Source organism: Spiroplasma floricola 23-6, from assembly GCF_002813555.1.
Classification (GTDB): Bacteria; Bacillota_I; Bacilli_A; order Mycoplasmatales; family Mycoplasmataceae; genus Spiroplasma_A; species Spiroplasma_A floricola.
In genome coordinates, this window is sequence record NZ_CP025057.1 from 115,344 (window position 1) to 173,014 (window position 57,671).

General features: G+C 25.1%; 33 protein-coding genes and 17 tRNA genes (2 of these 50 cut by a window edge). 48 read left to right on the forward strand and 2 right to left on the reverse strand.

Annotated elements, in window-relative coordinates; translation table 4 throughout:
* The 6 genes in view from SFLOR_RS00550 to gatB are tightly spaced (at most 54 nt apart) and all read left to right on the forward strand, a layout consistent with a single transcriptional unit that may run on beyond the window.
* Positions 1 to 881, forward strand: the 3' end of a protein-coding gene (locus tag SFLOR_RS00550) for a hypothetical protein (RefSeq protein ID WP_100916163.1). 1,024 nt of this gene lie to the left of the window's left edge; 881 of the gene's 1,905 nt are visible here — the last part of the coding sequence; its start codon lies beyond the left edge, outside the window; its stop codon occupies positions 879 to 881.
* Between the two features lie 54 nt (positions 882 to 935).
* Complete coding sequence (locus tag SFLOR_RS00555; protein ID WP_157806908.1) at positions 936 to 2,585, forward strand: hypothetical protein; 1,650 nt, start codon at positions 936 to 938, stop codon at positions 2,583 to 2,585.
* A 10-nt stretch (positions 2,586 to 2,595) separates the two neighbouring features.
* Positions 2,596 to 4,590 (forward strand): NAD-dependent DNA ligase LigA, encoded by a 1,995-nt coding sequence (gene ligA, locus SFLOR_RS00560; RefSeq protein ID WP_100916165.1) that lies wholly within the window; start codon positions 2,596 to 2,598, stop codon positions 4,588 to 4,590.
* Between the two features lie 3 nt (positions 4,591 to 4,593).
* Complete coding sequence (locus SFLOR_RS00565) at positions 4,594 to 4,884, forward strand: Asp-tRNA(Asn)/Glu-tRNA(Gln) amidotransferase subunit GatC (protein WP_100916166.1); 291 nt, start codon at positions 4,594 to 4,596, stop codon at positions 4,882 to 4,884.
* 1 nt (position 4,885) lies between these two features.
* The gene (locus tag SFLOR_RS00570; protein WP_100916167.1) at positions 4,886 to 6,355 is read left to right on the forward strand and encodes an amidase family protein; all 1,470 of its coding nucleotides are present in this window, start codon (positions 4,886 to 4,888) and stop codon (positions 6,353 to 6,355) included.
* Entirely contained in the window at positions 6,348 to 7,796 is a 1,449-nt protein-coding gene (gene gatB, locus SFLOR_RS00575) for an Asp-tRNA(Asn)/Glu-tRNA(Gln) amidotransferase subunit GatB (RefSeq protein ID WP_100916168.1), read from the forward strand. The genes SFLOR_RS00570 and gatB overlap by 8 nt, the downstream gene beginning before the upstream one ends.
* Before the next feature lie 16 nt (positions 7,797 to 7,812).
* Here the strand turns inward: gatB and SFLOR_RS00580 are convergent, their stop codons facing one another.
* On the reverse strand, positions 7,813 to 8,508 hold the full coding sequence (locus tag SFLOR_RS00580) for a potassium channel family protein (RefSeq protein WP_100916169.1): 696 nt from the start codon (positions 8,506 to 8,508) through the stop codon (positions 7,813 to 7,815).
* A 90-nt stretch (positions 8,509 to 8,598) separates the two neighbouring features.
* On the opposite strand from SFLOR_RS00580, the gene SFLOR_RS00585 reads away from it, so the two are divergent.
* The 42 genes from SFLOR_RS00585 (at position 8,599) to SFLOR_RS00795 (ending at position 56,988) form a co-directional block, all read left to right on the forward strand.
* Positions 8,599 to 10,245 (forward strand): TrkH family potassium uptake protein, encoded by a 1,647-nt coding sequence (locus tag SFLOR_RS00585; protein ID WP_100916170.1) that lies wholly within the window; start codon positions 8,599 to 8,601, stop codon positions 10,243 to 10,245.
* A gap of 134 nt (positions 10,246 to 10,379) precedes the next feature.
* Positions 10,380 to 13,139, forward strand: a complete 2,760-nt coding sequence (locus SFLOR_RS00590; protein WP_100916171.1) for a cation-translocating P-type ATPase — start codon at positions 10,380 to 10,382, stop codon at positions 13,137 to 13,139.
* 83 nt (positions 13,140 to 13,222) lie between these two features.
* Positions 13,223 to 15,046 (forward strand): ABC transporter ATP-binding protein, encoded by a 1,824-nt coding sequence (locus tag SFLOR_RS00595; protein WP_100916172.1) that lies wholly within the window; start codon positions 13,223 to 13,225, stop codon positions 15,044 to 15,046.
* A gap of 968 nt (positions 15,047 to 16,014) precedes the next feature.
* Positions 16,015 to 18,285: a hypothetical protein gene (locus SFLOR_RS00605; RefSeq protein ID WP_100916174.1), complete on the forward strand. Its 2,271-nt coding sequence runs from the start codon at positions 16,015 to 16,017 to the stop codon at positions 18,283 to 18,285.
* 69 nt (positions 18,286 to 18,354) lie between these two features.
* Positions 18,355 to 22,590, forward strand: a complete 4,236-nt coding sequence (locus SFLOR_RS00610; protein ID WP_157806909.1) for an ABC transporter permease — start codon at positions 18,355 to 18,357, stop codon at positions 22,588 to 22,590.
* Positions 22,591 to 22,722: 132 nt separating this feature from the next.
* Positions 22,723 to 22,798, forward strand: a tRNA-Asn gene (locus SFLOR_RS00615).
* A 7-nt stretch (positions 22,799 to 22,805) separates the two neighbouring features.
* Positions 22,806 to 22,881 (forward strand) — tRNA-Glu (locus tag SFLOR_RS00620).
* Between the two features lie 22 nt (positions 22,882 to 22,903).
* Positions 22,904 to 22,979, forward strand: a tRNA-Val gene (locus tag SFLOR_RS00625).
* An 8-nt stretch (positions 22,980 to 22,987) separates the two neighbouring features.
* Positions 22,988 to 23,063 (forward strand) — tRNA-Thr (locus SFLOR_RS00630).
* A 187-nt stretch (positions 23,064 to 23,250) separates the two neighbouring features.
* Positions 23,251 to 23,326 (forward strand) — tRNA-Lys (locus SFLOR_RS00635).
* A gap of 5 nt (positions 23,327 to 23,331) precedes the next feature.
* Positions 23,332 to 23,416: transfer RNA gene (locus SFLOR_RS00640), tRNA-Leu, on the forward strand.
* A gap of 148 nt (positions 23,417 to 23,564) precedes the next feature.
* Positions 23,565 to 24,593: an alpha/beta hydrolase gene (locus tag SFLOR_RS00645; protein WP_169919175.1), complete on the forward strand. Its 1,029-nt coding sequence runs from the start codon at positions 23,565 to 23,567 to the stop codon at positions 24,591 to 24,593.
* Entirely contained in the window at positions 24,580 to 25,980 is a 1,401-nt protein-coding gene (locus SFLOR_RS00650) for an amino acid permease (RefSeq protein WP_157806910.1), read from the forward strand. The genes SFLOR_RS00645 and SFLOR_RS00650 overlap by 14 nt, the downstream gene beginning before the upstream one ends.
* A 233-nt stretch (positions 25,981 to 26,213) precedes the next feature.
* Entirely contained in the window at positions 26,214 to 27,635 is a 1,422-nt protein-coding gene (locus SFLOR_RS00655; RefSeq protein ID WP_100916178.1) for a uracil-xanthine permease family protein, read from the forward strand.
* A 148-nt stretch (positions 27,636 to 27,783) separates the two neighbouring features.
* A complete protein-coding gene (locus tag SFLOR_RS00660) occupies positions 27,784 to 28,617 on the forward strand; it encodes an HAD-IIB family hydrolase (protein ID WP_100916179.1) in 834 nt (277 codons plus the stop codon).
* A gap of 12 nt (positions 28,618 to 28,629) precedes the next feature.
* Positions 28,630 to 28,935 carry a thioredoxin gene (trxA, locus tag SFLOR_RS00665; protein ID WP_100916180.1) on the forward strand — a complete coding sequence of 102 codons (306 nt, stop codon included), beginning with the start codon at positions 28,630 to 28,632 and terminating at the stop codon, positions 28,933 to 28,935.
* Positions 28,936 to 28,957: 22 nt separating this feature from the next.
* Positions 28,958 to 29,773 (forward strand): Cof-type HAD-IIB family hydrolase, encoded by an 816-nt coding sequence (locus tag SFLOR_RS00670; protein WP_100916181.1) that lies wholly within the window; start codon positions 28,958 to 28,960, stop codon positions 29,771 to 29,773.
* Positions 29,774 to 30,059: 286 nt separating this feature from the next.
* Positions 30,060 to 31,118: a spermidine/putrescine ABC transporter ATP-binding protein gene (potA, locus tag SFLOR_RS00675; protein WP_100916182.1), complete on the forward strand. Its 1,059-nt coding sequence runs from the start codon at positions 30,060 to 30,062 to the stop codon at positions 31,116 to 31,118.
* Complete coding sequence (gene potB, locus SFLOR_RS00680) at positions 31,111 to 32,121, forward strand: spermidine/putrescine ABC transporter permease (protein ID WP_100916183.1); 1,011 nt, start codon at positions 31,111 to 31,113, stop codon at positions 32,119 to 32,121. Before potA ends, potB begins: the two co-directional genes overlap by 8 nt.
* Entirely contained in the window at positions 32,088 to 35,216 is a 3,129-nt protein-coding gene (gene potCD / locus SFLOR_RS00685) for a spermidine/putrescine ABC transporter permease/substrate-binding protein (protein ID WP_100916184.1), read from the forward strand. Before potB ends, potCD begins: the two co-directional genes overlap by 34 nt.
* 171 nt (positions 35,217 to 35,387) lie before the next feature.
* Positions 35,388 to 35,462 (forward strand) — tRNA-Cys (locus SFLOR_RS00690).
* A 165-nt stretch (positions 35,463 to 35,627) separates the two neighbouring features.
* A tRNA-Arg gene (locus SFLOR_RS00695) sits at positions 35,628 to 35,704 on the forward strand.
* A 43-nt stretch (positions 35,705 to 35,747) separates the two neighbouring features.
* Positions 35,748 to 35,824, forward strand: a tRNA-Pro gene (locus SFLOR_RS00700).
* Positions 35,825 to 35,849: 25 nt separating this feature from the next.
* A tRNA-Ala gene (locus SFLOR_RS00705) sits at positions 35,850 to 35,925 on the forward strand.
* 5 nt (positions 35,926 to 35,930) lie between these two features.
* Positions 35,931 to 36,007: transfer RNA gene (locus SFLOR_RS00710), tRNA-Met, on the forward strand.
* A 25-nt stretch (positions 36,008 to 36,032) separates the two neighbouring features.
* Positions 36,033 to 36,109, forward strand: a tRNA-Ile gene (locus SFLOR_RS00715).
* Between the two features lie 44 nt (positions 36,110 to 36,153).
* A tRNA-Ser gene (locus tag SFLOR_RS00720) sits at positions 36,154 to 36,246 on the forward strand.
* A 7-nt stretch (positions 36,247 to 36,253) separates the two neighbouring features.
* A tRNA-Met gene (locus tag SFLOR_RS00725) sits at positions 36,254 to 36,329 on the forward strand.
* Between the two features lie 3 nt (positions 36,330 to 36,332).
* Positions 36,333 to 36,409, forward strand: a tRNA-Asp gene (locus SFLOR_RS00730).
* 5 nt (positions 36,410 to 36,414) lie between these two features.
* Positions 36,415 to 36,490, forward strand: a tRNA-Phe gene (locus tag SFLOR_RS00735).
* A 114-nt stretch (positions 36,491 to 36,604) separates the two neighbouring features.
* Positions 36,605 to 36,681: transfer RNA gene (locus SFLOR_RS00740), tRNA-Ile, on the forward strand.
* Between the two features lie 223 nt (positions 36,682 to 36,904).
* Positions 36,905 to 39,622, forward strand: coding sequence for a magnesium-translocating P-type ATPase (gene mgtA, locus SFLOR_RS00745; RefSeq protein ID WP_100916185.1), 2,718 nt, complete (start codon positions 36,905 to 36,907; stop codon positions 39,620 to 39,622).
* A 224-nt stretch (positions 39,623 to 39,846) separates the two neighbouring features.
* Complete coding sequence (gene leuS / locus SFLOR_RS00750) at positions 39,847 to 42,264, forward strand: leucine--tRNA ligase (RefSeq protein ID WP_100916186.1); 2,418 nt, start codon at positions 39,847 to 39,849, stop codon at positions 42,262 to 42,264.
* Between the two features lie 72 nt (positions 42,265 to 42,336).
* Positions 42,337 to 42,861 (forward strand): ferritin-like domain-containing protein, encoded by a 525-nt coding sequence (locus SFLOR_RS00755; protein ID WP_100916187.1) that lies wholly within the window; start codon positions 42,337 to 42,339, stop codon positions 42,859 to 42,861.
* A 15-nt stretch (positions 42,862 to 42,876) separates the two neighbouring features.
* Positions 42,877 to 43,992, forward strand: a complete 1,116-nt coding sequence (locus tag SFLOR_RS00760) for a TDT family transporter (RefSeq protein ID WP_100916188.1) — start codon at positions 42,877 to 42,879, stop codon at positions 43,990 to 43,992.
* 379 nt (positions 43,993 to 44,371) lie between these two features.
* On the forward strand, positions 44,372 to 45,271 hold the full coding sequence (locus tag SFLOR_RS00765) for a hypothetical protein (RefSeq protein WP_100916189.1): 900 nt from the start codon (positions 44,372 to 44,374) through the stop codon (positions 45,269 to 45,271).
* A 160-nt stretch (positions 45,272 to 45,431) separates the two neighbouring features.
* Positions 45,432 to 49,292: an AAA domain-containing protein gene (locus SFLOR_RS00770; protein WP_100916190.1), complete on the forward strand. Its 3,861-nt coding sequence runs from the start codon at positions 45,432 to 45,434 to the stop codon at positions 49,290 to 49,292.
* Between the two features lie 3 nt (positions 49,293 to 49,295).
* Positions 49,296 to 51,563, forward strand: a complete 2,268-nt coding sequence (locus tag SFLOR_RS00775) for a hypothetical protein (RefSeq protein ID WP_100916191.1) — start codon at positions 49,296 to 49,298, stop codon at positions 51,561 to 51,563.
* Positions 51,564 to 51,568: 5 nt separating this feature from the next.
* Entirely contained in the window at positions 51,569 to 52,663 is a 1,095-nt protein-coding gene (locus tag SFLOR_RS00780; RefSeq protein ID WP_100916192.1) for a hypothetical protein, read from the forward strand.
* A gap of 8 nt (positions 52,664 to 52,671) precedes the next feature.
* Positions 52,672 to 54,477 (forward strand): AAA family ATPase, encoded by a 1,806-nt coding sequence (locus SFLOR_RS00785; RefSeq protein ID WP_100916193.1) that lies wholly within the window; start codon positions 52,672 to 52,674, stop codon positions 54,475 to 54,477.
* Positions 54,478 to 54,499: 22 nt separating this feature from the next.
* Positions 54,500 to 55,066 carry a 4Fe-4S single cluster domain-containing protein gene (locus SFLOR_RS00790; RefSeq protein ID WP_245858724.1) on the forward strand — a complete coding sequence of 189 codons (567 nt, stop codon included), beginning with the start codon at positions 54,500 to 54,502 and terminating at the stop codon, positions 55,064 to 55,066.
* 86 nt (positions 55,067 to 55,152) lie between these two features.
* On the forward strand, positions 55,153 to 56,988 hold the full coding sequence (locus SFLOR_RS00795) for a hypothetical protein (protein ID WP_100916195.1): 1,836 nt from the start codon (positions 55,153 to 55,155) through the stop codon (positions 56,986 to 56,988).
* A gap of 316 nt (positions 56,989 to 57,304) precedes the next feature.
* Here the strand turns inward: SFLOR_RS00795 and SFLOR_RS00800 are convergent, their stop codons facing one another.
* Positions 57,305 to 57,671: the end of a bifunctional 5,10-methylenetetrahydrofolate dehydrogenase/5,10-methenyltetrahydrofolate cyclohydrolase gene (locus SFLOR_RS00800; protein WP_100916196.1), read on the reverse strand. Its footprint extends 482 nt past the window's final position; the window shows 367 of its 849 coding nt (coding positions 483-849); the start codon falls outside the window, past its right edge — the gene reads right to left on this strand; the stop codon is at positions 57,305 to 57,307.

Below are 57,671 nucleotides of genomic sequence, written 5' to 3' on the forward strand. Positions count from 1 at the left end.
CATTTATAAACATGTCAATTTTATCACCATATTTCGTTAGTGCTTTATATGGAGAAAACATTAATATTAAAAATGATATAGCAAGTCAAAAAGCATTTGAATATATGTTCTATACTCCTAAATTTTCAATATTATATGCTGCTGTAACTGCATTTACTATTTTGTGTGATGGACAAATGACTTTAATACAAGCAAAAGGAAGATATGGAGAAGTATCTAAATTTCAAAATATTGTTGGTATTGTTTATATAATTTCAGCTCCCTTGATTACCTTTATTTTAGTTACTAGTGGTGTAGGGGGAATAAATAAATTAATTGTGGGAATAGTTATAATGTATTCAATAAAATTATTATGCTTAATTGTTAGATACTCCTATTTATGAATTTATGTTTGAAAATATGTGACATATAATTCAAATAAAAAATATGTTATAAATAACTTCTTAATTTTGATAGTTCCTACATCTATAGCAATTCTACTAAATCTTTTATATATTAGTAAAAAATTGAATATTGAAACTGCAACATCATCAGAGGGACATATCGCTCCTTTAATTGGAATGTTTTTTGGATTAATTTTTACATCTATTTTTGTACTAATTTTATTTTCTTATATTTTAAATGCAAAAGCATTTAATGGAATTATAAAGAATTTACCAGTAGTTCAAAGAATTTTATTAAAAAAATCAACTGAAGCAAGAAAAAAACGTTTTGAAGAGTATGGTATAGATATTGATGAAATAGTTGATAACAGTGATAAAATATCTCAAGCTATGTATGGAATTGAAGATTCTACAATTACTACTGAGATTATAGATGATCTTGCAGAAATAAAAATAAATCCTAAAAATGATAATATTTATATATTAAAAGGTAAATAGAAAATCAATCGATTAAAATCGATTTTTTTTATTTACTTTTTAAGAATCTTTAACTTGCTTTGAGATGCTATAATTTATAAAGGTGATAATATGTTGACAGGCTCATTGTTTATTGCTATTGGTATCTCTATTTTGTATTTATTTATGTTTTATACATCAGGGTTAATTGCAATAGAACTTTTTAAATTTAAAATAAAAAATTACTTTGTAGCTATTGCTACAGGTTTTTTCAGTTATTTTACATTTCTTTCTGTATTTACATTTCCATTGCAACTTATTTCAGTTTTACCTTATGTATTCTTTATTTACTATATTTTTGCAATATCTATAATATATTTACTATTTTGTTTTGTTTTTATGAGATTTTGATTGAATACTAATTTTTTAAAATTAGACTCTTTATTTTTTATACTTGTGGTTTGTCTCTTTATAACTTTAAATTATTTTTCTATGACATATATTTCAAAAGAAAATTTTAGTAGACATAAAAATACATTAGCTATTTTATACTGATTGAAAGGAAACTCAGTTTCTTTTTTCAATGATTCTACACTATATAACTTTTTAGGATTTAAACCATTTCAAGGATGATATAGTTTTCAATTATCAACTATCATGATTGCAAATGTTCAACCTTATCAATATAAAGATTTATTAATTCCTTTATCAATAATTTTAGATGCATTTTTATTATCTTCAATTTTCTTTACCTTTTATGAATCATTTTCATTGAAAACTAGAAATAAAAATAAAATTATTCTATTTTTATCAAGTTTGATATTGTTTATGATAACAAGATTGGTATTTTGAAAATTAGAATACTCAATATTTAGTGGAGATATGATTTTACTCTACTTGATCTTTTATGCTGTAATTATGCTACTTAGATATACAACGTTTAATACTAGAGAAAGATATAATCCTGTCTTGATTGGTTTAGTGCTTGGAGGTTATATTTCATTTTCATGAGAAAGTTCATATCAAATACTTTTCTTGTTATATGCTTTTATTTTTATAATTCAGCGAAAATTCAGTCAAAACTTTACCAAAGATATTTTAAAGATTGTATTATTTCCAATGGTTTGTTTTATCTTCTATAATATTATTTTAAATCTTTATATACAAGTAATTGTATTTGGAGCAATTCTCTTTCTTATGATTATTACTTCTATATTAATGAATAGAAAATATAGTTTTGTTATTAAGTTTGAGAATTTTTTAGAAAATAGAAGTATATTTACAGTTTTGTTTGTACCAATATTTTTTATGACCCTATCAACAGCTTTTATTTTAGCTTTTAATGAAAATATAATTTCAGATAAATTTAACTCTCTAAATATTTTATATATTTGGCTTTCTGTAATCAAAAATAACATTGCAAAGCAAACCTTAACGTTTATAATTTCAATGTCTTTATTAGCAATATCTTTCGTGTGAGTATTCTTTAGAAAAAGAGTAAAATGTGATTTATTAACAAATATAGTAGACTTATTTTTAATAAGTTATTTAACATTTTATAATCCAATATCAGTAAGATTTATAAATGTGTTTTATCCAAACATGTTTGAAACAAATGGAATAGTTTTACTTGTTCTAATATTTTCACTTCTGAACTCTATTCCATATTCAATTAAACAAAAAAAAGCAAAACAGGAAAATACTGAAGTTGTTGTGATAAAAAAATATTCAAGATTAAGTTTTTAAAGGAGCATATATGAAAGATATTAAAAATAGAATTGAAAAATTAAAAGAAGATCTAAATGAATGAAATTATGCGTATTATGTTTTGGATAACCCTATAGTTGATGATTCTGAATATGATAAGTATTTAAATGAATTAATAATGTTAGAAACAGATAATCCAGAATTTAAAACTGATGACTCACCAACACAAAAAGTAGGTGGTCAGGTAATGGATAAATTTGAAAAGTATAAACATAAATTGCCAATGTTAAGTTTATCTAATGCATTTAATAAAGATGACTTAGAAACTTTTGATGAACAAATTTTTAAAGAAATTGAAAGTAAAAAATATAACTTTTTTGTTGAACCTAAAATTGATGGATTATCAATCTCGTTAATTTATAAAAATGGTAACTTTTTTAAAGGTGTAACAAGAGGTGATGGAATTTATGGTGAAGATGTAACTTCAAATGTTAAAACAATAAAAAGTATTCCTTTATCAATTTCAGATAAAAGTGATTATGTTGAAATTAGAGGAGAAGTATTTTTATCTAAGGTTGAATTTGAAAAAATAAATAAACAAAGACAAAATAATGATGAAGAATTATTTGCCAATCCAAGAAATGCTGCTGCAGGAACTTTAAGACAATTAGATTCGTCTATTGCAGCTTCAAGAAAACTTGATGCTTTTTTATATTATTTTATGAATAGAGAAAAATTTCATACACATAGTGAGTCACTAAATTATTTAGAGAAAATGAATTTTAAAGTAAATAAATTAGGAAAAATCTGTAATGATATTGAAGAAGTTTACAATCATATTAAATTTATTGAATTGCAGAGAGAGAAATTAGAATATGAAATTGATGGAGTAGTAATCAAAATAAACGATTTTGATCTTTATGAAAAAGTGGGATATACTGCAAAATCTCCAAAATGAGCTATAGCCTTTAAATTTCCAGCTGAAGTTAAAGAAACATTATTAAAAAATATTTATGCTACTGTAGGAAGAACGGGAAGAATAACTTATAACGCTACTTTAGAGCCAGTTCAAATTTCAGGAACTATTGTCCAAGCTGCAACTTTACATAATGCAGATTTTATTATTCAAAGAGATATAAGAATTGGGGGAAAAGTTAAAATAAAAAAAGCAGGAGATATAATTCCTGAAGTAATTGAACCTATCCAGGATAATAAGTATAAAAGTTTAACCAAATGAGTTGAAGAAATAAAATGTCCTGTATGTAACTCAAATTTAGAAAGAGTTGAAGGAGAAGTAGATCAATATTGTATCAATTTTGAATGTCCAAGAAAAATTATTAGAGGACTTGAACATTTTGTTTCTAGAGATGCAATGAATATTGAAGGTCTAAGTATTAAAATTATTGAAAAGCTTTTTGAAAATAAGTTTATTAAGAACGTTGCAGATATTTATAAATTAAGTAAATTTAAAGATGAACTTATTCAACTAGATAAAATGGGAGAAAAATCTGTGTCTAATTTATTAGAATCAATTGAAAAATCAAAAAATAGCTCATTGGAAAAATTATTTTTTGGTTTAGGAATTAGACATGTAGGTAAAAAAACTGCAAAAACTTTAGCAATAAGTTTTAAAACAATGGAAAATATCTCAAAAATAAACTTTGAGGAATTAGAACAAATTAATGATGTAGGACCTATTGTTGCAAAATCAGTTTGTGATTGATTTGAAATAAAACAAAATTTGCAATTAATCAATAAATTGAAAGAAGAAAATATTAATATGATTTATTTAGGCAATGAAGGTTCAAAAAATAATGATAAAATAACTTTGAAAAGTTTTGTTATAACAGGTACATTAAGCAAACCTAGAAATTATTTTAAAGACTTACTTGAAGAGTATGGAGCTAAGGTAATTGATACAGTTAGCAAAAAAACAGATTTTTTATTAGCAGGTAAAGAAGCTGGTAGTAAATTAGAAAAAGCTGAAAAATTAGGAGTCAAAATTATTTCAGAAGAAAGTTTATTAGAAATGATTGGTGAATAAATAATGAAAATAAATTTAGAATTATTAGAAGAGCTTCAAGAAGATGCAATGTTAACTTTAAGTAAAAAAGAACTGGAAAGTATTCTTAAATATGAAAATGATTTATTAAAAAAATTTGAAAAGGTTTTATCAGTTGATACAAACAATGTAGAGGAATTACATTATCCATTTGATATTTTACAAACACACTTAAGAGAAGATGATAAGATTAGTGTTTTACCTCAAAGTGAAATTTTAAAGAATGCACCAACTATAGATGGTGACTTTTTAACAATTACAAAGGTGGTTAAATAGGATGAATTTTAAAAAAACTACATTAAAAGATGTTCATAATAAATTAATAAACAAAGAAATTAGTATTACTGATTTAGTAGAAGATGTTTTAAAGACATCTGAAAAAGAAATGAAAAGTAATTTTTTAATTACTTTGTGTAAAGAAGAAGCATTAAAAAAAGCAAAAGAACTTGAAAAAAATATTGATAAGGAAAATATTTTGTATGGAATACCTTTTATTCATAAAGATAATATTTCTACAAAAGGAATTCTAACAACAGCTGGTTCTAAAATTTTATCAAACTATGTTCCTTCTTTTAATGCGACTATTGCAGAAAAGTTTCTAGAATCAAACTCTATTATGATTGGAAAAGCTGCACTTGACGAGCTTTCAATGGGAGGAACAGGATTATTTTCATTTAATGGGGAAGTAAGAAATCCATATGATAGTAATAGAATAGTTGGGGGAAGTTCAAGTGGTAGTGCTTATGCTGTTGCAAAAGGTATTGTTCCCTTTGCAACTGGAGGAGACACAGGAGATTCAATTAGAAAGCCAGCAAGTTTAAATGGTATAGTTGGTTTTAAACCAACATATGGATCAATATCAAGGTATGGTGCAATTCCTTATGCTCCAAGTTTAGATCATTTAGGTTTTTTTACAAATAATGTTGAGGACTTGACTTATTTATGCGAAGCAACATATGCAAAAGATGATAAGGACTTTACATCAATTGATAATAGAGATGAGTTTGTAAAGAATATTAATAATTTAGATAAAAAAATTAAGTTTGGATATATTAAACATATTGAAAAATATTTAGATGGTCAATTAAAAAAAGATTATGAAAAACTATATGAGATTTTAAAAAAAGAAGGTCATGAAGTTCTAGAATTAGATTTTGACAAAAAATTATTACATGCTGTTCCTGCAACATATATGATGATATCTTTTGCAGAAGGAGTTTCAACACATTATAATTTAGATGGAATTAAATTTGGTCTAAGAGCTGAAGGTAAAGATTATAGAGAAATAATTAAAAATTCTAGAACTCAAGGATTTGGAGATACTGTAAAGAGAAGATTTATTATAGGAAGTTATCAGCTTAAATCAAAAAATCAAGAAATTCTTTTAGCTAAATCAAAAAAAGTTAGAAGGTTAATTGTAGAAACTTTAGATAAATTATATGAACAAGTAGATATTTTAATCATTCCCCCAACATTTAAACCAGCACCAACTGTTAATAATGTTTATGGAGTAGATGTTGAACAAAAAGATGATAATGAAGGTTCGTTTGTTGAAGATGTTTTAATTTTAGCTAACTTTAATGGTATGCCCTCAATTACAATTCCTTTTACAACTCAAGATAATATGCCAATAGGAATTAATTTAAATGCAAAACCAAAAAAGGATTTAAAAGTTTTACAAGCAGCAAAATTTTTAGAAGAAATAATTTCAAAAAATTTTAGACAAGTAGGTGATTTAATTGAATAACTTTGAAGTAATTATAGGAATTGAAAATCATGTGGAATTAAAAACTAACTCTAAAATGTTTGGATTAGGTCCAGTTACATATGGAGAAATTCCAAATTCACAAGTTTCAGAAATTGATATGGGTTATCCAGGAACAATGCCTTCTGTAAATAAAGAGGGAGTTAGATTGGCTTTACTTGCATGTAACGCATTAAATATGATAATAGATCCTGTTTTAAGATTTGATAGAAAAAATTATTTCTATCCAGATTTAGTAAAAGGTTTTCAAATTACACAACAATTTTTTCCTATTGGAAAAGAAGGTAAACTTGAAATTACTTTAGAAGATGGAAGTAAAAAAGTTATTGAAATTGAAAGATTGCATATTGAAGAAGATACTGCAAAACAAACACATAAAGGTGATTTAACTTACATAGATTTTAATAGAAGTGGTGTTGGATTAGTTGAAATTGTTTCAAAACCATTCATAAGAAGTGCAAATGAAGCAGTGGAATATGTAAATAAACTTAGAGAGATTTTATTATATCTTGGTGTAAGTGATGTCAAAATGAATGAAGGCTCATTAAGATGTGATGTTAATATTTCTTTAAGACCTTATGGATATTCAAAATTTGGTCCAAAAGTGGAAATCAAAAATTTAAACTCTTTAAATAATGTTAAAAAAGCAATTGAATTTGAAATTAATAGACAATCAAAAATTTTGCTATCAGGTTATAGTGTTCAACAAGAAACAAGAAGATTTGATGAAAGTACTCAAGAAACAGTTTTAATGAGAAAAAAAGATAATGCTATTGATTATAAATATTTTAGAGAACCAAATATATTTCCAATTCAACTAAATGAAAAATGAATTAAAGAAGTTATAAATAGTTCTCCAGAGTTAGCTTCACAAAAAAGAGAAAAATATATTAAAAAATATCAACTTTCTAGTGAAGATACTAACTATATTCTTTCAGATTTATCCTTAGTTTACTTTTTTGAAGAATGTATAGAGTTAGGATCAGATGCAAAAAAAGTTGCAAACTATTTAATAACAGATATTAAATCTTTATTAAATAAAGATGGTATAGAGTTGAGTCAATCCAAACTTAAACCCAAAGATATTAGTGAAATAATTAAAATGTTAGAAGAAAACTTAATCTCTTCAAAACATGTGAAAGTAATTTTACCAATTGCTTTTGAAACTGAAAAAACTATAAAAGAAATTGTAGAAGAAAATAATTTAAAATTAATATCTGATGTAAAAGAAATAGAAAAAATGTTGAGCAAAATTATAGAACAAAATAGTTCTTTAATAAAAGAACAATATGAACAAAGACAAGAAAGAGTTGAAAAAACTCTAATGGGTCAACTTATGAAAGAAACTGGAGGAAATGTAAATCCAACAGTAGCAACAGAAATTCTTATTAAAATGATTAAGGATTATTTAAAAAAATGCTAACGTAGTTAGCATTTTTTTATTCTTCAGCTTCTTGTTCACCTCTAATTTTTAGAACTAAATCATTTACTATATTATTTTTTGCATATACTCCAAGAATATCTCCTTCTTTTAAAATTGTATATTCATCTGGAAGTAAAGTTTTACCATTTCTTTTTATTTGAATAATATTGAAGTCTTTATTAGAGCTTAAGCCAGCATCAAAAATTGATTTATCAATAACTTCTTCTTCTTTTACTGTAATACTTGTAAATACATATTCATTATCAATTGATTGAACTTCACTTTCAATGTCAAACAATGATTTTGTAGCAACCATTTTACCTGTTATAACATCAGGAATAATAACTTTATCTTCTTCTAAACCAAGAGCAAGCAAAATTCTTTTATGTCTTTCATCTCTTGCTTTAACTATAATATTTTCAACACCTAAATCTAAAAGATTTAAAACTGTTAAAATACTTGATTCCATATTTCCACCAAAACAAACAATAACTCCATCATATTGAGCAATACCATTTTTTTCTAAGGCATTTTTATTTGTAGCATCTAACACTATACCTTCAACAGATTCAAATTCATTAATATGTAAATTTAGTTTTTCTTCATCATAGTCAAATATTTTAATTAATTGTTTTTTTTCATCAAGTGTTTGAGCAACTGATAAACCAAAGTAATTTGCACCAAATATAGCAAAACTTTTTTTTCTAGCCATACGAGCACCAACTTTCTAACTCTTTAAATTATACAACTCTTTTGAGGTTTAATGTATAATTTAATGTAGATTTGAAAGAGGTAGTTTTTTGTGAAAAATTCTTTAAGCACAGAGCAAGAAAATAGTAAAAAAAATAAAAAAGCTAAAGAACCAAAAAAACAAAATGAAAAGTTTTTTTATAAATTAAAAAACTGATGACCTTTTTCTCGTGTTAGTGGAAGGATCATTATAGCATATGCACTTGCTATTATAATTGGAGGTTTTTTACTTTCAATTCCTGGAGTTGTAAAGGATTCAAATAACTATTGAAACTTTATTACTGGAATGTTTACTGCATCAAGTGCAATATCAGATACTGGTATTACAATTGTACAAACAAATACAGGATATTCATTTATTGGGCAATTATTAATTATTATTATGTGTCAAATTGGAGGTATTGGTATACTGACAATTAAAATATCACTTTTAGTTATGATTGGGAGAAAAATATCTCTGGATGATCAAAATATAGCCTCATCAGAAAGAGGTAACAATAGTTTATCAAATACAGTGGAAATGATTAAAGATGCATTTATTTTTTTAATTGGTTTAGAAATAGTTGGGTCAATTATTCTATTTTTTGGATTTTACTTTACTCCAATTGATATTAATAATTTAGATGTATCAAAAGATTCTATTACAAATGCTTATAATGATTTTGGAAAATCTCTTTGAGCAGCTATTTTTCACTCTATAAGTGCTACAAATAATGCAGGATTTGATATTGTAAGTGGAACTTCACTTGTTCCGTACAATCAAGCAGGTTCAGCTGGATATTTAATACAAGTGACTTTTTTATTTCAATGAGTTATTGGAGGTTTGGGTTATCCAACTTATCATGATATTAAGAAAAAAATTAAAGCAAGAAAACAAGGAAAAACTGTTAAATTCTCTCTATTTACTAAATTAAATTTTATAACATATATAACACTATTTATATTAGGCCCAATATTGGTTTTTTTAACTGAATGATTAACTGTAGAAAATAGTAAAATTCTATTAGATGGTGTAGAGCAAAAGTATACTAAAATGATGGATGGGGGACAAGTTGTTGAAGTAAAAAAATGAATACCAACTGGTTGAAAACCTACAAATGTTTGAATAATGGACTTAATTTTTAATGTCTCTTCTACAAGAAATGCTGGTTTTGCAACAGTTGATGTTAATAACTTTACTGCTGGAAGTAAATTCATATTATCCATTTGAATGTTTATAGGAGCTGCTCCTTCCTCAACAGCAGGAGGAATTAGAACAACTACTTTTGCAATATGTATTTTAGCTATTTTCTCAATTATAAGAAATAAAAAGTCAGTAGAAGCTTTTAAAAGAAAAATTCCAGATGAAACTGTAAAAAGATCATTTGCTGTAGTATTTATTTCATTCTTTATTGTTATTACAAGTATTTTTGTAGTTTATTTAGATAGTAATAAAATGCTATATGGAACTGACACTACTGAACATACAGAAGCAACTATTATTAAACTGATAATGTATGTATGTAGTGCTTTTGGAACGGTTGGGTTTCAACCATTTCCAAATGAACAAATAATTCAGTTGGGTGTTTTAAGCAAAATTATGCTAGTTCTTACAATGTTTATAGGACAATTAGGTATTTCAAATACATTACTTGCTTTTGTAAAACCTAAAAATAAACAGAATTATGGATATTTGGAAGAAGAAGTTACTATAGGATAAAATTATCTCAAAAAATTGAGGAATCCATTCATTTTTAACATTTATAAATGTTATATAACCAAAAAAAGTTTGACTTTTAAATTTAAAGTTGTATGATAAGGTGGTTAAGATTTTAAATCTTTTGAGGTGTCAAAATGAATATAAATGAAAATAAAAATGAGTTATCAGATGTAAAAACTGATAACGTATCTTTAAATCAAGAATGATATAAACTTTCAAATAAAAAAATATGCAATATTTTTGAAGTTAATCCTGAAACTGGATTGAGTAATAAAGAAGCTAAAAATAGATTAGAAAAATATGGTCGAAATATTCTTCCTAAAAGTAAAAAAACTAACTGATTTAAAATTTTTCTATTGAGTTTTTTAGATCCGTTAAGTTTAATTATGATTTTATCTGGATTGGTTTCTGGATTGGTTTCTATTATTTCACAAAAAATTGAAGTAGTTGATATAACAGGTTTAGTTATTATTTTAGTTATAGTTTTAACTAACTCTATTATTGCAACTATTCAAGAAGTTAAATCATTAAATCAAGTAGCACATTTAAATGAAAATAAACAAACTGCAATTGTTTTAAGAAGTTCAAAAAAAACTGAAATAGATATTGAAGAATTAGTTCCAGGTGACATAATCTTTGTAAACTCTGGAGGTTTTGTTCCTGCAGATACAAGAATTTTAGACAATCAGTTACTAAAAATTGATGAATCTGCTTTAACTGGTGAAAATGAACCTGTTAAAAAAATCTCTGATTCTATCAAAGAAAAAAATTTGATGTTGGGAGATCAAAAAAATATTGCATTTATGTCAACATTAGTTATTGAAGGAAAAATGATGGGTGTTATTTTTGGAACAGGGCAAGAATCTGAAATTGGTAAAATTGCTACAAAAATTACAGGTCATAAACCTGAAAAAACTCCACTTGAAAGAAAAGTAACTCGTTTAACAACAATAATAGGTTTAACTTCAATAGTTCTAGGACTTATATTATTCTTAATTTCTTACTTCTTGTCAGATAGAATTCATGATGTACAACCTGGTAAAGCAGATATTAAAAATCTTCTTCTTATTGCAGTTTCTTCTGCTATTTCTTTAATTCCTGAATCATTAACAATTATTGTCAAAATTTGTTTAATGGTTGCTACAAAAAAAATGGCAAGAAAAAATGTTATTATTAAAAATCCAAAATCAATTGAAACATTAGGAAATGTTAATGTTATTTGTTCAGATAAAACAGGAACATTAACACAAAACAAAATGACAGTTGATAAAATCTTTTTAGATTTTAAAGAAGATGATTATAATAACTTTGATAAAACAAAATATAATGATCTAATTAACTGTATTACTTTATGTAGTGATGCAATTGTGGAAAAAGAAAAAATTGGTAGTGCCACTGAAATCGCAACTATTGAATTTGTTAAGAAATTTAATATTAATTATAAAAGCATTAGAAAAAATAACGAAAGATTGGATGAAATTCCATTTGATTCAAAAAGAAAATTAATGACAACAGTTAATAACGTTGATGGCAGAAAAATGGTTTATGTTAAAGGTGCTGTTGATTATCTTTTAGATATTTGTACTAATAAATTAATAGATGGAAAAGTAACTCCTTTAACACAAGAAGAAAAAACCAAAATTAATGAACAATTATATAGTTTTGCTAAAAGAGGGTTAAGAGTTTTAGGTTTTTCTCAAAAAGATATAACTGAAGAAAAACAACGTTATGAAAATAATTTAACTTTCCTAGGTTGTGTAGCTATTATTGATCCACCAAGAGAAGAAGTTAAAGCATCAATTGAAGAAGCAAAATCTGGGGGAATTCGTGTAATTATGATTACAGGAGATCACAAAATTACTGCTTTTGAAATTGCTACAAGATTAGGTATTACAGATGAAAACTTTGATGGTGTTTTAACAGGACAAGATATTAATGAATTATCTAATGAACAATTAAAAGAGAGACTTCAAAGAACAAATGTTTTTGCAAGAGTTAATCCAGAGCATAAAGCACTTATTGTTGATTTACTTCAAGAAGATAACAACATTGTTGCTATGACAGGAGATGGAGTAAATGATTCACCAAGTTTAGTAAAAGCAGATGTTGGTATTTCTATGGGAATAACAGGAACTGAAGTTGCAAAAGGTGTAAGTGATGTAATATTAGCAGATGATAATTTTAAAAGTATTATTTCTGGGGTTAATTCAGGGAGAAATGTTTATGAAAAAATTAAGTACTCAATTTCTTTTTTAATTGCAGCAAATATAAGTCAAATTTTAACTTTATTATTAATATTGGCAATTAACCAAGATATTGCTTTAAATTCAGTAAATATATTATTCCATATATTTATTATTGAAACAATTGTTGCTGTTCCAATCGGAATGCAAAAAGAAAGAAGAGGTGTTATGAAAAATCCACCTCCAACTCATAAAAAAGAAAGTTTATTAAAGGGAATAAGAAGTCAAATTATTATAACTACTTTATTTAATACTTTGTTTGCAGTATTAAATTATGAAATAGCTGTTTGATGATTCAATGATGATTTTCAAACTGCTGCAAAATTTGGTAAAACTGGAGTTTATATAGCAATTATGTTCTCTCCAATATTTTATTCAATTCTTTATAATAATTTCTTTTTACCTATTAAATCAACAAGACAAAATAAAGATGTAGATAAATATAGACCAAATAAATGATTATTAATATTAATGCTTGTAGCATTTGTTTTTACTACATTAACATTAATACCAATTGAGAAAGTCAATACGTTCTTTGACTTTACAACTGTTGGATTAAATCCTTGATTAGCATTAATATTCTTTATTAACTCATTATTACCAACTGTATGTATTTATGGAACTTATAAATTATTACTTAAATTAATTTAATAATTACAAAGGGTACCTTTTTGGGTACCTTTTTGTTTATAAAAATATATAATTTTTACTAGAATAAAAAGTAGAGGAGAAATATGGAAAATATAGAAATAGAAGTTGGTAAGGGAAAGTTTTTTAAAACTTTGGCCTACTATTTTGCAAAAGAATGAAAATTATCATTAGCTATGTTATTTTTATGCTTAATGTTTGTTGTATTGCATTTGTCATTGCCGATATTAACTTATCAAATGACTCTTGCAATAACAAGTGATAAAAGTGGTTCTAAAGAACCAGTAAAAAACATAATAACAGATCTTTGAACTGATGATTGGGGAATGTTAATTTATTTATCAATTGGTATTGTTATCTTATATTGTATACTTTCTTTTATTTATGACTATTTAGCATATATTATGGGTCGTAAAATTGAAATAAGTCTAAGAAATAGAGCTCTTGAAAACTTAGTAAGACAAGACATCTCTTATTATTCAGATAAAAAAATTGGAGAGATTTTAACTAAAATAGTTTCTGATACACAAATAGTTGGTGATCAAGCAGTTCAAGTACCTTTACAATTTGGTTTATCATTTTTTGAAATTATTGGTGCAGCTATTTTAATGTATATTTTAAGCTGACAGTTAGCATCAGTAACTGTTGTTACTTTTGCAATAATAATGTTCTTAATGATGTTTTGTTTTTATGCAACTAGAAATAAAGTTGTAAAAGTAAGAGAAAGCATTACAGAAATTAATGGAAATGTAACAGATAGAATTGCTACAGTAAGACTTATTAAATCATCAGGTACAGAAAATTATGAAACTGAAAGATTTAATGAAGTACACAAAGATTTTTACAAAAAGTCTAAAAAAGTGGGTACAAGATTAGCACTTATGTTAACAACAATGTGAGGTGGAACATTTGTTCTACAGTTTGCAACTGTAATTGCAACTATGTTAATTTATGGAAATCAAGGAGCAGGATCAGATTTCTTAAAAAATAGATTTGCAGCTTACAATTTAGCACAAGGACTTATGATAGGGCCATTATTTAATGTTATGGCTGCTCTATTTGGTTTAGCTCAGGCTTCAGTTGTAGCTCAAAGAGTTGATGATACAATTAAGGCTAAATCAATATTAAATTCTCATTATTGAGATGGAGAAATTGTAGATTCAATAAAAGGAGATATCTTATTTAAAGGTGTAGAATTTGAATATCCTGAAAAACCAGGAAAAATTATTCTTCCAAAATTTGACTTCAAATTTGAAGAGGGAAAATCTTATGCTTTTGTTGGGGAAACTGGAAGTGGTAAATCAACAATTGCAAAATTATTGTTAAGATTCTATGATCCTTCAAAAGGAGATGTAATTATTAATGGTAATACAAATTTAAAAGATGTTAAATTATCTAGTTACTTACAACATGTCGGATATGTTGAACAAGATCCTCAAATTCTTTATGGTGATGTTTTTGAAAATGTTAAATATGGTTCTTTTAATGCAACAAATGAAGAAGTTATTGAAGCATGTAAAAAAGCAGAACTGCATGAACTTGTTATGACATGACCTGGTCAATATGAAACTATTTTAGGAGAAAGAGGTTTCCTACTAAGTGGTGGACAAAAACAAAGATTAATTATTGCAAGAATGTTTCTAAAAAATCCAGAGGTTCTAATACTTGATGAAGCAACAAGTGCTTTAGATAATATTGTGGAAAAAGAAATCCAAGCTAAATTAGATTTATTGATGAAGGGTAGAACTACAGTGACTATAGCTCACAGATTAAGTACTATTAAAAATGCTGATGAAATTATAGTTTTAGGTGGAAATGGTAAAGGAATAGTTCAAAGAGGTAAATTTAATGAACTAAAATCTCAAGATGGTCATTTTAAAAGACTTTATCAAGCAGGTTTAATTGATTAACAATCATAAAATATAGAACATTTAATATATATTTTGTAAAGCAATTTACACTTAAAAAATATATTTTGAATGTTTTTTATTTTACTAAAAATTTTTTATGTGTAAATTAGTATGCTTTTTTTTTTTTTTTTAATATACAATAAAAAAAAGTGGGATAAATATGAGAAATAGTAAATTAAATATAAATTGAATAGTGATTTTTTTATTATTTTTTTTAACTTTACCTATCCAAAAAATTTTATATAATAAGAGAGCTATATTAATAACTTCACTAATAATTAATCTTTGATTAATAATATTTACTTTATATTTTGTAACAAATTTTATTATTAAAATTTTTAAATATACTGAAGAATATAAATTTGAAATATCGAGAAAAAATATATTTAATATGAGTAATTTAAATAATAATTTTAGATTTTTTATTTCTCTATTTGTTATTTTTCTTCTTTTCTTTTTATGTGCAGTTTTTACATATAATTCAATTCAAAAAACTAATGTTGCCTATGAAGAGATGTCTTGATGAAGAGCTTATAGATTTTATAAATATATTAATTTTTCTTATATAAATAAAATTTTCATAATGTTTATTGTGGCTTTAAATGCCTTTCTAGTTTTTTTAATTTGTTATGTTTTTATGTGTTTTTTAATATACACAATAATTAAAACTGCTATTATCTCAAACAAAAATTTTATAAATATAATTTATAAAAACTCAGTAAAGTTAAATTTGATTTTAAAAAGTATTTTTGAAAAAATCAAAATTAAAAAAATTAAAAAAATACTGAACATAAATTATTGAGATAAGGTTTTAGCCTCAATAATAATTTTAGAAACGGATAAATTAAGAGTTCATAAAATGGAAACTGATCCACCAGATCGATCATTATATTTTTAAAAGTAGAATAATTAAATTGACATTTTATTGTTTTTTTAGGTACTTAGCAATTAAGGAGAGAAAAAATAAAATGAAAAAGTTATTAAATGTACTTGCTGTAATGGTTTTAGTTGGTTCATCTGCTACAGTTGTTGCTTGTGGAACAAAAAAAAGTGGAAATGATAATAATGAAAAACCTAATACTAATGAATTACAAAAAGAAATGCTTCAAGGAGCAGAATTTATATCAAGATTAATTATTGGGGGAAGACATGAAAATTTAAATTATAATATTAATGAAATACTTTCAATGTTTTTAACACCTTCACCATCAGCTATGAATATGCCTATTTCATATAAAAATGGAGATAAAAACATAAATTTAGGAACAAATATAAGTAGATTTAAAAATTACTTAGCACCTTCTTTAACTAATTATAATAGTGAAAATTATGCAGGAATGTTTGCAAGCTATATTATGGGTATGTACGACAATGATTTTTATGAAAGTATGATTAATACTGGAGAAGATGGTGCATACTATTTTAATGATACATTTTCTACAACTGGTAACCAAGGTTACAATAAGAAAAATGGAAATAATGCAATGGGATATGCAGCAGGTTTAGGAAAGGACATTAATTTATCTGATAATGAAGAAAGAAGGAATTTAGCTTGAGGAATACAAGATACAGGAGCACTTTCAAACTACTTATTAAATTTAGGATTTGATGGAGCAAATCCAACAGATACAAATGGTACTTCTTCACCTAAAAGTAGTGCTACAGAAAAAGTTGGTACTAATGGTTCAGGATATGCTTGATATAATTCTATATTAATGAAAGGATCAGCAACAAGAAGTAAAGATTATAGTGGTATTAAAATAGCTCAAAGTAAATTAAAAGATCAACAATTTCAAGCAGCTAATGCTGATAAAAAATCAAAAATAAATGGTAAAGAATTTAACTCAACTGGAGGATTAATAACAAAAGTTGCTGGAGAACAAAATATTAATGGTTACATAAGTTTATTTGGGTCAATGCTAGATAATATTTCAGATACTAAAAATGGAGCATTAGTACTTTCAGAATTTATGAATACTTTATTTCCTATGATTAATACAAAAAAATCAGGATTAGGAGCAATTGGGAATTCTAATAATGTTTCACAAGCTGTTGGTTTAACAATGACAAGTGGTGTTTGAAAGGGAATAAAAAATTTGGAAGAGAATTCTTTAATAACTAGCGAAGCTTTAAAAACAAAAATAAAAAGTTTAGATAAAGCTCCTACATATTCTTTTCTTGGAATGGATATTCCAAAATTAAGTAGTTTATATAAAGATGCAAAAAGAGATAAGGATAAGAGATCTACCAATGCAAAAGATATTGTGGAAATAATAGATGAGTTAATAAAAGTTTATCAAGAAAGTTCTAATAAAAAAGAGTTTAATGAGCAGTTTTTCTGAGGAGAAAATGCACCATTTAAAGAAGCTTATTCAAAAATTATGGAGTATACTGGTCATGATAATTGAAAAGAAACAATGATAGGTCAAAATGATGATGGAGGTATTAATCTTCTTAAATTGGCTCAAAGTTTTTATAAAATGTTAACAGAAGATAAAACTATAAGTCAATTTGAATTAATTATTGAAACTTTTAAAGATTCTGAGACTTTTAGAGATCTTTCTACATCTGAAAAAAATAAATTTTTAAAATTAATAGGATGAACTGAAAAGGGATATGAAGAAGATTCATTAGCAGGTAGAATCTATAAAGGTTTTACTAATGAAGAAAATACAGGTCAAAAAGACTTTAAAAGATTTTTTGCTGGTTTTAAAGATTATGTAGCAAAAGCTATGAAAGAGGTACATGATCCTGTATTAAAATACCTAGTTGAGGATGACTATTGAAAAGTTAATGATTTCAAAATAAATACTACAAGTAATACTCAATTAGGGGGAAAAATGGAATTCACACTTGACTATAAAGGTATTGGTGATGTAACTTCAACAGCAAGTGAACAAACAGAAAAAGTTACAGTAGGAAAAAAATTTAATCCATATCAAACAATTGCTAAAAACCAAGAAGATAAATGAACAGATAATTTAAAAGAAAAATTGGATCCAGAAAAAGTCCAAAACTCAGGAAAAATTTTAGGATATGGAGAAAATGGACCTATAAAAAATGAACAAGACTTAATTAAATATGATGGACTTGGAAATTATCAAGATTACAATAATGTTCAAAACTCTTATAAAATAATTTGAGAAAATATCTCAAAAAACTCTGAATCACCTTATTGAGTAATTACATCTGTTAAATGTTTTAATAAAAACGGACAAGAATTCTATAATATTTATTAATAATTAATGCTTTTATTTAAAAACGGTTTAAGAAAATTACTAAAAGACTATGTCCAATTTGGAATTTATTTGATACTAATAACAATTTCTGTTGTTTTTACTTCAACTTTTGGTATTGTTTCTTCAAATCTTGTTAAAAAAAATAATGAAATAAATAGAAATTATGAAAAGTTTGACTATTCATTTAGATACACATCAAGTGCTTATAAATCTAATGATACTCAAACTTTTACTCCGTGATTTGCATTTAACATAGAACTAATAGAAAATCAAAAAGGTAATTATTTTCCGACCTTAACATTTGGTGAAAAGGGAGTATTGAAAAATTATATTTTCACTGAAGGTTGTGAGAAAAATGAAACTCAGTGTTATGAAAGCTCATATATAAAAGATGGTAATAAAGAATTTATAAATTTCCACTTTGGTGATGTAGAGTCAAAATTGAGCAGTGATAAAACTAAACCATATATTCCAAATTCTGAAAAAGCAGTTTTAAATTATACCACTGAACAAAAAATAGATATTGTAAGAAAAGCTGAGTTTGGAGATCTTTTTAGATTTAATTTGGATTCAGAAAATTTTAAAAACTCATTAATTGGTAAATTATATGAGAAATATAATAGTTTTAGAGACGAGAAATTATCTAAAGAGGGTGAAAAAACAGCTTTAGATATATTTAACTATATGTTTTATTTAAACAACTCTGCTATAACTGACTCAATAAAATTAGATTTATTAGATTTTATGAAAACTAATAATAATCCAGAAGATTATTTTAAAAATAAGACTTTAGGAGAGATTGATCAAAGCGGAAATTATAGATTTACGAAAAATCCAATAAAAGTTGATGGTAAGAAAGCTTGAAATAATGAAGAGGTTAATCTTTTCTCAAACAATGCAAGTTTCTATATAAATAAATTTGATAATAAAAATATTTTTTATACAAAATTAAATAACAATGGTTATATTATTTCAGATAATCATTTAATACATAGAAATTGATTTTCTACATACTTTAATTTATTAGGAGATTTAACTAATTTTAAAATTAGATCTTCAAATGAAGCAGTTAAATGAGATTCAGAGGGGAAAAAATATAGATATATATCTTCTTTTTACAATACAAGTGTGATAGGTTCTGATAAAAAAGAAACTCACTTTTATAATGAAGATATATTAAAAATTTATACAAGAACATATAATGAAAATAGTTTAACAGAAAACTCATTTTTAACATCAAGTGGATATGCAAAATATCATGATATGGAGTTAGGAAAAACTTATAATATTTTTCCTGGCTCTGATAAAAAATATGTAATGGATGGAACTGCTGTTGATTCATTAAACATATATCCTACAATTTATGAAGAAGATTTACTAACAAATCAAGAAAATGAAGCTATTTATTATATTAGTAGCACAATTTTTAGTAAACAGTTTAATCAAGAGGGAGAAGAGAAAAGCTATCAAGATGTTAGTAGAACTTATTTAACTTATAATAAAAAACCAAAAAAACATAAAAAGCATATAAATGAAATGAAAGAAGATATAAATTTATTTCAAACATATTTTGCAGATAATGTTTCTAATTTAAATAAAGTAAGAGATAGTATTACTTCAACTAACAAATCAGAAAAATTATCAAGAGCTAAATTCCAAGCTTATGCAGAAACAAAATTACTAAACATGAGAAATAGTTTATTTTTTGGAGTGGTTAGGTTTTTTCTATACTTGGCAATAATATTTTGTATTATATTTGCTCTATCTCTTTGTTTTGTAGTTTATAATATTTTTAAAAAAATTCTTATTTCACAAAGAAGTCAGATAGGAAATTTAAAATCTTTGGGTGTATCAAATTCTAAAATTATATTTAACTATATTTTATATATGACCTTTCCAATAATTTTTTTAGTACCTATTGGCTGAGCAATAAGTTTGTTTTTACAAACTTCTCTTATGAATATTTTTGAGAGATATTTTAATATTTCTTCAACTTTTTCAATTAATTGGCAGTTATTATTAATTGAATTATTAGCTTTTATAGGTATTATTTCTTTATTAGTTTTTGTTACGAGTTACTTTACTGTAAAACAAAGTCCTTTGGTACTGTTACAACCAAGTAAAAGTCATAAACCTAATTTAGTAATTTCTAAATTCTTTTCAAAAATAAAAATAAATCATTTTACTTCAAAATTAAGATTAATAATTATATCTTCTGCTGTAAAAGATTTAACAATATTCTTTTTAATACTTTTCTTTTCAAGCTCTGTAATAACAGCAGCTTCATTAGCTCCACATACATTGAAAAACATGAAAAATGAGTACTATAGAAATATTAAATATAATAATGATTTTAATTACTCTGGAATTGTTGTAAATAACCCATTAACAAGATATTCTTTTTATCAAATGGATGAAAAGAATAAAGCTAAAAGTAATTTAAACGCCTCTGTATTTAATCCCTTAATTGGAGTAGATAATAAATACAAAGATTTATATGATTACAACTATTGAAATTCAGATCAAATTAAAAAGGCCGAGTTTAGAAAGAATTTTGAAAATATAGTTTATAACAATATTTTAACTTTTAAAGGTGGAACTCTTTCAACAGGTATTATGGATCAAATGGTAGAGATATCTAATAAGATTGATAACTCATCATCGAAATTAGTTCAAACAACTTTTAATAACTTTTCTTGTACAGTAATTCCTCAATTATTTGGTCAATCACCTATAACAGAAGAGTCAAATTATAATAGTTGTATTAAAAGTACATCTAATAATATCTTGCCTTCAACTATAAAAGAGCTTTGAGATAAAGATGATAACGAGTTTAAAAACTTTACATTTAATTTCTCAAATATCTCTGTTGATAAAGATAAAGATGAAATGTATACAAGATTTAACTCTAAAGTTGATAATTTAAAAAATACTCCAGTTACTATTTATGGTTTAAATTTGGATTCAAATTTAAATAATGTAATTATTAAAAATAAAAATAAAATTAAATATGATGAGTCTTTAGAGTATATTCCAGTGTTAATTAATAAAAAAACTGTTTTAGAAGGTATAAAAATTGGAGATGAATTCAATTTAAATACACCATCTCAGTTTTTATCAACAGTGGATCAAAATAATCAACTAAATGTTTTAAATTCAGATTCATGAAAATATCAAAATGATAATTTATATTCAATGGATTTAAGTAGATTTACATATTTGAGTGATCAAAGAAATAACTTATATTTTAAAAAATCAGATAATGAATATTCAAAATATTATAATATGGCAAATATAGAACTTCATATTAGAAAAAGTTTAATGGATGATAATGCTTTATTTGAAAAAGTAAATCAAGAATACAAAGAGTATTCAAATAAACAAAATATTTTTACTGAAAGCAGTGATAAACAATCTTATGTAGTTAAACCCTTTGATATTTATACTTATGAAAAGGATGGAATAACTCAAAAAGAAATAGGTTTAGAAACATTAATGATGGGAGGAACAAATAATTGATTTAATATAGCTTTAAAAAATGGACTATTAACAAATAAACTTGTAGATTTAAAAGGCTATAAAAAAATAAAAGTCGTTGGTATTGAGCAATTATATGATGGCAATAAATTATATATGGATCAATTGTATGCAAATAAATTAATGGGTATTAATGAAAGTTTTGATATAAGAAAAAACTTTGAAAATGGTTCATCAATTAGCATATGAAGTAATGCAAAAATGAGTAATAATATTCAAAATGCAGATCAAATGCAAAGACTAATATTAAATACTTTCAATGGGAATAATGCTACATTAGGATTTGATAAGTATATGGATCAAGCGATAGGTTCTGCAGATTACATCAATATTAAAAAAATAGCAATGAATAATTTGATTACTTCTATTGTATCTCTTTCTGTTATATTTATTTCACTTTCGCTGATAACAGCTATTATAATTATTTATTTAATTACAGATATGTTTGTTGGAAGATATAAAAGATTTATGAGTTATATGAGAATTCAAGGATATTCTATGAAAGAAATTAATTCAATAATGCTATGAATCTTTTTACCTATAACTATTCTTGCAGTTGTAATAGGAATACTTACTATTTTAAGTCAAATATTCTTAATAATACCTAAAGTATTATTGTCTATAAATATAGCTGTTCCAATGATTATTGGTTGAGAAGTTATTCCAATTGTATTAGTATCAGGAGTTCTAATATTTTTATTAGGATATATTGTAGTTATGTTATCTATTAAACGTACTAAACTCTCATCTTTAATTGGAAATGAGTAGTTTTAAGAAGGCATTTTTTTCAAAAATCACACTTAATAATGTGGTTTTTTTTGTTTTTTTTCAAAAAAATAAAAAATTTCTTGCTTTTAATATTATTAATATGCTATTATGAATAGGTAGAAATCTATCTATGGCTCTTTAGCTCAGTTGGTAGAGCAACCGGCTGTTAACCGGTTTGTCGCAGGTTCGAGTCCTGCAAGAGCCGCCATTTTTATGGCCTGTTGGTGAAGCGGTCAACACACACGGTTTTCATCCGTGCACACACGGGTTCGAACCCCGTACAGGCTACCATTATTATTTTTATATTTTTTTTGGAGTGTTAGCTCAGTTGGGAGAGCTCCTGCCTTACAAGCAGGCGGTCGGCGGTTCGAGCCCGTCACACTCCACCATTTTTTTTGCTGATGTGGCTCAATTGGCAGAGCAACTGACTTGTAATCAGTAGGTTGTAGGTTCAAGTCCTATCATCAGCACCATGTAAGAAATCATCAACCATAAATGGTTGTTTTTTTATTAATAAGTTTATCTATAATTTACTTATTTATAAAATAAAAATGATTTAAGCGAATAATTTATTTAAAAAATAAAAGAATACTTATAAAATTTAAATTAAGTATTTTAATAAAATAAAAAAAATGTTATTATAAATTTGTTATTTTTAACGTCTCGTTAGCTCAGTCGGTAGAGCAACTGGCTTTTAACCAGTGGGTCATAAGTTCAAGTCTTATACGGGACACCATTCATCCGGAATTGGCGGAATTGGCAGACGCACCAGACTTAGGATCTGGCGTGGTAACACGTGGGGGTTCAAGTCCCTTATTCCGGACCATAAAGAAAGTTAATCACGAAAGTGATTTTTTTTATATTTTGGAAATATTTTTCATTTTTTAAAATTTTTATTTTTTTCCATATATATATGTGAATATTTTTATAGTGTATTATTTAATCGAAATACCAAAAGAAGGAGACAAATTGAGTTGTTTAAATATAAAAAATATAGATATAATTTTGTAAAAATTATTATAACAATATTGTTACTTCCGCTAATAATTTTCAAATCAAATAAAGTTTTTAGTAATTATAAGATGTTTTGTTATACTTATCCACGTTTTGGAAAATATGAATCAAAAAATGGAGAGTATAAAAATTTAGAAACTGAAACTAATTGCTTGGATTACTATTATTGAGATATAAAAAAAATGAATATTAAGCAAAACTCTTTTTCCAAACAAAATTTAAAAGAATTTTCAATTGATACATCTAAAGGTCCAATTAGCTGTTTGCAAGCAAAAAATAAAAATAGTAAAAAATGAGTTATTGGTTTACATGGATGAACAGAAGATAAGTATTTAGCTTTAAGACTTACAAGTCATTTTTACGATCAAGGTTATAATGTATTAACATTTGATTCATTTGCTCATGGAAAAACTTATGGTGAATATACTGATATTGGATTTTCCAGTGTGGAGATAATTAACTCAATAATTAATTTTTTAAAAGCAGAAGATGATATATCAGTTATTGGTTTAATTGGAAATAGTATGGGAGCTTCAACTTCTATTCTTTATTCACAAATTGGAAAATATAAAGTTGACTGAGTTGTAGCTGATTGTGGTTTTAGTGATATTAAAACACAATATAGATATTACGTTCAAAATAACTTTTTAAAAAAATCTTGATTATTTAATACATTTAGATTTACTTCTAAGTTTAGTAAATTGACAAAAACAAATCAAAGTAAATATAATTTACTTAAAAAAATGAGGGAAAATAAAAATATACCTATATTTTTTATTCATGCAAAAGGAGATACTTTTATTCCTTTTGAAATGAGCTTAACTATGTTTAATAAAAAAATAAAGTTTGAGAAAGATGTAATAAGTCAATTTTGAAATCCAATCGGATCAGAGCATGTATATGTTTTAAGTGATTATAATGATGAATATATTTCAAAGACTTTATTTTTTGCAAAAGAAAGTGAAAAAAATAAAAATGAAACAAAATAAAAAAATGGGTTTTTGAACGGTACTTGCTTTAACACTTACAGCAACTATTGGTTCAAGTGTAATAATATCGTTTTCAAGTGTTTTTGGCTCTGTAGGGAGTAATCCACTTCTTATGATTATTGCTTGAGTAGTAGGAGGATTAATAATTCTGCCTGAAACTTTTTTAATGGTTGAACCTGCAATTTCTTTTAAAGAGAATGGAACTAATTATAGTTGATTGAAAAGATCTAATTGAAAAATAATGGCCTTTTGATTTGGATGAGTTTTAACTCTTTTTGTATCTGCATCTGCTATAGCAACTAGTTCTTTAGCATTATCTAGTATAACAGCAGCTCTTTTAAAAATTGATAATATATATTTTATAAAGTTTTTTGCTATAGCAATATTAGCTGTGATTGGTTTAACACAAATATTTATAAGAAATAGCTCACAAGTCACACAGTTTGTCTTTTTAGTTATTAAAAGTTTGCCAATTATTTTAATTCTTATCTTAGCAGTTATATTTGGAACTAGTGATAATTTATTAAATGGAAAAAATATGACTCAAGATTTAACAAAAATTTATATGTCATCATTAATGCTAATTCCAGCTATAACTTTAACTTCATTTGCATATTCAGGAACAGAGGTTCCTACGTATGTAGCAGGAGAAATTGATAAGCCAGAAAAAACAATTCCAAAATCAATTTTAATAGGAGTAGCAGTTGTTATTGTAGTTTATCTAGTTTATATTGTTGCAATTCTTTCAATTGCAAAAAACTCTAGTGAATTAGAACAAAGTGGAATTAGTGGATTTAGTGCAATTCCAAATTGGGTTAAAATCATGTTTAATGTTCTTGCAATACTACTTTTTGCAGGATCTATAAATTCATTTTTACTATATCAATCAAGATTAGTATATAAAATGGCAGAAGAAAAGGACTTACATAATGTCTTTTTAAAAACTAATAAATTTTCTAGTCAACCTTATTTATCAATGTTATTACTTATGTTAGTTGCAGTATTTTATATTGTATTTAATCAAATAATAGAATTGCTAAATTATTTTGCTCTTACAGTTAGTTTACTAAAAGTTTTAATGATTACAAATGTGATTAACTTAAGAAAAAAAGATGAAAGCTATATAAAAATTTATAAACCATGAGTTTTTTGAACTTTTGTAGTTTTTGGTTATTTGACATGTTTTTTAACATTAGCAGGTTCTATAATTAATCTTGTATCAATTGTAAAAGTTGCAGGAATAGTTGAAATTTGAAAACCTCTTGTTATGATTTCTATAATTTTATTAATTTTTCCAGTAGGTTATTTAAAATTTTATTTACAAAATAAACTTGCAAATAAATCAAAAGAAGAATCAGAAAATAAAATTGAAGAAAAAAAATTATAAAAAAAAGCAACTTTTTGTTGCTTTTTTCTTTTTAATTATATATATTCATTTTTAAGAAAAGTTTGGAGAATTTATGAGAAGCATTATTTTATCAATACAAGTTAATAAAGTTTATGTGAAAAATTCAATAATTTCTCACTCTTTTCAATTTTCTAAAATATTTATATTTAATTAATCAACCATTTTATTGGTTGTTTTTTTGTAAATTTTTTTAGTAATAGAAGGAGAAAAATATGGTAGAAGATAAAAAAATAGATTTAGTTCTTGAACCACATCAGAGACCCAAAAACTTTGGTCAATGAGCTATTTTATCTATTCAACATGTATTTGCTATGTTTGGTGCCACTGTTTTAGTACCAATAGTTATTAGTCAAATAGCAGGTGAAGAGGTAATTAATATTTCTATGGCCTTATTTTGTTCTGGGATAGGAACATTAATTTATATAGCTTTAACAATGGCAAAAGTTCCTATTTATTTAGGAAGTAGTTTTGCTTATATGACAGTGCTTGGAGCAGGTTGAAAGCAATGACATAATTCAATTTTTATTGCTGTATTTGCAGTTGGTGTTGTTTATATAATTATGGGATTTGTAATTCATTGAACAGGAATTAAATGAATTAAAAAAGCCTTTTCACCAATTGTAGTTGGTCCTATAATAATAACTATTGGACTTAGTGCAGTTCCAAGTGCTCTTGGAAATATTGGATTTGTAGCTGGAACAGCTACAAATAATGATGGAAGTGTTGCAAATGCATGAGGTAATTATCCTCAATGATTGGCAATTATAATTGGTGTTGTAACATTTCTTGTAGCTACAATTTGTATGTTGAAAGCAAAGAGTTTCTTGAAAGTAATTCCAATTCTTATGGCTTTAGCAATTGGATATGTATTATGCATAATCTTGCACTTTAGTTTAATAAAAACTGATTATAATATTATTCAAACTGAATATATTACAAACACAAAAGAATGACAATGATATCCTAGTTTTAAAAAAGTATGAGATGTAGATCCAAAAACTATTGGTCCTGCTCTTGTAGCAATTGTTCCAATATCAATGGTTACAATGGTAGAACATTTGGGAGATCATATAAATATTGGAACTATGACAGGAAGAGATTTTATAAAAAATCCTGGAATAAGTAAAACATTAATTGCTGATGGAGTGGCAATGAGTTTTGCAGGTTTAATTGGAGGTCCAGCAAACGCAACATATGCAGAAAACACAAGTGTTGTGGGTTTAACAAAAGTTGCAAGTGTTTGAGTAACTGGTCTTGCTGCTGTGTTTGCCATAATTATGAGTTTTATAGCTCCAATCAATCAGATAATTAGAATGATTCCAGCTCCAGTAATGGGTGGAATAAGTTTAATGCTATTTGGAATGATTGCTTCTAATGGAATTAAAATAATGCTAGATGCAAAAGTAGATTTGAAAAATGCAAAGAATCTTGTTGTCTTATCAGTAATTTTAGCTATCGGTGTAGGTATGTCAATAATGCAAAAAGATATTGAATTAGGTTCATTCCACATTACAGGATTATTCTTAGCAACATTTTTAGGAGTAACTTTAAATTTATTACTTCCAAATCACGATAATGCAGGTATTTTGAGTATTTTTAAAAGAACCAAAAAGAATGATAAAAATAAAGAATAATAAATAATATATGTATAGTACTTAAAAATAATTAAGTTTTAGCAAAAATTTTAGTTAGAATCTAGAAAATAAAATAATTAAAAGTGATTCTTAATAAAATAGAATCATTTTTAATCTATAATTTATATTAGTAAATTGAGGTGAAAGAGTGAAATTAAAAGAAAATGTTCTTATTTTTTCAGACTTAGATGGAACTGCTTTGGCTAGCAATCATAAGTTTAGTGAGGAAACTAAAGAAATTGTAAGAAAAGTATATAAGAAAAATTACTATTTTATACCAGTAACAGCGAGATGCACAATGGATACATTTGAACAACAATCGATTTATTTAGAATTAGATAAATTAAAGGGTATTGCATCGGCTAATAATGGAACTCATATATATGATTTCAAAGAAAATAAGTGAATTAGACAAGAATATATCAGTCAAGAAACTTTAAAAGAAGTTTTTGATATTACTTTTGGAAAAGTAGGAAAATATAAAGCTCATTTTATTGGAGATGATACTTATTTTGTCTATGGACATGGTGAAAATTCAAGATATTGAAGTGATATCATGGGAACTGAATATAAAGTTGTTCAAAATTTTAAGGATATAGATAAAAAAATAAATCACATTACTATAATTCTTGAAAAAAATCCAAGTGATAAAAGTATTGAAGAATTTTATAAAGATTTTTCAAGTATCTTAAATGCACTTGATATAATTAAATATACAGATAGAGTTTATGAATTAGCAATTAAAGATATTCATAAAGGGTCTGTGGTTAAGGAAGTTTTAAATTATTTAGGATTAAATGAGTCAAATACAACAACAATTGGATTTGGAGATAATTTTAATGATTTTGAACTAGCTACAAAAGTCGATATTTTTGTAGCAATGGAAAATGGTTTGCAAAAACTAAAAAACATTGCAACATTTACAACTAAAACAAATGATGAAAATGGTGTTGCTAATTTTATTGAAAAAAATATATTATAAAGGAGAAAAAAGATGGCAGTAAAAGTTATTAATACAGTAGAAGAATTTGATGAAGAAATAGCAAAAGATATAACAGTTGTTGATTTTTATGCAGAATGATGTGGACCATGTAAAATGATGGCACCAATATTTGATTTAACTTCAGAAGAAGAACAATCAGTTAACTTTGTTAAAGTGGACACAGATAAATTACCAGAAATAGCACAAAGATATAACATTATGTCTATTCCAACTTTAATTTTGTTTAGAAGAGGCCAAGTTTCTAAACAAAATAGTGGATTTATGTCAAAAGAAATTTTAAAACAATTTATAAAATAAAAAAATAGGAGAGTTAAATAAGTTGATTAAGTTAATAACGCTTGATGTTGATGGAACATTAGTTAAAAGAAAGAATAAAGTCTCAAAATCAAACATAGAAGCAATTAAAGAAGCAAGAAAACAAGGGATAAAAATTTGTATTGCAACAGGTAGGAATATAACTAGAACAGAAGGAGTGGCTAAATCAATTGGTATAGATTTAGCGCAAGAATATTTGATAACTCTTAATGGCGGAGCAGTTTACAAGTATGATGGAAATTCTGTTCCTAATTTAATAGAGGAACATTTATTTACTTTAGAAGATTTTAAATTTATTTATGATAAAGCTAAAGAAAATAAATTAAGTACTTTTAGTTATGCAAAAGATCCAAAAATTTCTTATGTGGTTAAAAAAAATCTATTTACATATGTTTTAAAAAAGGTTTCACATCGAAAACTTATAAAATATGATAGAAATACAATAAAAGATACTTCATATAAAATAATAGTTTATGGAAATTCAAATGGTATTGCTAAATTAAAAGAAGAAATTAAAGATAAAGAATATGAAATGTTTTCTTGAAGTTACGTACCGCATTCTTCAAATATTGAAATAAACCCAAAAGGTGTAGATAAATTATATTCACTACAAAAAATTGCAAAAATCTATGGAATTAAACCAGAAGAAATTATGTATTTTGGAGATGGAGACAATGATAAAAGATCTTTGGATTGAGTTGGTCATAGTGTTGCAATGGGAAACTCAAAAAAGGATTTAAAAAGTATTGTCAAAAATACAACTAAATCAAATAAAAAACATGGAGTTGCTTATTGAATAAAAAAGGAAATTTTAAAATAAAAACATTACAGATAATCATTTGTAATGTTTTTATTTTTATATATTTTATAAAAAAATGAATTATATGTATAATAATGTTATGTAAAAACAAAGGAGAGTTACTATGAACTTGAGAAAAGTAATAAATATTAATCAATATTTAATTTCAGAATGATTTAACGTAGTAATTACTCGTGTTGAATGATTCGAAAAAGTTTTAGAGACTGAAATGCTCCTCCTGATTGCGTAATGAATTTTAATAAAATTACGCGTTAAAAATTTAATATTTTTTAAAGGAGAACATATTATGAACAACAATAATAATATTTTAGAGATTAGAAATCTTACTAAAAGTTATGATGGAAAAGTTGTTTTAAAAGGTGTTAGTTTTAATATTAAAGAAGGAGAATTTATAACTCTTTTAGGACCCTCAGGGTGTGGAAAAACAACTACTTTAAATATTATTGGAGGAAGAGAAAAACAAGACTCTGGTGAATTACTATTTGAAGGAAAAGATTTAACTCCTATTCCAAGTAATAAAAGACAAATTAACACAATCTTTCAAAACTATGCTCTTTTCCCTCATTATGATGTTTACGATAATATTGCTTATGGATTAAGAATTAAAAGAATGAAAGAAGATTTAATTACAAAAGAAGTAATGCAATATATTAAAAAATTTTCATTAGAAGGTATGGAAAATAAAAGAGTTCATGAATTAAGTGGTGGTCAAAAACAACGTGTGGCTATTGCAAGAGCTCTTATTTTGAAACCCAAAATTCTACTTTTAGATGAACCAATGTCAGCTCTTGATGTGCAATTAAGAAAAAGAATGCAAGATGAATTAAAAGAATTACAAGAAGAAATCGGAATTACTTTTATTTTAGTTACTCATGATCAAGAAGAGGCTTTAACACTAAGTGATAGAATTGTAGTTATGAATGATGGACAAATTCAACAAATTGGTTCACCAGAAGAAATTTATAATGAACCTGAAAACAGATGAGTTGCTAATTTTATAGGAGTTTCAAATGTAATTGATGATGGAGAATTTGTAAAAGATTTAAAAGTAAAATTTGATGGAAAAGAATTTGACTCTACTGATAAAGGTTTTGGAGAAAATGAAACCAATATTGATATAGTTTTAAGACCAGAAGATTTACAAATATTGCCACCAAATAAAGGCTATTTTAATGGTACTGTAGAAAATATAATTTTCAAAGGTGTACATTATGAAATTACTATTAAAACAGAAAATAGATTTTATACAGTGCATACAACAGAATTTCATGATTTTGATAAAAAAGTTTCTATTAAGTGAAATCCAGAAGATTTACATGTAATGTGAAAAGAAATAGATGAATAATTTAGACAACGAAAAAAACATTATTGATCAACAAAATAATGTTGAAGTTGAAAAAGAATTAGACGACATTGAAAACATTGAATCTGAAGGAACAGAAATAGAAATAGAAGTACCAAAAATTAAATTTAAAGATAAAGTAGCTGATTTTAAAATAGTAAAAGGACTTAAAGGAAAAGTTTGACCTATATTATTGCCTTTTATGGTAGTTATGGGATTTTTAGTTGTGCTTCCTTTATTAGGAATTATTATATTCTCAATTGTTGAAGCAACAGGCAATAGTATAAAATTTAAATTAGATTTTTCAAATTTTGTAAATCTTTTAACATCAGGATCTATTCTTTATGTCTTATTTTTATCTTTACTTTATGCTTTTGTTGCAAGCATAATTTGTGTAGCTTGTGCATATCCAATAGCTTTGATTATGGCACAATTGAAAAATAAAATGCTTGCAAAAAATGTATGAGTGTTAGTAACTTTGCCAATTTGAATAAGTATGATTTTAAAAATACTTGGACTTAGAAGTTTATTTCTATTAATTTCTCCAAGTGCTTTAGGAACTCCAATTGCAGTCATTATAGGTATGGTTTATATGTTTTTACCTTTTGCCATATCTCCAATTTATAATGCAATTGAAAATCAAGATAGAAATTATTACTTGGCAGCACTTGATTTAAAAGCAAGTAAGTCAAAAGCTTTTTGACATACAACTTTTAGACAATCATTACCAGGAGTTTTTGCTGGATTTACTTTAGTTTTAATACAAGCAGCAACTTCTTTATTAATTGTTAGATATATGGGTGATGGAAAAATTAAATTAATAACTTCAATTATTGAGAACTACTTCTTTAGAGGTACGGACTTTACATTTGGAGCAACTATAGCAATTGTTCTTGCATTACTTTTATTTGCAATTATGGGAATTATGAAATTAATTTCAAATAAATTCGAAGTGAAAGGAGCATCAAAAAAATGAAAAAATTCTTCAAATCAAGTTACTTCTTAATAATGATGGCATTTATTTATGTGCCAATAGCTGTTATGATTGTTTTTTCATTTAATTCTGGAAATAGTACTAGTAGCTGAAGTGGATTTAGTTTAGCTTGATATTCAAAACTAGTTTCAAATTCACCATTTATGAAATCAATAACAGTATCACTATTTGTTGCTATGGTATCAACATTAATATCACTGGTAATTGGAATGATGGCTGTTGTAGGACTTACAAAAATTAGAAAAAGATCTGCAGATAATTGAGTAAGAATTGCAAATATTCCACTAGTTAATGCTGATGTAATTACAGCTGTAGGATTAATGTTATTATTTGTTCTTGCAGGGGTAAAGTTTGGAATAATAACTTTAATTGCAGCTCACGTTTCATTTAACGTGCCTTATGTAATTATTACAGTTCTTCCTTTTATGAATAGAATTGATAAAAACATTCTTGAAGCATCAAAAGATCTTGGAGGAAATCAAAGACAAACTTTTTATAAAGTAGTTCTACCAATCTTAACTCCTTGTATAATTACTGCAGCTGCAATTTGTTTTGCAATGAGTTTTGATGATTTTATTATTTCTTATTTTACAGGTGGAGGACAAACAAACGTTTCTACTTTTATTTATACTGCAAAAAGAATGCAACCCTATATTAATGCTTTTGGAACATTATTAGTAGCTTCAATTGTAGTTATTATTTTAATTTGAAATATAATCCAATTTTCTTTACAAAAATCAAAAGATGTTAAGTTACAAATTAAAAAAGGTGAATATAAAATTAAAACAATTAGTAAAATAGAAAATGAAATTAAATATTTAGAAAAATGTCTTTTAGCAGGAACAAAAATAAAAAAATCTAGAAACTTAAAACTTTTAGCACAGTATAAATTACTAAAATTTCAATTAAAAATACTAAATAATAAAAATAATAATAAAAAAATTAGTAAATTAGAATGAAAAAAAGCAATTATCGCTGATGAAATTAGAAGTGAAAAAAGATATTTTACTGTATTTAAAAAATTGAATATTAAAAAATCTCAAATTGAATTAAAAATCTCAAAAATGACTAGTGAGAAAAAAATTAAAAAATTTAATCAGGTTTTATTAAAATTAGATCAAAAAATTAATAAATATGAAAAAGAGATAGAATGAATCAACAATAGAAATGAACACGATAAAGAAAGAGCTTTAGAAATTGGACAAGAAATTATTGATTTAAGAGAAGAGTTGGAGATATTAGATAATCCAAGCTCTAAATTAATTTCTTGATATAATAAAAAAATTAAAACTCTTTCAATTAAAAGAGATCGATTATTAGAAGGAAGAAATCAATATAAATTAAGAACTACTATTGAAAAACTTGCTTTAATGCAAAAAGAAAATACTGAAAAAAGTGATGCAAAATATGAACAATATAAAACAGTTAAAGAAAAAGTATTTAAAAAAGTTTCAATTGTGGAATTAATAGATAAACAAATAGAACTTTTAAATAAAGAAGATGTTAATTACGAAATAAAATTAAAAGAATTGCAAACTTTAAGAGAAACTAAATTAAAAGATGCAATAGAAAAACTAAACTCTAAATTAACTATAAAAGAAGAAAAACTTGAGAAAGTTAATAATTATGTAAAAGCTAAAAAAGATAAATATTTCCCAGATGTTTTGGAAGAAAATTATGTTCCAAAATCAAATAAATGAATTAAAAGAAACTGAAAACAACTTACAATGGGAACAGCTATTTTAACATCATTTTCTTTATTAACAACAGCATATATAATGAACAATATTTATGATTTGGTTATTGGAAATTGAGGAAGCTATATTGATGTTAATTTAATTACAAAATTTGAAAAAGAATATGGCTATAAAGTCAATTATCAACAATATGATTCAAATGAGTCATTATATAATAAAACTTACACATTTAATTATGACATTATGGTTCCAAGTGACTATATGGTTCAAAAATTGGCAACTGAGGGTGGTTTACAAAAAATTAATTGATGTAAAGTAGATAAAATTGTAACATCAGAATCTAAAAGATTAGGTAATTGTGATGATCCAAAAGTTCCACCAGTTGGAGAAAGATTAACTTATGATAAAACTTTAGAAGAAGCTCATCAAAATTACAAATTTAAGGATATAAATGGTGAACATGTTAATTTAATAGATTATTCAATTCCCTGATTTTGAGGAGATGTAAGAATTGTCTTTAATCTAGCAGATTATAAAAATGGAAATTTTGTATTTAACGAAAAACTACGCAATTTTCTTTTAGAAAGTAATTTAATTAAAAAAGGTGAAACTGTAAATGAACCATATGAAGTTATTGAAGAACAATTATCATGAGATATACTTTGACAAGCAGCAGCGCAAGGATTTAATTTAGCTTTAAATGAAGATCCAAAAAATGTATTTATGTATGGTTTTCAAAAATTATATGGAACAGTTGAAGCAAAAGCTGATTTAAAAGTTGGCAATAAAGTGATTAGTAAACAACAACAAATAGATCAAGTTTCAAAAGAAATTGAAAAACTTGTAGGTTATAAAAATGTGGGATTATATGGAGATGAATTAATTGATAAAGTTCATGACAAAGATTTTGATATTGCAGTTATGTATAACGGAGATTTAATTTATGCCAACCAAGATGATTATGAAAGTGAAAAGGAAAGTGAAGATGATGTACTTGCCTATAGTGATGAAAAAAAAGCAGAAGACTTTAAATTTGCAATGATCTCTGGAGTTCCTGGAAAACTACTACCTCAAAGTGAGGATAAAAAAGTAACTATAGATAATAAAGTTAAAACAAATGAATCTACAAATTTATGAAGTGATAATTTAGTTATTTCAAGTACTAATAATCATTTAAAAGCTACTTATGATTTTATTAATTTTATGTATAATGTGGAATCACAAAAAGCTTTAATAGATGAAACAGGAATGCCTACTGGTTTTGAAGAAATGATAAAATATGGTAAAGAAAAGGGCAATGAATGAGAAAAATGATTCTCACCTCAAAAAGGAGATTCATTTAATTTTGATGAAAAAATGGACAATTATTTAGTAGATAAATATAATAAAATTATTTCAACTAAACATTAATTTGAAATATTTTAGATATTACTTTTATTTAAAAATGTATTAATATAAAACCTATGAAAATAGAATTCCTATATGGATGTAATTTTCATAGGTTTTTTAATTTTTAGTTTATATTTATTTCTTATTATATTTCTAGTTTTTACTTTTTTTTAGTATAATCATTTAAGTAATGGTACCATAGCCAAGAGGCTAAGGCATGGGACTGCAACTCCCTGATCGTCGGTTCGACTCCGACTGGTACCTCCAAATAGATAATAAAGGAGTTTAAATTACTCTTTTTTTATTTATTTTGCAAAAAAGATACATATTGCTTTTTAATTTGCTATAATAAATATTGTCAATTTTGTAGAAAATTGGTAAAAAAAAGAACAAAATGTAATATAATATTTTTGGTTGTTTTCAGAAAAAAATGCGCCCTTAGATCAATTGGATAGATCGTTTGACTACGGATCAAAAGGTTAGGGGTTCGAGTCCCTTAGGGCGCGCCATTATTGAGAGCAATTATGAATATTATTAAATATTCATAAACTTCGGGAAGTGGCTCAGCTTGGTAGAGCATTCGGTTTGGGACCGAAGGGTCGCAGGTTCGAATCCTGTCTTCCCGACCATTTAATTTAATATTATTTTATATATGGGCCCGTAGCTCAGCTGGGAGAGCACCTGCCTTGCACGCAGGGGGTCGACGGTTCGATCCCGTTCGGGTCCACCATATATGGCGGGGTAGCTCAGCTGGTTAGAGCGCTCGGCTCATACCCGGGAGGTCAAGAGTTCAAGTCTCTTCCCCGCTACCATATATTTTATTGTTTTTATTATTTTGGACCTTTAGCTCAGTTGGTTAGAGCATCCGGCTCATAACCGGATGGTCATTGGTTCGAGTCCAATAAGGTCCACCATCATGATGACTCTATTATGATCATGAAGGGGCATAACAAAATACGGAAGATTACCCAAGCCTGGCTGAAGGGGTCGGTCTTGAAAACCGAGAGTCGGGGAAACCCGAGCGGGGGTTCGAATCCCTCATCTTCCGCCATTTTTATCGCGGGGTGGAGCAGTTGGTAGCTCGTCGGGCTCATAACCCGAAGGTCGTAGGTTCAAGTCCTGCCCCCGCAACCATTTGGCCCCATAGCGAAGTTGGTTATCGCGCCTCCCTGTCACGGAGGAGATCACGGGTTCGAGTCCCGTTGGGGTCGCCATTATTGGTTTTGTAGCTCAGTTGGTAGAGCAATTGATTGAAGCTCAATGTGTCGGCGGTTCAATTCCGTCCAAAACCACCATTTATGAAATTAAGAGGACGTCAATAAATGACGTTTTTTTATTGAAAAAGATTTAAAAAAATTTAATTTCTGTTGAATTTTAAATGTTAATATTCTATAATTAATATTGTTTTACGGAGTATAGCTCAGTTGGTTAGAGCGCACCCCTGATAAGGGTGAGGTCGGTGGTTCAAGTCCACTTATTCCGACCATTTAAAAAATTTATTTCACCCTGAAGGGGTGTTTTTTTCTTTATATATATGTATAATAAGATAGTTTAGAAATGAGGTGGTAAATATGAGTATTCCTTCCGTCGAACAGTTAAATATATTAATAAAAGAAAATACGGTAAGAAGTATTGCTAATTTGCCACCTATTTTTGTGTTGTCAAAATAGGTTTTAAAATTAGCTTTCATAAATAAGGAGAACGATGTTATGAAAACTAATAAAAAAAAGTTAAATAATAATTATAATAATCAAATAGCAGAGTTTGTAAATTTGGATCAAACTCAGGCATTAAAAAAATTGGAAGTTTCAAGTTTTGGACTATCAGATACAGAAGTTGAAGCTCAAAAAAATAAATTCGGAAATAATAGTTTAAAAGAAAAAAAATTTAATTACATATTATCATTTTTTAGGTCACTTTTTAGTCCTTTCAATTTAATATTGATAGTAATTGATACTTTCAACTTTTATAAATATGCAACAGCAAAAAATGATGATGGTATTCGTTCATTGGAACCATCAGATTTAGTTGCAGCATTACTTGTTTTAACTATGATTATAATTAGTACAACAATATATTTTGTTCAAGAAATTAGATCATTTCATGTTATTAGAAAAATGACATATGAAAATAAACATACATCAAAAGTAGTTAGAAATATTGATTTTAAAGTTAAAGATATTGATAATGCAAATTCAATTAAATTAATTAAAGAGCATGAACAAATTGAAAACTCAGAACTTGTTCCAGGAGATTTAATTTATGTTTCAAATGGAGATTTAATTCCTGCTGATGTAAAAGTTATTTGATCAAATAACTTATATTTGAATCAATCTTCTTTAACAGGAGAAGCATTTCCTGTTCAAAAGAAAATAACAAATGAAAAAGAAAGTTATTTAGAATATCAAAATATTTGTTATATGGGAACAGAAGTAGTTTCAGGTTCTGCATTATGTTTAGTAACTCAAACAGGAGAAAAAACTTATTTTTCTGCAATTAATGATAAAGTTACAGAGAAAAGGGGAAAAAACTCTTTTGAAAAAGGAGTTGCAAGAATTACACTATTGTTAATTTCATTTATGTTAGCAGTAACACCAATTGTTTTTTTAGTTTTTGGTCTAAGACCAGGAGAAATTGATGATAGATGATTTGCAGCTGCAATGTTTGCAGTTTCAATTGCTGTTGGATTAACTCCAGAAATGTTACCAATAATAGTTACGGCTAATCTATCTAGAGGTTATTCAAAAATTAAAAAAGAAAATGTTATTGTAAAAAATTTAAATGCTGTACAAAATATGGGAGCAATCGATATTTTATGTACAGATAAAACAGGAACAATAACAAGTGGAGAGATTAATTTAGACCATGTATTTGATATTAAAAGTCAAAAAAATGAAATGATAGAACATATTTTATATTTAAATAGTTATTTCCAATCAGGATTTCAAAATCCAATAGACCAGGCTGTATTGCTTAGTAAAAAAATAAATGCACCAAATATTGATGAATATACAAAAGAATGAGAAATTCCTTTTGACTTTAAAAGAAAGATATTATCAGTAATTTTATCTAAAAATAATGAAAAAGAAATTTTTACAAAAGGTGCAATTGAAGAAGTATTAAAAGTGTGTAACCGTATTTATATTAATGGCGATATTGTAAAAATTACTCAAGAACATATTGATAAAATAATCAAAAAAGCAGATGAGTATAATAACGATGGATTTAGAGTTATAGGAATAGCTCACAATCATTTAAAAGATGAAGATGTTGAAGAGGAATTAGTATTTTATGGATTTGGTACATTTTTTGATGAACCAAAAAAAACCTCTAAAAAAATTATTAAAGAATTAGCTCAAAAAGGAATAGCAACAAAAGTTCTTACAGGAGACAATGAAGTTATCACAAGAGCTATTTGTGGAAAAGTAGATTTTAAAATTGAAAAACTTTATACTGGAAAAGAAATTGAAGAAATGAATGAACACCAATTGCACAAAGCAGTTCTTAGAGGAAATGTATTTGTTAAATTAAGTCCGATTCATAAATCAACAATAATCAGAGCTTTAAAAGAACAAGGTCATGTTGTTGGATTTATGGGTGACGGAATTAATGATGCTCCAGTTTTAAGAGAATCTGATGTTGCAATATCTTTTGATGAAGCATCAAATATTGCAAAAGAAGCAGCAGATATTATTTTAATGGAAGAATCATTGTTGCCAATTAGCCATGCAGTTCATGAAGGAAGAGTATCGTTAGCAAACATATTAAAATATATTAAAGTTACAATTGCTTCAAACTTTGGAAATGTTTTAAGTGTTCTTGTTGCATTATTTTTAACAATGGCAGAACCAATGCAACCATTACATTTACTTACACAAAATTTATTATATGACATAGTAATGTTTGCCTTTATCTTTGATAAAGTTGATAAAAAATTTACAGATAAACCAAGACCATTAAGAACAAAAAACATTATATGATTTACAGTTATAAATGGTCCAGTTAGTTCAATATTTGATATTTCAACTTTCTTAGTATTGTTATATGGATACCATATTGTTCAACCAGGAATTGGTTCAGGAGTTGGAAAACCAGATCCTGCAGCATTAGCTGTATTTAATGGTAGCTGATTTGTTGTAGGATTGATGACTCAAACTGCAGTAATGCAAATGTATAGAACTGAAAAAATTCCATTTATTCAATCAAATGGTTCATGACAAGTTTCTGCATCAACAGTTCTTGTTTGTTCATTAGCTGTAATAGTTCCTTATGGATTTATGAGCATTCCTGCTGTTAGTGAAGGTATGGGAATGGGTGTTCCACCATTAACATTTTTACCAATTGCCTTATCATTTGTAGTAGCATATATGTTCTTAGCACAAGGAGTAAAAATGCTTTACATTAAAAAATTTAAAGAATGATTATAAAAAGTTTAAACAAAAGTTTAAACTTTTTTTAAACTCTTAAAAATATATTTAAATATAACTATTTTAGATATATTTACTAAATTAGTACTATTGATAATCTTTCTTTAAAAAAGAAGATATAGCAATTCTAAGTTGTTAGCTATATTTAATTAACTTCTTAAATAGTCTATTTGAAACAATATATATTTAATGTAAAATAATAAAGTTATAAAAGAGGTAAGAACATGGAATTTTCACATAAGGCAATTGAAAAAAAATGACAAAAATTTTGAGAAGAAAATAATACATATAAAACAACAAGCAATAAAGAAAAAAAAGCATATATTTTAGATATGTTTCCTTATCCAAGTGGAGCAGGACTTCATGTTGGTCATCCCAAGGGATATACTGCAACTGATGTTTTTGCAAGAATGAGAAGAATGCAACAATATGATGTTTTACATCCAATTGGATGAGATGCTTTTGGACTTCCAGCAGAACAATATGCTTTAAAAACAGGAAATGATCCAAGAGAATTTACAAACAAAAATATTATTACTTTTAAAAATCAGTTAAAAAAACTGGGATTAAGTTATGACTACAATAAAGAAGTAAATACAAGTAATCCGAATTATTACAAAATTACACAATGAATATTTCAACAACTTTATAAAAAAGGATTAGCAGAAATAAGAGAAGCTAATGTTAACTGATGTGAGGGATTAGGAACTGTTCTTGCAAACGAAGAAGTTAGTTTGGAAAATGGAAAAATGGTTTCGGAAGTTGGTGGTTTTGAAGTAATTAAAAAACCTATGAAACAATGAGTTTTAAAAATTACAGAATATGCAGATAGATTACTTGAAGGTTTAGATGAATTAGATTGACCAAGCTCAGTTAAGGAAATTCAAAAAAACTGAATCGGAAGATCAGAAGGAGCAATAATTAGTTTTGATGTAAAAAACAGTGATGAAAAAATTGCTGTATTTACAACAAGAGCAGATACTATTTATGGAGTATCTTATATTGTATTGGCACCAGAAAATAATTTAGTTTTAAAATTAACTACTAAAGAAAATAGAGAAAAAATAGAAGAATATATTGAAATTACTAAAACAAAAGTGGATGTTGAAAGACAAGATGATTCAAAAGAAAAAACGGGAGTTTTCACAGGAAGTTATGTAATCAATCCAATTTCAAAAGAAGAAATACCTGTTTGAGTTGCTGATTATGTATTAAACGATTATGCAACAGGAGCTGTAATGGCAGTTCCAGCTCATGATGAACGTGATTGAAAATTTGCCACAAAATACAATTTATCACTTAAATATGTTTTAGAAACACAAGATAAAACAAAAGCATTTGTTGGAGAATCTCCAATAGTGAATTCAGATTTTTTGAATGGATTAAATAGAAAACAAGCAATTAAATTAGTAATTGAAAAGCTCGAAAATGAAAATAAAGCAGAAAGAAAAGTTAATTATAAGTTAAGAGATTGATTGTTTTCAAGACAAAGATTTTATGGAGAACCTTTTCCTGTCATTTTTTTAGAAGATGGTCAAATTGCTTTAATAGATGAAAAAGATCTTCCTTTAGAGTTGCCAAAAACTGATTATATTAAACCATCAGGAACTGGTGAATCACCGTTGGCTAATCTAACTGATTGAGTTAATATTACTTATAAAAATCAAAAAGCAAAAAGAGAAACAAATACAATGCCTCAATGAGCTGGAAGTTGTTGATACTACTTAGCATATATTTTAGCAACAGGACCAAATGAATTTATGGATATTAAATCAAAAGAGGCAATGGAATTATTTAAAAAATGATTGCCTGTTGATTTATATGTTGGTGGTCAAGAACATGCTGTTCTTCATTTACTGTATGCAAGATTTTGACACCAGGTATTATTTGATTTAGGAGTTGTTCCAACAAAAGAACCATTTCAAAAATTAGTAAATCAGGGAATGATTTTAGCTGATAATGGCGAAAAAATGAGTAAATCAAAGGGCAATGTAATTAATCCTGATGATATTATAGAATCACATGGAGCAGATACTTTAAGATTATATGAAGTATTTATGGGACCTATTGAAGCATCACTTCCTTGAAGTTATAAAGGACTTGATGGAGCAAGAAAATGATTAGATAGAGTTTATAGAATGATTGATAATTTGGATCTTACAAATGAAAATAATCATAATTTAGATTATGTTTACAATGATGTTGTGAAAAAAGTTACTCAAATGATCGAAAGTTGTAAATTTAATACAGCAGTTTCTCAACTAATGGTATTTGTAAATGCAGTTTATAAAGAAAAAGCTCCTGTATATAAAGAATACATTTTGAATTTTATTAAAATGCTTTCAGCTTACGCACCTCATTTAGCAGAAGAGTTATGAGTTAAAACAGGAAACTCTGGAAGTGTTTGCTTGCAAACTTGACCAACTTATGATGAATCTAAGTTATTACTTTCAACAGTTATAATTGCAGTTCAAATTAATGGGAAATTAAGAGCTACATTTGAAATTAATAAAGGAACTGAAAAAGATGAATTAATTGCTTTGGCAAAACAATTAGATAATGTAAAGGAACAAATCAGGGGAAAAGAGATAGTAAAAGAAATAGCTGTTATAGATAAAATTGTAAATATTGTTATAAAATAACACCTTTAATAGGTGTTATTTTTTTACTTTGAGCATATAATAAAAATTATTAAAAAGAGGAGGAAGATTATAATGGATAAATTAATTTTAACTAATCTACAAGATTATATTAATGAACATATTAAAATGCAATTAAATTGTTTTAATTTAAGTAAAAAGTGTGATGAATTAGGATATCCTGGCTTTACACACTTTTTTCAAGTGCAAGCTCAGGATGAATTCTTACATCAAAGAAGAATAATCAACTATCTTTTAGACAGAGGACAAAATTATAAAATCGGCTCAGTAGAAATAACTACTCCTGATTTAAAAAATATAGAAGATATTTTAAAAGAGTATATTAAATGTAGAACTCATTTTGCAAATATTACAAATGAATTTACAAATAATGCAAAAGAGAAAATGGATTTTACAACAGTTAAATTTTATGAATGATTCTCTATTGATTTCTATGAAGAAATATCAGAAACAAATGATTTATTAGATTGAATTAAAATGTCTAATGGAAATCATTATGCAATTGATAAAAAAGTTTTAGGAAGAGAAAATCCAGATACACTAGCTGTAGTTGATCCTTTTGCTCCACATCAAGATTAATTAGCAATTATAAATATGAAAAATGACAAAAATATTTTTTCTAATTTACCAATTGCATTAACAGGTTGTGCTTTAGGGGTAATGACTTTAACTAATGCTTGAAAGTTATGAGTAAATAATCAATTTAAAGATAGTTATAATTTTTCCAATATATTTGGAATGATTATAACTAGTAGTGGTTTTTTATTACTAACTTTGTTCTTAACTTTAATAATTATTAAATATTTATCAAAACCAAAAATTTTTGTTACAGAATTTAAATCACCAATTATAGGTTCTTTAATACCAACTTTATTTATGGCAACTTTTTCTTGAACTGCTTTTTTAAATTCAATTAAAGTTCCATGATTAGGAGAAATAATTTGATTATTGGTACTTTTAATTTTTATTATTTATATAATTTGCTTTTCAATTTATTATATAAAAAACTTTTCTTGAAAATCTGTTTATCCTTCTTGATTTGTAGTTTGAGTAGGAATAATAGTATTTTGTGTCACAGGCTCAACAATGGGAAGTTCAGATACAACAATTGGTTTAACTATTGATCAACAAAAAAATTTTAAAGAGTTTTTGCAATGTTTATCTAAAGTTATTTGATATTTTGGATTTAGTGCATATCTTATATTACTGCCAATAGTTTTAATTAAAGTTTTATTTATTCAATTAAAAATTAAAAGTAATGAATTTCCTACTTATGGAATTTTTGGAGCACCTGCTAGTTTGTGTTTAGCAGGTTATCTAATTGCTTTTTTTAACACAACAAATAAATTAGGAGAACTTCAAAAACCAATAGTCCTATTTTTATTTATTTTAGGTATTATATTTATAATATTTGATTACTTAATTATAATTCCAATAATGACTAAGAAATTTATTCCACTTTTTGCTTGCTTTACATTTCCTTTAGCCATAACTTCTTTTGCTTCAGAAAAATTATCTCAATTTTTAATAAGTGATAATAATAAAACTTTTTCTAATATTGTTCACTGAATTAGTTTTGTGGAAATAATAATTGCTAGCTTGTCAATTTTATATGTTACTTTTGGTTTAATAGTTTTTTCAGTTAATAAACTAAAATATGAACCTAATAATAAAGAAGTAAATAAAAAATTTTTCAAATGATTTATTTAAAACTACTCTAAAATGTATGAAATGAATAGGTATTTATGCCTATTTTTTTTTAACTCATTCCACTTCTCTAGATAATTTTTATGATGCTAAGAATAAGTTTAAGGGATAACAAATCAATAGATTTCAATTTAGATAAATTAGAGATATTAGGGTTAAAAGATGTAAATCACAAAACACTAATGGAAAAAAATCATTAAAAATAAAAATATAAAATTTTTTTAAAATTTATTAAAAATGAAAAATAGACTTTTTATTTTCATTTTTTCTATTAATCACTTTTATAAAAGATTGCTTTTTTAATTTTATAAATTAATATTTTATTATAACAATCATGTCTTAAGGTTGGTAGGGTGGGATGCTGAAAGAAAGGTATTTGTATATGTTAAAACTTTTAAGTCTTATAGGAACATTAGGAGTTTCTACTTCTGCTGTTGCACCAGTTATTATGTTAGAACAAAATATTAATGATAATATTTCAATTCGTGTTGAGGCAGGAATAATGAGAGTTAATGTAAATAATAGTAAACATTTTGATAAAGATGGAAAAATAATTGTTGGTACATATGATTATAAAGAAGTGCTAATAAAAGCAATTGAAGAACAAAGAGCCTTCAACAAATCAAATAATGTAACTAATTTTGTCATTAAAAATAGTATTGTAAGACTTCCAGGTATATCATTTGATGGAACAATAAGAGTTGGTCGAACACTTACAGAAGTAATTAATGCAAAGAATTATGAAATATTGAATATGAATGTTACAGTAGATAAACTAGACAATTGAGGAAATTATACTTATGCTATTAGTTATGAAGCTATAGCAGATGGAAAAATGATTGGAGAAAATCTTTATGGCTATCAAAGACTTCAATCTTTAGCTGATTTCCAAATTAAACCTGGATATAATATGATATTTGAAACAGAATATAATATATCAGAATCAATTGAACATACTGATACATTATTTAACTCAAATATTTATTTACCAGATTTAGGTATAAATTTTTTATCAGAACAAATAATTGACATGTTTAATTCTGAAAAAAATACTTTAAATGATCAAGCAATTAAATATATTAATTCTACTTTAAAAGTTAAACTGAATGTTGTTGAATCTTTAAATGTTTATAAAGCAGTTTCTAATAATAATGATTCTTTTTCAATAGGAGAAGCTTATTCAAATCAAGAATATGTAAAAGATCAATATTTTTATGTCTCATTTAGTTCAAAAGATGCAATTGGAACATTTAATATGTTAGTAAGTAATAACAAAAAATAAAGCATAAAAATGATTTATATCTATAAATCATTTTTTTACTTTTAAAGTATTATTTAAATATTGTCATTATTAATGTATTAAGAATCTCTATTTGCTAGTTAATTTTTTTAGTTTTTAAAAATGTTATAATAAGAAGAGTGTAAGATAGGGGGCCAATTTTATGTCAAACATAATTGAAAATAATGGTGTTAAAGAAATAATTTTGGATTTCTCATTTTTACAAAATGTTCAATTCAAAGATAACCCAGCAACTTTAGATCAAATAATAGAAGAGTTAGGTATTAAAGGCATTTCAACATGTTTAGATTTTCAAAACTTTTTAAGAAACTCTCTTGCTAAAAAATCATTTATATGTCTTTTAGATGATAAAACTAAGCAGTTCTCTAAAAAAGATAAAAATAAAACTTCATATAATGGAATTTTAAGAATAGAGTTTGATTTTAAAAATCAATCATTGTTATCTGATGGAACTTATTTAGGATTTTATGTTAATATAGATACCAAAAATGCATCATTAACAATTAGCTCTATATTTGTAACAAGGTTAAAGCCAATTGCTCAAGAGTTTGAAACAATGATTCAAGAATCACAAATACTTATAATAAGAAATCAAGGACAAATCAAAGATGATGAGTTAATAAGACGAAATGTATTAAATTCATCAAATATTTTAGAAATTGGAAAACTATTATCAACTTTTGAAGAAGAAAGAGAAAGATGATCAAACTATTTAGACTTTTGTGAAGATTTACTTAAACTAGAAAGAAAAAAGTCGCTTCCATATTTAGGTGTTAATTATTCAAAAGCAATTAAAATTGATAAACTTCATTTTGAGAGCGACTTATTAACATATGAAAAAAAGAATTTAAAATCAAAAAGTCTTAAATATTTAGATATAAAAGCAGAGAGCTTATTAAAAAGTAAAGATATATCTTTTGATTTTACAAATATTGTAGTATTAGATTTACTTGTAGATGATATTGATAAGGTTAATAAAATAAAAAAGACAAAGGAACTCTCATTAGTTTCTATTAATAAAAATAAAAATATTAAAACTACTCATGAACTTGTTAAAAATATTCATGATATTTTTGATTTTGATTTTGAAAAAACTAAAGATATGCAAAATATTTTAAATGTTTCTACAATGTTAGGAGTTTTAGAAGACTCAATTAGTTTTGAAGAATATTGATTAAAAAATATGGAAACCATTTTTCTTGGTGAAAATAAGGAGCTAGAGTTTTTATTAAAAGAAAATCCAAGAGAAATGAAAGAATGACAAATAAAAAAAATAGTTTTTGAAATTGAACAAGAATTTAATGAAGAAATATTTGAAGTAAAAAATAATTTGGACTATTTAAGTTCAGGTTATATTGCCTATACAGGAATTGGAGATGATATATTAATTGAACGCTCTAAACAGGTTATTAAAAAAATATCTGAGGGAAATACTAAAAATCCATATCTTGTAAATTACTTATTTAATACAAAATTAGTTGAATTATCTGAATTATCAGATGATATTAAAATTAATGATGAAGAGTTTCAATTTGATTTAAACTATGAGCAAAAAGAAGCTGTTAGAAAAGCTGTAAATACAAAAGATATTTTTATTTTACAAGGTCCACCAGGAACAGGAAAAACACAGGTAATATGTGAAATAATAACTCAATTATCAAAATTAAATAGGAAAGTATTACTATCAAGTCAAAATCATGAAGCATTAAGAAATGTAGTTAATAGATTACCACTAGATCCAAACTTAAATAAAATTAGATTAACAAATCAATTAAATTTAAAAACACAAGATACTAATAATTTTTCTCCTGATAGAGTTTTATACAATTATTATAAATCAATTGGTAAAAAGGCATTTGATGACATGAGTAATGATGAAAAAACAATTGAGGAGTTTTATTCTTATAAAAGTGATTTAGAGAATTTAATTAATATAAATAAAAGTTTTAATCAAAATAATAAGCAAATAAAAACTTTACAAGAGGAAATTGATAAATTAAATAGAGAAATAATCTCTTTTAAAGAAAAAAAATTGGATACTATAAGAATTAAAAACAGCTTAAAAGAAGAGTTAATTAATATAGAAAATTTAATAGAAGTTTTAGAGACTAAAGATTTTTATTCAACAGTTAAAGTAAGTGAAAAAATTGAAGAATGTTTTAAAAATACAATACAATATGAATTAGAGAATTTCATTTATAAAAATCTAAACTTTAATCCAAAGGATTTTCAAAATATTTATTTTTTAATAAAAGAAGTTGTAAATGAGATTTATTATAAAAATGAATTATTTATTGAAATAAGAAACGCTAAAAATAATGCCAATAAATTTAGAAGAAATGCAGATTTTGATTTAGCAGAAAAAGAAGAAAGTAAAATTTTGGGTTTCCAACAAATTATAAATCTGGATAATAGAATTACCGAATTGGAAAATCTATTCTCAATTTTTATTTCATCTTTAAAAAATTTAAAAATGGAAGCTGAGTTAGATTTACAAGATGAAGTAAATATAAACTTATTTGACTCTGATTTAAATCAACTTGAAATTAAAAAAAATGAATTAGTGATTTCAAGAAATAACTTAATTGAAAATTCAGGTGGAAATACAAAAGAACTTAGAGATTTAATCAAAACAGTAAATTATAAATTTAATATAAATTTAGGTTTAGATGCTATGGATTTGGAGAATCAAGTTAAAGGAGAATTAAAAAAACTTGAAACTAAATTGCAACAAAGTAAGAAAAGAAAAGAAAATTTCTTTCAGATTTATACAGAAATAATTAAATATCTAAAAGATAACTATAAAATAATAAATAATTTTAAAGAGGAATTAGCTTCAGCAGATTTTACAAATCAAATGTTTAAAGATAGTCAAAGATATATAAAAACAGTTTTAGATAATCTAGTTAATGTTTACTCCATGACTTTAACTTCAACAAACTTATTTAAATTTAATAAGAATAATTTTGCCAATAAACTTGGATTAGAGGAGTTAAATTTAAAAAATATGAATGTTGATGTTGTTATTATTGATGAAGCGTCTAAAGCAACTCTATTAGAAATTTTAATGCCATTGATTTATGGTAAGTCTTTAATTTTAGTTGGAGATTATAGACAACTTCCTCCTATTCTTAAGTTACAACCAAATGATGTTGAACAAGTAAATGAATTTTTTAATAAAGATTATAGTTATAATTTGATGTATGAGTTACTTGATGAGTCAGCTTTTAAAAAGTTAATTAGTGCAGGTAATAAAACAATAACTACTTTTTTAAAAACCCAATATAGAAGTCATGAACAAATTATGAATGTTGTTAATAAATTTTATGAAGGAAATTTGAAAGTAGATTCTCAAGTTAGTAATCAGAAAAGACATGATTTAAAAATAACTAATAGCTCTGGAAAAAATATTATTGATTCACGCAGTTCTGTTTATTGAATTGACTCATCTAAAAACTTACAAAATGAAATAAATTTTGAACAAGGAGAAGAATATTCAACAAGCTTATTTAATGAATTAGAATTACAGATAACTAAAAAACTTTTAAATAAAATAAATGAGGCAGTTAAAGAAAAAAACTCAAAAATAAAACCTTCAGTAGCTATAATAAGTTTTTATGGTTTACATGTAGAGAAATTAAAAAGAGAAATAAATTTAAAAAAATATGAAAATATTAATATTATTATTAACACAGTTGATGATTTTCAAGGTAAAGAAGCTGATTATGTTTTAGTTAACATTGTAAGAAATCCAGAAAAATTATCAAACAAATCGGGAAGAGAATTTTTAAAAAAATATGAGAGAATAAATGTTGCTTTTTCAAGAGCAAGAGAATTATTAATAATTATTGGTGCTCAAAGAGCTGTTAATGATATTACTGTTAAAATTCCAACTATAGAGAATCCTAATGTTTCAAACAGTTATCAAGTTTATGCAGATATAATTGCAAAGTTGGATTTTGAAGGTTGTCTATTAAAACCCATTGATATTTTGGAGGACTAAAAAATGATATTTAATAAAATTGAAATTCTATATGATAAATTATATTTAGCTTTAAAAATTAAATATTCAGAAATTAGAAAACCAACATTTATGGAATTTTTGATTTTATTAATTATTATAGAATATCCAAATAAAAGAAAAACTCTATCAGAAATTTTGAAACAGGATTTTAATATATTAAATCAAACAGTGTTTGAAAAAGCTTTAAGAGATTTAATTAACTTTAAAGTTATTGAGGTAAATAAAATTAGACTGAGTGTTGATTTATTAAATATGAATATTCCAATTAATAATTTTAAAATAAAAGAACAAATTGAACAAAAATTCAAAACTGGAGACTATACAATTTCTCAAGATAATAAGACTCAAGATTTTAAATATTTTTTTGATCCAATTACAAAGGAAATAGAAGTTTTAAAAGAAATTAACTGAGATAAAAGAATAACTGATTTAAAATTTAGCCACAAAATTAATATTCCAGTTGAGTATTCACAAATTAAAAATAAAAATTTAATTTCATCTAAACTAAGTGAATTAGTTAAACAAGATCAAAATTTATTTGGAGAAAACTGTGTTTTAAAAAATATCTCAATTGACGATGAATTAATAGAAAATATTAGAGCATTTGAAGAATACATAAAAACAGAAAATGTCGCAATAGAAGCTTCAATAGAAATTTTTAATAACGGGGCTTTTAAAATTAAAACAGATAATAACTTCTTTAATAATTATCTAAGATTAAACTCTGAAATCTCATTAGAAATTTTAAAAGATGTTTTAAATAAATATGATGAAAAATTAAAAAAAATATTTGTTCCGGAGATCTCTTTTAAAGACAAACACAAATTTATTTCATCTCCAGAACTGTTATCTAATTTAAATGTGAAAACAAATTATAATTTACTTTTAATAAATGATCAATTTATTAAGTCAGATACAGAGATTATAAAGAATAAAGATTTTACTAAAAATATTCAAATTATTATTTTTTATAACTCTAAAAGAAATACTAAAGTTACAGATATAGTTGATGACAAATTAATCTTTTATGTTGATTATATTGATAATGAAGTTTTGCAATCAAACTCATTTATTTATTTAGATTCTCAAAATTTAATGAATGGTTTTTTAGTAGCAAATAAACTAGTTGAAATTATAAATTTGAATATTCCTGTTTTTTTCTTATACAAAAATCCAACAGATCCTTTAAACTTAGTTTCACTATTTAAATCAAATATTAAAAATGCTTTAGAAAAGTTTGAACATTCTTTATTAAATTCAAATTATAAAACTTCAATGAGCATATATATAATTTTGGAGAGACTTAGTTTAGAAAGGGAAGTAATTGCAATTCTAGAAAAATTTTTATTAGATACTGTAAATAGTGGATCAAACTATATTGAAATGAGAAATTATTTATTAGAATCAGAAAATAGAAAATTATCTTTAACTCTTGAAAAAATAGCAAAAGATTTAATTATAGATATTTCAAAAAATAAATCAGATGAAGAGATGTTTGAGATAATTAAAAATTATGAATTTAAAGACTCAAAAAATATATTAGATATTTTTAATAAAATTGATGTAGAAAATAATATTGAAAATATATATAAAATGAATCATTATTTACAGGAAAATTCAATTGATGGCTGAAAATTTAATGTAAAGAACTCTTTGATAGTATTAACTAATTATTTTAAAAATAATAATAGAGCTGAAATGTTTAATGATAATAAATATAACTCAGATGTTTGAATTCAACATGCAAATACCTTAAATTTAATTGGAAAACTAACTAAAGAGTTGTATATGTCTAACTATCAATTTGTAGAAGATAATTATAGTAGATTATTGACATCTTTAATAGATTTAGTTAAAAACTCATTAGATATAAAAAAACTTGATACTTATTTAATTAATTTGTCTGAATCTCTAGTTGATTTTTATAAAACATATTACAAGTATAAAATTACTGAACTTCAAACTCTTTTAAATACTAGTATAAATTACAAAGTCCAACTTATTGCAGGAAAATATATTAATAATATTGAACAAGCTTTAAATAAATTTTTAGATAAAAGTATATATAATATGCCAATTGAGTTAAAATTAGAATGAGTAAAAAATATTGAAAATAAATCAGATGAAGTTGAAAAAATTTTAAAAGATGATGAACAAACTTATAAAATAGCTCTTAATATAATATTTGGTAAAAAAAGAGAATATACAGAAGATGATTTAATAAAATATACTACTTTATTTGGAGGATAATAGTTATGAGTATGACAGCTGAAGAAATTTTAGTTAATTGTGAAAAGCAATTTAATTTTATAAAAAAAGATATTGATTTTTTAATAAAGTATATCAATCAATTAATAGATGAATGTAAACAAATTGATAGTTCAGGATATTTTAAAAAACAAATAGAGCAAATCTTAGAAGAATTAACTAAAGAACAAATGGATTTAGCTAAAAATACCTATGAAAGAGAAGTCTCTTCTAACACTCATGTTGCAATTGAAACATATAATGAAATTCAAAGATATGCAGAAAGAAAAAGAGAAGTTATTGCCGATTTTAAAGCAAAAGTATTCTGTTTCAAAAAAGATGTTCTTGAAAAAGAACAAGAAAATTTATTAAAAGCATTAGATAAAAATGTATTTGAAGATATAGAAAACTTAAAAAACTCTTTGATTGCTAAGTATTCTAACTCTGAAGATAAATTATATATAAAAAGATTGTTTGAACAAAACCAGCACACTTTGATTAATAAAAAAGACAATGAGTTATATGACTTTGTTTTGCAAAATTTAAAAAAATATAAAGCCTCAAATAGTTCTATTGTAAAAGAAGTTGTTTCTTCTTCAATTGATCTTTACAAAGATGATCAAGATATTGTAAATTCTATAAAACAAGATGCAAAAGAATTTATGAGTTTAATTAACTTAATTAATTTACAAGGTAATATTAAAGATTATTTTCTGAAATCATCAAAAACAGCAGAGCAAGAAGCTGTAAGAAAAGATAATGTAATAAAAATTGTTAAAGCTATTAGAGAGGTTGGGTATATTGTTAATGAAGACAATATTAGAAAACTAGCGGAAAAAAATTTAGTTCTAATTCATGGAGAAAAGTTAAGTGGGGAAACTGCAGACTTTGCTGTAAGATTAGATGGAAGTTTTGTTTATAATTGAGAAGGTTTTGAAGATCATAAACATGATGTTGATGCTCAAAATTTTCTTAATAAACTTAAAGAATTTAATCTTCACTCTAGTGATGAATTTAAAAAACAATATAGAGAACCAAAATATATTGCTAAAAATAAAAAAATAATTAAGGATAAAAATACTAATTCTAATTCAAGTAAGTAGGTGAGAAAATGAGTGTAAAAAGAGAATTAAATCAGTTAAAAAATTTAATAGGTATTAAAAAAGCCATTATTATTGAAGGAAATATAGATGATATTTATGAGTTCGAGGGTAATTACATTAATATTCATGAAATTATAATGAATATTTTTGATCAAAAGAATTATTTGGATAAATTTGTTTTTGATCAAAATTCAGGCTTAAAAGGAAAAAAGATATCTAATTTAATTTTACACTCAGTTTCTGAAAATCAAGGTGACTCTATTTCAAATGATTTTGAAGAGTTATTTTCTAATGACAATGAGTCTGAAAGTTCTGATTCTTTAGTGCTAAAAAAACCGATTGATTTTTTTAAGATTTTAAATAAGAATATTAATAGAGAAGATGAAAAAAAAGTTGGTTTTATAGCAGATTATACAAATTATGTTTTTAGTGATCAGGGATTGGATGTTGATGATAGAAGTGTTCTTACAGAATTTTCAAAAACATTAAAAGAATCTAATTTTTTAATTTCCAAAATTGATGAATTAACTAACTGTATAATTTTTTTAACTAAAAAAATCAATCAGTTACCACCAAGTTTATATTTAGATAATCCAGAAATAATAATATTAACTTTACCAAAACCAAGTAGAGATGAAAGAAAAGAATTTTTAGCAACAATTAAACCAAGAGTTCAAGTGATAGATATAGCAAGTGAATTTAACAATATTGTTGATGCAACAGAAGGTTGAACTTTGAAAGAAATCTCACATTTTGCAAAATTTAGTTGCAATTTTGAAAGCCCCTTAAAGTTTAATAAAATGTTCAATATTTATAATTATGGAGAAAAAGTTTCTCCATGAGAAGAATTAAGTTATGAAAAAATGTTGAAGATTAAAGAACAACTTTCATCAAAAGTTATTGGACAAGATGAAGCAATAGAAAAAGTAGCGAAAGTTATTTATAAGGCATATACTGGTTTAACTGGTATAACTTATTCTTCAAAAAGAAGTAAACCAAAAGGAACTTTATTCTTTGTTGGCCCAACAGGAACTGGTAAAACAGAATTGGCAAAAGCTATTACAACTTTTCTTTTTAACGATGAAGCAAATCTAATTAGATTTGACATGTCAGAATATGGACAAGAAAACTCAGATCAGAAATTAATAGGAGCACCTCCCGGTTATGTTGGTTTTGAAGGTGGAGGACAACTTACAAACTCTGTAAAAGCAAGACCATTTTCAGTAATTCTATTTGATGAAATTGAAAAGGCAAACCCAAAAATATTTGATAAGTTTTTACAAATATTAGAGGATGGTAGATTAACAGATAATACAGGACAAACAGTTAGTTTTAGTGAAACTTTTATTATCTTTACTTCAAATATAGGAGCAGCTGATGTAAATCCAAATCAAAACAAAGAGAATGTTTATAATGAATTTATTAAAAGAGTTCAAGATCATTTTACAAATGAGTTAAATAGACCAGAACTTTTAGGAAGATTTGGAAACAATATTGTTCCATTTAATTTCATAAGTGATTTAAGTTTAAAATCTAAAATTATTCGCCAAAAAGTAAAACCAATACAAATTGCAATCTATGAAAAATATAAAGCAGAATTACATATTGATTTAAATGATCAAAATTTAATTGCAATTATTTTAAGAAATGCAGATGAGAGACGTGGAGGACGTGATGTGTTAAACTCATTAGAAACAAATTTAGTTGATCCTCTCTCAGAATTTATTTTTCATAATTTACAAAATATTAGACAAGGAACTAAAATTTTAACTTCTCATAAAGAGGGAAAAATTAATTTTATAATAAATGGCTAATTTAAATATTGGAAAATTTTTAATGAATAGTGAAATTGAAGGTCCTGGAACAAGATTTGTAATATGATTTCAAGGATGCAATATTGGGTGTAGAGGATGTTCAAATCAAGAACTACTTGCACTAGAAAAAAAAATGTTTATGCCAAATGAATTTATTTATGAGAAAATATTAGAAGCAAAGAAAAAATTTAATATTGAGGGTATAACTTTAATAGGGGGAGAACCCTTTTTACAGCCTGATGGTTTAAAAGAACTTGTTCAGTGGAGTCAAAAAAATAATTTAACAGTAATTTGTTTTACGGGATATATATATGAAAATTTACTAGAAGAACATAAAGAAATACTAGAGTGCATTGATATATTAATTGATGGACCTTTTATTATGAAACTGTTAGATAAAAATAGAAGATTAATTGGAAGTAAAAACCAAAGAGTTATAAAAATAACAAGTGTGTATAAAGATTGTGATTATTTTGATAAACCTCATTCAGAAGTAGAAATTCAAATTTATAACAATAGAATTTCAATGAATGGTGATGGTGTTGTTTTCGATAATGAAGATGGAGAATTTAATTTCAATATAAAGTAGGGAAAAAAAGTGAGATTTTTAGTTAGAAGTATGAATGATTTTTATTCCTAATCCTTTTTTATTTATAAAAAGGAAGGAAAACATAAATGGAAAATAAAAAAAATATAATTTTTGATATGACAATAAGCGCAATGCTATTATCAGTTGGTATCTGTTTAAAATTAACTTTTTTAGCTTTGCCAGGATTTGATTTGACTTTAATTATAATTCTTATTACAGGACTATTTTTTAAGTCAAATATATCTATAATTTCAACTGCTGGAATATCTGCTTTAAGTTTTTTAATATCAAAAGATATTATTCTTTGAGCATCAACAATCACTGTATATTTATTATTAAATATTTTTCTTATTATTATGAGAAAAATAATTTTAAAAAATAATGCTATTGCTTACATTATTTTACCTATTTTTGGTTTAATGATAACAACATTTTATTTAATAATTTCAATATTAGTTTATGGAAAAATAAATGGTTACTCAATGTATTTGGTTCATTTACATGAAGCTTATATAATATTTTTTATGTATTGTATTTTAACTCCAACTATTTTTAAAAAAATATTTCAAGTTATGACTCATTTGAATTATAAATATTCAACTATTTTTAATAAAAGTTTTAAAAAATATATAGAAACAATAGAAGATAGTACTTATAAAGTAAGTGACAAAAAAATTAATTATAATGTTCAGTTAGTATCAATGATTTTCTCAATGATGCTATTAATTTGCTATTTTAGTTTTGTACCTTATAAAATGGTAACTGTACTAAATAACATAAATTATTTGGCAACTATTATTATAGTTCCTCTATTAATGTTATTTGTAACTCCACTTTGAATGAAAAGTGCGAAAAAAATAGGTAATTTAAATATGCTCAAAATTAACTCTGTGGGTTTACTATTAGCAATTATTTTTACATTTAGTTCTTTTACATCACAAAAGTATAACATTACATTAGCTTTTTCAATAACTGGTTTAGTTCTTTTTGGTGTATTCATTGCAGGTTTTTTACCTATAAATATTGAAACTATCAAGAGCTATGAATATAGAAATAAGTTAAAAAATAAAACTTCAAAATATAACTCTATTTTTGGTTTTTTACTATTGCCATTACCATTTCTAATTAATTATTATCTTGGAAGTATTTATGTTTTAATATTTTTTATGCTGATTTCAATTTTAATTTTATTTCTACTAATGCTTAATAAAAATATTATGTTGGATGGTAATGTTTTAAATATTGATAGAAATTCATTTTCTACCCTTAAGAAAAAGAAAGTATTTTTTTTAGAAGTATTGGTTCAGAACTACTTTATAGGATTTTTTAAATTTTTAGATTTATCATTAGTTTTATTCTATTTTATAATATTTGACAATAATAAAATTTTTATCGAATGAAATAATAAAAATGGTATTGTTCTTATATTTTTGGTTTTAGGCTTTTTGAGCAAATATATAGCTCAAGCAATATTTGCAAATATAAAATACAATAATAAAAATATTAATAAAATAGCAATGTTAGTAACTATAGTTTCTGTTTTAACTTTTATTGGATTTTTGGTATTAAATTATTTTCTTGTTACTAAAAATGTAAATTACTATTACTATTCTTTATTAACAATACTAATGTTTATTTTTGGAGCTAGTTATTCTATTATTGAGAAAACAAAAGCTAAGACATTCAGATCTATTGTTTCTGAAAATGAATTTTCTTTAGCTATGATAATAGATCATGTAGCAGGAAATGCCTTTTTTTCTTTAATTATTACTGCAATATTTTTTACAACTATGTTATTAATAAAAAATTCATTGATAGGTTTAATAATTTTACTTACATTATTTATGATAATTGCTTTAATTATGATGTCTATAAAAATAACTCTAAATAAAAGACAAAAAAATAAAACTATTTCTCTATAATATATTTAAATAATTTATTTATCTCTTTTTTAAGTATACTGAAAATAGGTCTTATTATTTAAAACATCAGAGTTGTTCTTATATGTTTAATCAAAAACCGAAAAAAATGTATCTTAATTTGATTAAATCTAGAGTTATACTGAATACTAACTCTTTATAGAATTTATTAAAATGGGAATAGTGCATAAAATGTCTATAAATATGAATTTGAGTAAAAGTTGGATGTATAATGGATTTTTGGAAAAAAATAAAAAGCTTATTAATAACTAATAAGCTTTTTATTTTTTAAATTTTTAATGTTTAAATTATATTTAATTTATGAGATATTTTCCTTTTCTTTATACAAAATAAAAGTATTTTGTAACAAACAAGCAATTGTCATTGGACCAACTCCACCTGGTACTGGTGTAATATATTTTACAATTTTTGAAACCTCATCAAATTTAACATCTCCAGAATATTTGCCGTTCAGAAAATTTGCTCCAACGTCGATAACTATCATGTTTTTATTAACAAATTTTTTTGTTACTAAATTTGCTGCACCAGCTGCACTTATTAAAATATCTGCTTTTTTACAAACTTCTTCTATTTTTTTTGTTTTTGTATTACAAGTAGTAACTGTTGCTGATTTATTTATTAGCATATTAGTTAATGGTTTTCCAACAATATTGCTTCTTCCAATA